Origin of the sequence: Clostridium sp. AM42-4, from assembly GCF_003480105.1 — a bacterium.
Classification (GTDB): domain Bacteria; phylum Bacillota; class Clostridia; order Lachnospirales; family Lachnospiraceae; genus Brotaphodocola.
In genome coordinates, this window is record NZ_QUIK01000006.1 from 119809 (window position 1) to 177479 (window position 57671).

53 protein-coding genes (2 of these 53 only partly in view) are annotated in these 57671 nt (G+C 42.7%); 19 read left to right on the forward strand and 34 right to left on the reverse strand.

The window, feature by feature from the left end:
- From DW922_RS06540 to DW922_RS06625, 19 genes are all read right to left on the reverse strand, one after another.
- A protein-coding gene (locus DW922_RS06540) for a DNA polymerase IV (protein ID WP_118542842.1) crosses the window boundary here: on the reverse strand, nt 1–33 show its start. It extends 1230 nt beyond the left edge of the window; the window shows 33 of its 1263 coding nt (coding positions 1–33); the start codon lies at nt 31–33; its stop codon lies off the left edge, out of view.
- A 175-nt stretch (nt 34–208) separates the two neighbouring features.
- The gene (locus DW922_RS06545; RefSeq protein ID WP_118542841.1) at nt 209–994 is read right to left on the reverse strand and encodes a phosphoadenosine phosphosulfate reductase family protein; all 786 of its coding nucleotides are present in this window, start codon (nt 992–994) and stop codon (nt 209–211) included.
- A 78-nt stretch (nt 995–1072) separates the two neighbouring features.
- On the reverse strand, nt 1073–1453 hold the full coding sequence (locus DW922_RS06550; protein ID WP_118585007.1) for a YodL domain-containing protein: 381 nt from the start codon (nt 1451–1453) through the stop codon (nt 1073–1075).
- Nucleotides 1419–1670: a hypothetical protein gene (locus tag DW922_RS17390; protein ID WP_118656554.1), complete on the reverse strand. Its 252-nt coding sequence runs from the start codon at nt 1668–1670 to the stop codon at nt 1419–1421. Before DW922_RS17390 ends, DW922_RS06550 begins: the two co-directional genes overlap by 35 nt.
- Nucleotides 1648–2085 carry a single-stranded DNA-binding protein gene (locus DW922_RS06555; protein WP_118542839.1) on the reverse strand — a complete coding sequence of 146 codons (438 nt, stop codon included), beginning with the start codon at nt 2083–2085 and terminating at the stop codon, nt 1648–1650. Before DW922_RS06555 ends, DW922_RS17390 begins: the two co-directional genes overlap by 23 nt.
- 25 nt (nt 2086–2110) lie before the next feature.
- A complete protein-coding gene (locus DW922_RS06560; protein WP_118542838.1) occupies nt 2111–2839 on the reverse strand; it encodes a hypothetical protein in 729 nt (242 codons plus the stop codon).
- A 330-nt stretch (nt 2840–3169) separates the two neighbouring features.
- On the reverse strand, nt 3170–3727 hold the full coding sequence (locus DW922_RS06565) for a DUF4313 domain-containing protein (RefSeq protein ID WP_118542837.1): 558 nt from the start codon (nt 3725–3727) through the stop codon (nt 3170–3172).
- A 967-nt stretch (nt 3728–4694) separates the two neighbouring features.
- Nucleotides 4695–5726, reverse strand: coding sequence for a hypothetical protein (locus DW922_RS06570; protein WP_118542836.1), 1032 nt, complete (start codon nt 5724–5726; stop codon nt 4695–4697).
- A gap of 1214 nt (nt 5727–6940) precedes the next feature.
- Nucleotides 6941–8347 (reverse strand): hypothetical protein, encoded by a 1407-nt coding sequence (locus DW922_RS06575; protein WP_118542835.1) that lies wholly within the window; start codon nt 8345–8347, stop codon nt 6941–6943.
- 305 nt (nt 8348–8652) lie between these two features.
- Nucleotides 8653–8898, reverse strand: a complete 246-nt coding sequence (locus tag DW922_RS06580) for a hypothetical protein (protein ID WP_118726144.1) — start codon at nt 8896–8898, stop codon at nt 8653–8655.
- A gap of 108 nt (nt 8899–9006) precedes the next feature.
- Entirely contained in the window at nt 9007–10608 is a 1602-nt protein-coding gene (gene dnaX / locus DW922_RS06585; RefSeq protein WP_118726145.1) for a DNA polymerase III subunit gamma/tau, read from the reverse strand.
- Entirely contained in the window at nt 10605–11060 is a 456-nt protein-coding gene (locus DW922_RS17980; protein ID WP_243032088.1) for a hypothetical protein, read from the reverse strand. Before DW922_RS17980 ends, dnaX begins: the two co-directional genes overlap by 4 nt.
- Nucleotides 11061–11500: 440 nt before the next feature.
- Complete coding sequence (locus DW922_RS06595) at nt 11501–12487, reverse strand: hypothetical protein (protein ID WP_118726146.1); 987 nt, start codon at nt 12485–12487, stop codon at nt 11501–11503.
- Nucleotides 12484–14181 (reverse strand): hypothetical protein, encoded by a 1698-nt coding sequence (locus DW922_RS06600; RefSeq protein ID WP_118542830.1) that lies wholly within the window; start codon nt 14179–14181, stop codon nt 12484–12486. The genes DW922_RS06595 and DW922_RS06600 overlap by 4 nt, the downstream gene beginning before the upstream one ends.
- Nucleotides 14182–14490: 309 nt before the next feature.
- Nucleotides 14491–14727 carry a hypothetical protein gene (locus DW922_RS06605; RefSeq protein WP_118542829.1) on the reverse strand — a complete coding sequence of 79 codons (237 nt, stop codon included), beginning with the start codon at nt 14725–14727 and terminating at the stop codon, nt 14491–14493.
- Nucleotides 14712–15191: a DUF3990 domain-containing protein gene (locus DW922_RS06610; protein WP_243032091.1), complete on the reverse strand. Its 480-nt coding sequence runs from the start codon at nt 15189–15191 to the stop codon at nt 14712–14714. Before DW922_RS06610 ends, DW922_RS06605 begins: the two co-directional genes overlap by 16 nt.
- A gap of 66 nt (nt 15192–15257) precedes the next feature.
- Complete coding sequence (locus tag DW922_RS06615) at nt 15258–15482, reverse strand: DUF3791 domain-containing protein (protein ID WP_118542828.1); 225 nt, start codon at nt 15480–15482, stop codon at nt 15258–15260.
- A 98-nt stretch (nt 15483–15580) separates the two neighbouring features.
- Complete coding sequence (locus tag DW922_RS06620; protein WP_118542827.1) at nt 15581–16021, reverse strand: hypothetical protein; 441 nt, start codon at nt 16019–16021, stop codon at nt 15581–15583.
- A gap of 163 nt (nt 16022–16184) precedes the next feature.
- A complete protein-coding gene (locus tag DW922_RS06625; RefSeq protein WP_118542826.1) occupies nt 16185–18800 on the reverse strand; it encodes an ATP-dependent helicase in 2616 nt (871 codons plus the stop codon).
- A gap of 678 nt (nt 18801–19478) precedes the next feature.
- On the opposite strand from DW922_RS06625, the gene DW922_RS06630 reads away from it, so the two are divergent.
- The gene (locus tag DW922_RS06630; protein ID WP_118542825.1) at nt 19479–20870 is read left to right on the forward strand and encodes a hypothetical protein; all 1392 of its coding nucleotides are present in this window, start codon (nt 19479–19481) and stop codon (nt 20868–20870) included.
- A 26-nt stretch (nt 20871–20896) separates the two neighbouring features.
- Nucleotides 20897–21397: a hypothetical protein gene (locus tag DW922_RS06635; RefSeq protein ID WP_118542824.1), complete on the forward strand. Its 501-nt coding sequence runs from the start codon at nt 20897–20899 to the stop codon at nt 21395–21397.
- 388 nt (nt 21398–21785) lie between these two features.
- Here the strand turns inward: DW922_RS06635 and DW922_RS06645 are convergent, their stop codons facing one another.
- The 4 genes from DW922_RS06645 to DW922_RS06660 all read right to left on the reverse strand — a co-directional run bounded on the left by DW922_RS06645 (nt 21786) and on the right by DW922_RS06660 (nt 24796).
- On the reverse strand, nt 21786–22223 hold the full coding sequence (locus DW922_RS06645) for a DUF1810 domain-containing protein (protein ID WP_118542822.1): 438 nt from the start codon (nt 22221–22223) through the stop codon (nt 21786–21788).
- 20 nt (nt 22224–22243) lie between these two features.
- Complete coding sequence (locus DW922_RS06650; RefSeq protein WP_118542821.1) at nt 22244–23086, reverse strand: hypothetical protein; 843 nt, start codon at nt 23084–23086, stop codon at nt 22244–22246.
- A gap of 456 nt (nt 23087–23542) precedes the next feature.
- Nucleotides 23543–24283 (reverse strand): metallophosphoesterase, encoded by a 741-nt coding sequence (locus DW922_RS06655; protein WP_118542820.1) that lies wholly within the window; start codon nt 24281–24283, stop codon nt 23543–23545.
- 309 nt (nt 24284–24592) lie between these two features.
- Entirely contained in the window at nt 24593–24796 is a 204-nt protein-coding gene (locus tag DW922_RS06660) for a helix-turn-helix domain-containing protein (RefSeq protein ID WP_118542819.1), read from the reverse strand.
- A 101-nt stretch (nt 24797–24897) separates the two neighbouring features.
- Between DW922_RS06660 and DW922_RS06665 the strand changes: the two genes are divergently transcribed.
- Nucleotides 24898–25299, forward strand: coding sequence for a hypothetical protein (locus tag DW922_RS06665; RefSeq protein WP_118542818.1), 402 nt, complete (start codon nt 24898–24900; stop codon nt 25297–25299).
- A gap of 72 nt (nt 25300–25371) precedes the next feature.
- Here the strand turns inward: DW922_RS06665 and DW922_RS06670 are convergent, their stop codons facing one another.
- The 11 genes from DW922_RS06670 to DW922_RS06725 all read right to left on the reverse strand — a co-directional run bounded on the left by DW922_RS06670 (nt 25372) and on the right by DW922_RS06725 (nt 38748).
- Nucleotides 25372–26670 carry a DUF3854 domain-containing protein gene (locus tag DW922_RS06670; protein ID WP_182431700.1) on the reverse strand — a complete coding sequence of 433 codons (1299 nt, stop codon included), beginning with the start codon at nt 26668–26670 and terminating at the stop codon, nt 25372–25374.
- A gap of 306 nt (nt 26671–26976) precedes the next feature.
- A complete protein-coding gene (locus DW922_RS06675) occupies nt 26977–28599 on the reverse strand; it encodes an FAD-dependent oxidoreductase (RefSeq protein WP_118542816.1) in 1623 nt (540 codons plus the stop codon).
- The gene (gene ahpC, locus DW922_RS06680) at nt 28599–29162 is read right to left on the reverse strand and encodes an alkyl hydroperoxide reductase subunit C (RefSeq protein ID WP_118542815.1); all 564 of its coding nucleotides are present in this window, start codon (nt 29160–29162) and stop codon (nt 28599–28601) included. The genes DW922_RS06675 and ahpC overlap by 1 nt, the downstream gene beginning before the upstream one ends.
- Before the next feature lie 170 nt (nt 29163–29332).
- On the reverse strand, nt 29333–29590 hold the full coding sequence (locus DW922_RS06685; RefSeq protein WP_147353368.1) for a hypothetical protein: 258 nt from the start codon (nt 29588–29590) through the stop codon (nt 29333–29335).
- Between the two features lie 430 nt (nt 29591–30020).
- On the reverse strand, nt 30021–30911 hold the full coding sequence (locus DW922_RS06690; protein ID WP_147353369.1) for a hypothetical protein: 891 nt from the start codon (nt 30909–30911) through the stop codon (nt 30021–30023).
- The gene (locus DW922_RS06695) at nt 30889–33057 is read right to left on the reverse strand and encodes a TraM recognition domain-containing protein (protein ID WP_182431699.1); all 2169 of its coding nucleotides are present in this window, start codon (nt 33055–33057) and stop codon (nt 30889–30891) included. Before DW922_RS06695 ends, DW922_RS06690 begins: the two co-directional genes overlap by 23 nt.
- Nucleotides 33058–33534: 477 nt before the next feature.
- Nucleotides 33535–34698 (reverse strand): hypothetical protein, encoded by a 1164-nt coding sequence (locus DW922_RS06700; RefSeq protein WP_118542811.1) that lies wholly within the window; start codon nt 34696–34698, stop codon nt 33535–33537.
- Between the two features lie 166 nt (nt 34699–34864).
- Nucleotides 34865–35053: a hypothetical protein gene (locus DW922_RS06705; RefSeq protein WP_118542810.1), complete on the reverse strand. Its 189-nt coding sequence runs from the start codon at nt 35051–35053 to the stop codon at nt 34865–34867.
- 14 nt (nt 35054–35067) lie between these two features.
- On the reverse strand, nt 35068–35673 hold the full coding sequence (locus tag DW922_RS06710) for a hypothetical protein (protein WP_118542809.1): 606 nt from the start codon (nt 35671–35673) through the stop codon (nt 35068–35070).
- Complete coding sequence (locus DW922_RS06715) at nt 35673–36815, reverse strand: hypothetical protein (RefSeq protein WP_118542808.1); 1143 nt, start codon at nt 36813–36815, stop codon at nt 35673–35675. The genes DW922_RS06710 and DW922_RS06715 overlap by 1 nt, the downstream gene beginning before the upstream one ends.
- A gap of 988 nt (nt 36816–37803) precedes the next feature.
- Complete coding sequence (locus DW922_RS06725; RefSeq protein ID WP_347560276.1) at nt 37804–38748, reverse strand: MerR family transcriptional regulator; 945 nt, start codon at nt 38746–38748, stop codon at nt 37804–37806.
- Between the two features lie 462 nt (nt 38749–39210).
- On the opposite strand from DW922_RS06725, the gene DW922_RS06730 reads away from it, so the two are divergent.
- The 16 genes from DW922_RS06730 to DW922_RS06810 form a co-directional block, all read left to right on the forward strand.
- The gene (locus tag DW922_RS06730) at nt 39211–40071 is read left to right on the forward strand and encodes a PD-(D/E)XK nuclease family transposase (RefSeq protein ID WP_118542805.1); all 861 of its coding nucleotides are present in this window, start codon (nt 39211–39213) and stop codon (nt 40069–40071) included.
- A 517-nt stretch (nt 40072–40588) separates the two neighbouring features.
- Nucleotides 40589–40909 carry a hypothetical protein gene (locus DW922_RS06735; RefSeq protein WP_118542804.1) on the forward strand — a complete coding sequence of 107 codons (321 nt, stop codon included), beginning with the start codon at nt 40589–40591 and terminating at the stop codon, nt 40907–40909.
- A 13-nt stretch (nt 40910–40922) separates the two neighbouring features.
- Nucleotides 40923–41462, forward strand: coding sequence for a hypothetical protein (locus DW922_RS06740; protein ID WP_118542803.1), 540 nt, complete (start codon nt 40923–40925; stop codon nt 41460–41462).
- A 1061-nt stretch (nt 41463–42523) separates the two neighbouring features.
- Nucleotides 42524–42814, forward strand: coding sequence for a hypothetical protein (locus DW922_RS06750; protein ID WP_118542802.1), 291 nt, complete (start codon nt 42524–42526; stop codon nt 42812–42814).
- A 46-nt stretch (nt 42815–42860) separates the two neighbouring features.
- Nucleotides 42861–43400 carry a hypothetical protein gene (locus DW922_RS06755; protein ID WP_118542801.1) on the forward strand — a complete coding sequence of 180 codons (540 nt, stop codon included), beginning with the start codon at nt 42861–42863 and terminating at the stop codon, nt 43398–43400.
- A gap of 364 nt (nt 43401–43764) precedes the next feature.
- On the forward strand, nt 43765–44853 hold the full coding sequence (locus DW922_RS06760; RefSeq protein ID WP_118542800.1) for a DUF6094 domain-containing protein: 1089 nt from the start codon (nt 43765–43767) through the stop codon (nt 44851–44853).
- 14 nt (nt 44854–44867) lie between these two features.
- On the forward strand, nt 44868–48065 hold the full coding sequence (locus tag DW922_RS06765) for a hypothetical protein (RefSeq protein ID WP_118542799.1): 3198 nt from the start codon (nt 44868–44870) through the stop codon (nt 48063–48065).
- A gap of 13 nt (nt 48066–48078) precedes the next feature.
- Entirely contained in the window at nt 48079–48588 is a 510-nt protein-coding gene (locus DW922_RS06770) for an LPD16 domain-containing protein (protein WP_118542798.1), read from the forward strand.
- The gene (locus DW922_RS06775; RefSeq protein WP_118542797.1) at nt 48581–49870 is read left to right on the forward strand and encodes a hypothetical protein; all 1290 of its coding nucleotides are present in this window, start codon (nt 48581–48583) and stop codon (nt 49868–49870) included. Before DW922_RS06770 ends, DW922_RS06775 begins: the two co-directional genes overlap by 8 nt.
- A 154-nt stretch (nt 49871–50024) precedes the next feature.
- Nucleotides 50025–50420 (forward strand): hypothetical protein, encoded by a 396-nt coding sequence (locus DW922_RS06780; protein ID WP_118542796.1) that lies wholly within the window; start codon nt 50025–50027, stop codon nt 50418–50420.
- Nucleotides 50407–50877 (forward strand): hypothetical protein, encoded by a 471-nt coding sequence (locus tag DW922_RS06785; protein WP_118542795.1) that lies wholly within the window; start codon nt 50407–50409, stop codon nt 50875–50877. The genes DW922_RS06780 and DW922_RS06785 overlap by 14 nt, the downstream gene beginning before the upstream one ends.
- 15 nt (nt 50878–50892) lie before the next feature.
- Entirely contained in the window at nt 50893–51234 is a 342-nt protein-coding gene (locus DW922_RS06790) for a hypothetical protein (protein WP_118542794.1), read from the forward strand.
- Nucleotide 51235: 1 nt separating this feature from the next.
- Nucleotides 51236–52219 (forward strand): hypothetical protein, encoded by a 984-nt coding sequence (locus DW922_RS06795; RefSeq protein WP_118542793.1) that lies wholly within the window; start codon nt 51236–51238, stop codon nt 52217–52219.
- Entirely contained in the window at nt 52212–54506 is a 2295-nt protein-coding gene (locus tag DW922_RS06800; RefSeq protein WP_118542792.1) for a hypothetical protein, read from the forward strand. Before DW922_RS06795 ends, DW922_RS06800 begins: the two co-directional genes overlap by 8 nt.
- A gap of 5 nt (nt 54507–54511) precedes the next feature.
- Nucleotides 54512–57382 carry a hypothetical protein gene (locus DW922_RS06805; protein WP_118726147.1) on the forward strand — a complete coding sequence of 957 codons (2871 nt, stop codon included), beginning with the start codon at nt 54512–54514 and terminating at the stop codon, nt 57380–57382.
- Nucleotides 57383–57418: 36 nt separating this feature from the next.
- A protein-coding gene (locus tag DW922_RS06810; protein ID WP_118542790.1) for a hypothetical protein crosses the window boundary here: on the forward strand, nt 57419–57671 show its 5' portion. 53 nt of this gene lie beyond the right edge of the window; the window shows 253 of its 306 coding nt (coding positions 1–253); its start codon is at nt 57419–57421; its stop codon lies off the right edge, out of view.

Sequence of the window (57671 nt, forward strand, 5' to 3'; positions counted from 1 at the left end):
ATTCACATCTACATGAAAAATAACTTTTTTCATATCCGCTCCTTTAAATCGAACATTTGTTCTATTTTCATTTTAAGCATTTCATTCCCAGATGTCAATATGGGATTTTCAGGCAAAAAAAGCGGCTGACCTTTTCGATCAACCGCTCATAGGTATTATTTCACACATTTAGCATTCTGCTATACCAAGACTCTGCTCCGCAAGATCCTTATACTTCCCAGAGTCCCCGCTGTCTTCCCTTTTTTGCGAACCGCTCCTCTAAATCGAAAATCGTATACGGCGGCTTATATGGCTCTTCGATATAACTCTGAAGAGCTCTAAGCTTGTCCCAATACTGCGGCAGGTTATGATAGATTGCATTCAACTCCCGCAAATTTTTGTTCCGGCAGCACCAGCAGCTTACCCTGTCAAGAATGGAATACAGCTCTATGCCTCCCTCCAGCCAGTTATATCCCTTCGCATAACAATACTGAAGGCACTGATATTCAGTCCAGCCCCATTCGACCAATGGATAGCACTTTTCCTTTACTCGGCCAGATTCATCTGCTGCGATCCCTATGTATTCCACCGCAGTTGCTCCGAGTGATTTTACATATTTTTCGCAGGCATTGATCTTAAGGCGTGTCATCCAGCGGCATGGCCCACCGCACCAATAGCTTCCATAGTGCGATGATCCGTCCCGGCACTTGATCCGTCGAAGGAGCATTTCTTCCAGGAAATGCCTTTCCGGCTGTAGAATAACAAGTTCGCACCCATACTGCTCCAATTCCAGTCGGACTTTCTCTATATTTTTCCGAATGCATGAAAACTCCATACCGGTATCAAAATAGACGCAGTGCGTTAACGGCCAGCCCTTTTCCATAAGCCCTAAAACCATTGCCATGGAGTCCTTTCCTCCTGAGATGGAGGCAACATATCGTTTTTCTTTTTCCATAATCACCATATTCCAGAACTGGATATGGCAGCACCTGTAGCCTCCCATGCTACTAATCATTCCTGATCCTCACGCTGTTTTCAGGTGCTTTATGCGAAGTACAACACTCTCATCGCAACCTGGTCTACCAGGATCTGATTATTTTCCTTTCTCTGAGTTCTCTTTCCCGGCCTTCAAAACGAGTTCCCCCGTACCAGCAAAAGAAATTTTCTTAAATCCCACAGAATCGCAAAAGAATAATTCTTTGCCATCGATCTGAATAATATCTCCTACCGACATGGAACGCATTGTTTTTCTATTGGGACGATCTGGGCGATTTAATCTCTCATACAGACCCTCCATAATTTCTGATACATTCAATGCCGTTCCCTCCTGCTCTTTCACTTCCGTCTCATAAGCAATTTCATAATCCGCGCGAGTAGGATTAAGCTTCAATTTCTGAAGCTGCTCCAGTGAAAGAAACATCATTCTTACCCCGCGTTCATTATTCTCTTTCAGCATCAATATCTCGATCTTCATAATCTTCCTTTTCTCTTTGATAAGCTCTACTCCAGTCAACCGGCTCTCCAAAATAGGCCGGTGTCATATCAACACCGCCATACCCTTCAGGAAAGCGCTCTGTAATATCCGGTATATACTGCTTCATTTTCATTTCCCTTTCATAAAATAAAGAAGGCTCTGAAAAATCAGAACCTCCTCTAGCATGCACATATTTAGTTAAATGGCAAACTCTCATCTTCTACGCCATCCGGTATTGACATAAAGCCATCACCGATCGGCTTTCCCATTTCTGGTGCCTGTTTTCCTCCAGCGGACGCATTTTTACTATCAGCAAATTCCTGATCATCTGCGATGATATCTGTGGTATAAACACGCTGACCTTCTTTGTTGGTGTAACTGCCAGTCTGGATGCGTCCGGACACCAGTACACGCATCCCCTGACGAAAATACTTCTCTGCAAACTCACCTGCTCTGTCAAATGCCACGATATTAATAAAATCGGCAGTCTGCTCATTTCCGTCCTGGCTCTTTCTTGCTCCTCTCCGGTCAACTGCCAGTGTATATCTGGCAACGGCCATGGAGCGCTCACCCTGAGTGTACCTGACTTCCGGATCCCTGGTCAATCGACCCATCAATATAACTCGATTCATGCTCTATCCTCCATTTCATTATTTTTTATTCTTTTACAGATGGTTCCTCAAAAACAATTCGTCGCTGGCCATGAAATTCATCTTTACGTCCATAAAAGGCCAGTTCTTTTCCTTCCCGGTAGGTACGCACAAATTTTGAAAACTCTACATATTTCTCAATCTTTGAGTACTGACCACTAAAAATTACGAACAGGAACTTTTCTTCTGTCGCTATATCCACACAATCTGCCTTATAGCATTTGTTACCCGCAGAAAGGGAAGACGTAAAACGAATTTTATATAAATTCTTTTCTTCCCTGCGCTGCTTAGTGCCATTCTGTCCTCTGCGCTGCTTGCCGCTCCTGATCTGGCTGATACCAATCTGAAGCAACTTACATACATTTTTGAAACTTTCCGATTGTGCAGCTGCGATATCCGTTTTTAAACTGGACGGCTTTCCAGTATCTTTGACAACAATGATATTACTGCCTCCAAGCGCAGACTTTCGGATCAAGGCATTCCGTTCATCATCATAGATAATCAGAATCGTCTTGGCCACTACCACAAAGCGCCCGAGAACTTCCTGGATACCTTCATACGTAACCAAAGTATCATAGTTTAAAACCCCGATGACACTGTTCAAACGGCTCTCCAGGCTTTCAACCGGAATATACGTTTCATTTTTTTCATTCTTCTTAAGTTCCTCTTCTGGAAACGGTGCCTTCAATTCACTCAGCACCTGATCCAAAGATTTTCCATTCACTGTGCCTTTCATCGCACACCTTCCTCCTCTATTTTTGAAAAAAAATAGCCAATGTAACATTCACATTGACTTAATCTAAGAATCCCATTTCAATACAGATGCAGTCACAAACCCACACTCTGTAAAAATAACTTACATGAAAAGCTATTATTAATGGGAGTATAACATTGCCATCAATGCCTGTCAACAGATCTAAGGCCACACCAAACTCTCAGTGCTGCGCTTTGATTTTTAGACTCTGATAGAAGCTTTCCAAAATGCGGCTGACTATTTTCAGCCAGCCGCTATATCCGTAAGATCCGTATTTAATCTGGAAATAGCACGGAATACTTCTTCTTCCTCTCAGGAGAAAACGTTATTTATATAGAAAGCATACGCTACTTCTGCTATCTCCACCTTAAGGAAAGCTGCTTTTTCTGCAGATGACAGACCATCATCCAGTGTCAGATAACGTTCCGTTAAATCATGCATCTTTTTAATTAACGTGTAATCATCCAGATCCTCTTCTTCATCCTCTGATGAGCTCTTTTCCCCGTGGAGTTCCCGGTACGCGCATACTCCGTCCGGATCAAATTCTTCCAGCCGGTCAAGATCAAATGCTACCTTCGAAAAAGTGCAGTATCCTGATACGGCTGTTTCAGGTAAAATTTCTCCCAGCTGATACTTTTTAATGAACTGCAATTTGGACTCGAAAAAATTGTGATCAATGAATGCTTCATTCTTTTTTACATCTTCATGAGGCAGATTTACAGTCAGATTACCAAAGTCCTCCCATTCTCCGTTTTCTTCTTTGTATAATCCAATATAAAGCCGTTTTCTGTCAGCATAGGATAATACTCTGATGATCAAATCCTCATGGCCACATTCCCAGTCATACCCCAGTGTTTTAAATTCTTTCATAGTTATCCTCTCTTTCCTGTTTTCATTTTCCTGGTTTTCTTAAAAATAAATCATTTTTTCACAGGTCATTGCATATTGATTGAAACAACTAAATAAAGATTCCATCGCGGCAAAACCGGATAAAATCCACTTTCATAAGTTTCATCGACATCGTCCTCCTTTCTGGCACGAAAAAAGGAACCTCCGACAGGAAGTTCCTCCAATGTGTATATATTCTGTTTATTTGCAGAATTCCTCCATTACTTGGTCTTAACTGACTCTCACTTTGCCAGAAGCAAATATAATTGAAATGAAAGAATTTGTAATTATTTTACCATTGAATTCTTTCCAAAGCAAGGATTGTTATACTAAAAAGCAAATAATCAAACAGATATGCTTGTGCAGCTGACATTCTATAAATATAAAAAATATAAAAGACATAGAAGACATGGATCTCTTTGTCGTATATATAGGGATTCCCGATAGATATTTCAGGCAATATTTGCAAACAATAGGTATTATTTTCTGATAGAGTTGAAATAAGGTTCTTTTGGATGATTTATTTCCTCTTCACAATCACTCTCTCCGTAAGGGGCTAGTCGCGGAACGCGTTTTATTTAAAAGAGCTAAAAAACATAAAAAAATTCAAAGACATAAAAGACATGTAAAAACATGAGTAATTTTCTGCTGTCAAAGGAGCTATTTCAGGCATTATTTTTTGGATCAGCCGATTTTTAGAAGCAAATGCAGTTTTTATTTTAAGAAAGATGATTTTCTGATGAAAAGAATGGTTTTTTTATAAAAAGGGTGATTTTTTTCTGAATCAAATAAAAGAAATTGTGGATAACCGACCTGGAAATTTAGATATTGCTGAAAAAAATACACATTGAAAAGCAATAAATAGGAAAAAAATTACCCAGAAAACGGGTATGAAAATACAGAATGGAACGAGAAATAGGCATCCTAGCGGATGCCGGTGAAGCGAAACTTATGCAATTTGTGGATTTTGGATTAATTCCCTTATGATGGATCGAACGAGCGAGCCAGGCCCTTTCTTTGCATCATAGAGTTTTGTGAGGATATAACGGTTATAGAAAAGGTGCAGTGCATCAAGAACCGTACCAATTTCATAGTCCTGTGCCATGATGGTAAGATCATGATACTGAGTTTCTTCAAAATCATAGATAGGAAGTAAATGCTCAGCATCCAGGGTAGGTGTCTGATCGAAGGCAATGCCATATTCTGTTTTCAGAATCTCCTCATACTGCATTCTCTCTCTTAACTTGTCCTCAAACAGGTAAGTGTTAAAGGTGCGGATCACATCATCCATTTCAGTGGTAAAAGAAACAATTTCGGAGTAGGCTTCCTGACGGACCTGGTTTTTGGTAGTCGCTCCATTAAAACAATCATTGAGCTTTGCAGCAATATAGCGTTTTTTCCTGGTGTACTCTTCCTTAAAAATAGTTTTGAAGGAGTTGGCATGATCCAAAATCTGCTTTACCACACCTGGTTTTACATATTTTGGTAAACCGGCAAGTAATTCTTTAAATGTGAGTTTGGCCACGGCCAGCTTTGCAGAACTCTGAAGTTCAGTGGTGATCGCTTCACAAAGAAGCATAAGGATCACTCGTAGCTCATTAATGGATTTGATCTGCAGGAGCTGCTCAAGCAAATCATATGTACACTGGATATAACCACCGCCAAGACCGATAGGATTATACATTTTGGTGTAGTCATGGATTGTAAAGGTATACTCTTCTGTGACCGGATCCATAGATACATCAAAAAAGCCGCAGGACTCCAACCGGAGAATATTGCTGCGAACGGTTTTGATGTTACAATCAAGTGCTTGTGCCAGATCTTCCAAATCGAGTGGTGAAGTGATGCCGGTATTTGCGTTGGCATAGAAATGGATCAGAATGAACAGCCGAACAGAGCAGCTTTTTAATAGCTGCTTCTCGAATGAAGTATGAATGATTTTCTTTATGGATGGAATGCTTACATTCGCAAAACGTTTCACTCTGGATCCACCCCCTTTCCGCAATGTAATGTTAATTATAAAGGGAAATAAAAAAATTTGGAATATTGCCAAAGTGTGGGAAAACGGGTAAAAAAGGACTGTTTTGTGAGATGTGTTAATGAGAAAATAAATGGGGAAAATAAGACTGAAAATGGGGGAAGTATTGTAAAATAAGGGTTTTTCCGGGAAAAACTACCGCACTTTACCGAAAATGGTTACCGCACTTTACCGAAAATAGCTACTGCACTTTACCGAAAAATTTACCGCAGTTCTCCGAAAAATATAGCGCAGTTCTCCGAAAAAACTACCGCAGTTTACCGAAAAAGCTACCGCAGTTCTCCGAAAAAGCTTAGCGCAGTTTACCGAAAAGCTATAGTATTTTGCCGAAAGGCTACTGCAGTTTATTGAAAAATAGTTGTATTTGCGCTGAAACGGGCCGATTAGCGCAGTTCTCCGAAAAGTGGAGCATCTAAGCTGGAACTGTTTAGCTAGTGCAGTTTACCGAAAAATAGCTGCATTTGGGCTGGAACTGACCAGATAGCGCAGTTCTCCGAAAAGTTGGTTATCTGGGGCGGAGCCGTTCAGATAGCGCAGTTTACCGAAAAGTAGTACATCTGAGCTGGAGCCGCTTGGATAGCGCAGTTTACCGAAAAATAGCTGCATTTGGGCTGGAACTGGCCGGCTAGCGCAGTTTACCGAAAAGTGGAGCATCTGAGTCGGAGTCGTTCAGATAGCGCAGTTCTCCGAAAAGTAGTGCATCTGAGGTAGAGCCGCTTGGATAGCGCAGTTTACCGAAAAATAGCTGCATTTGGGCTGGAACTGGCCGGCTAGCGCAGTTTACCGAAAAGTGGAGCATCTGAGTCGGAGTCGTTCAGATAGCGCAGTTCTCCGAAAAGTAGTGCATCTGAGGTAGAGCCGCTTGGATAGCGCAGTTTACCGAAAAATAGCTGCATTTGGGCTGGAATTGACCGGCTAGCGCAGTTTACCGAAAAGTAGTGTATCTGAGTCGAAGCTGTTCAGATAGCGCAGTTCTCCGAAAAGTGGCTGTATCTGAGCTGCAGCTGTTTAATTACTATACTATGCAAAAATGTATCTGTATTTGAACTGCAGTTGATCGGTTAATGCATTTTCTAAAAATTACTAAAGATATTTGGTTTGAAGTTATGTAGCCACCACATGATAGAAAACCGAGAACAGTATGTCCTCGGTTCGAGTTACTTTTTTTTGATGAAGTGCAGCTTCATTTCGTTTAAAGTACTTACAGTTGGAATTCCCAAAAGTTCTTCAGAGAAAACCATATAAGGATAATGCTCTTTCAATGTAGTCTTTTTTTCCAACAACTCATAAGCTTTCGAAAAAGCACGCTTTAATAGAGTATTTTTATTCGCTGTACGGATTGTATTGTTAAGCGCTTCTACTAATTGAGGAGAGCGATCAAAAATATCCCGAACGGTGATACATACATTTTCGTCTGTAGATTGCTCAATCATTGTCACAATGGCGAAAACAATCTCTACGGCGCGTTTATTTCTTTCTTTAGCAATTGATGTATAAATGATATCGGTATGTTCTGATATTAAGAACTTTGCAGGTTCAGTAATCTTATTTAAGTTGAGTTTTGACTGTCGTACCTTTACATTATACAGTGTCTGAATTAAGCGAAGCATGTAGGGAGAGGAAAAACGTATTGTGTTCGTGGTGTCATCATAACCCAGTGAAACCAAAAGCGGTAAAGCGGATCCGATTCGTTTTGGATATTTTGGATCGCGAATAATCCCGTAGATGGTTTGGAATGCTCCTGTCTTATTTCGCAGCATGATTATATCATTATCACTTAAATTACGTCCTTTCCCCATAAGTTCGGCCAAATCGGGTAAGTAAATAGTAAAACTTTCGTTTATCGCATACTGGTTTTGGTTGATAGTATTTTTAATATCGGCAAGAATAATACTGTAAAATAGTTTTAATAAGGGCAGATCAAATTCACCGATTTCAACAACCTTACCACGACTAATTTCTTCCAGTTTTGCTTCTGATACAGGTACTCCTTCAAAATAAAGTTTTCCGGTATTAGCATCATAATTGAGGCCATCTGTTGATTCCAGAGGTGTTAGATATGCACTTCCGCTTTTGCGTAAACTTAAACCAGATTCATACTCCTGATCAATGATCAGGGAGATGTGCTTGGTCAATGAAGTATCGACATAGTCTTTTTTTCTTGTTCGGTTGGTCCTTTTTTTGGTTTCGTGTTCTATGGATTCTAGAGAAGATGCATTAGGTTGTGCGTTGTATGCGTTATCAGCGGCAAAAACCGGCAGCTCCTGAAGAACCACTTTGAGAGCCTCATATACACGATTTTCATTTTCTGTCAAAGGTGGGCCAGACTTCATACGAGCTTGAAGTTCCTGAAAGTGCAGGGCATAATGTTCGGGAATTGGCGCATATACTTTTCCGGTTTCAGGATCCTTTGACCACCACTCATTTTCGGTTTGATAATTGATCTCATGACCAACAGGTACCATCTCGGTTTCAACATCAATGGGGTGCTCTTTTCCATCTTTATCTGTTACTGAAATCTGAACAGTTTTCTTTTTATTTAATAAATCTGAATCTTTTTCCATTATTCACGCTCCTAAAAGCTAAAAAATAAACCCTAGCTTATATTATACAGAAAGAGTGGATTTCCTGCAAGACAAATGAAAGTAGAAGGGGAATTGTTTAAGATTGACTCTTTTGTAAGGTATCATAAGTACTGTGAGAGGTATAAAAAAGAAAAACTGATAAACTGCAGCTTTTATAATTGGCTGCAGTTTATCAGTCTATACATACTAACTATTGAAAACGCTGTGTAGAAATGATATGCACTTTAGGTGTTGAAGGCCGGAAGTTAATGGGCTTCCCAATCATTGTGCATATTCTAGGTTCCTTAGTGAAATCCAACCATTTTAAAATAGAAATCCACCAATTCTTCATTGTCTCCAGCAATCAGTTCAAGAAGCACATATAGTAGATCTTCCTCGTTTCGCAATTTTTCAAGTGATGCAGTAATGGTAGAAATTGTATCTTCGTAGTCATCGGCATCAGTAATATCGTTTAAATTACTAATGTCAATACCCATATTTACAAGTATATTTGCGATTATAGAAACATCCAGATCATCAATGAAATCCATATATATCCCCCTATTCTAAATAAAATTTTTTACAGTATAGTTCCGTAATCATGTGTGATAAGTATTCATGAGGACCATAAACAATTGCGGTTCATGGTCCCTGTGTAGTTAGCAGATTGTAATGTTTTTTATGCCACTTGCAGCAATAAATAACAGGATATCTTCTTTGTATTCTGGCAGCACCTTAAGTAAAAGGTTCTCTTCCTGCGTGATCCACTCAGCAGAAAGAAGTTTTTCCTTTATGACAGGGTCATTGCTGATTCTCTCGGACAAACTTTTTTGTGCAAGTTCTCCCGCAGAAAGAGCCGCAGAAGTTTCAGAAACTGTTGCTGTCTCTTGGAAAGAAGTGCCAGTTTCCTCTGCACTTTCAAAAAATCCGGGTTCGTCCGTATTATCAAAGGAGTCAAAGCCCCAGTCACCAAAAAGTGCGTCAAAATCTGTAGTTTCTGTTTGCGCAACTTCAGAGGTTTTGGAAGGAGTGATTAAAACAGGTACACTCTCCTCGGGTAAGTCGGGCTGAGCAGAGCTATTGGAAGTTATCGGGATATTGGTTTCTGCTTCCAGAGCCGTATCGACCGGTTTCGAAAATCCGACGGATTTTATAGACTTTAGTTCGGCAGACAGCCTGAACATCTGATCTTCCAATGATTTTAATTTTCCAGCAAGACCTGATTCACCAGTGTTCAGATCTTTTGTCGCATGGATATAGGCTGCTATTCCGCTGCCGGCAGCATTTTTTAGTTCATCATTCAGCCAGTTTATTTTAGCAGACAGCTCGCAAAGCCGTTCTAGTGTATAGTTTTCTGCGATAGCTGAAGATGATGATGACTGCCCTGTTTTGGCCAGCAGCAAGGATGTGGATTCATTTAGGAGCTCTTCCGTAAGGCTTAGAAGAGATTTTCCGCTTTTGGCAATGGAATTTAAAGATTCCAGCAGCTTTGTGTAATTTCCAGAAAGCATCGCTTGGATGATTCGGAGCAGCTCATCTTTTTCAGACATCCCGAGAACAGATCGAACGACATCAGCCGTGATTTCATCTTCGCCATTTGATAGCTGTTCCAGCAGTTTTAAGGCATTTCGCATCGCACCACCAGAATAGGAAGCAATCAGTTCTGCAGCTTCCGGCTGAATACGGATTTGAAATTCTGTCGCAACTTCAAGAAGATGTTCACAGATGATGGCCTCTGGGATCTGCGTGATGGTATAGCAGGCAGATCGCGACCGGATGGTTGCCGGGATCCGGTCTGCTTCTGTTGTGCAAAGAATGATCAGTGCATAAGCTGGTGGTTCCTCCAGTGTTTTTAAAAGGGCGTTGAAAGCCTGACGGGAAAGCATGTGTACCTCATCGATGATAACGATTTTCCGCTTTCCGAGTGGGCGTTCGTGCAGCCAGTCAGTCAGGTCCCTTACATGATCAACTCCGGTGTTACTGGCACCGTCGATTTCCAGAAAATCAACAGATCCATTAGCTACAGATCTACAGCCATCACAGGTACCGCAAGGGTTTCCATTCTTATCTTTGTTTTTACAGTTTGCTGCCGCGGCCACGATCCTGGCAAGTGTTGTTTTCCCGGCCCCGTACTGCCCGGCCAGGACAATTACCTGAAAGAATTTGTCGCGAATTGACTGCATTCTCAGATTATTTACAGTAAATTCCTGCCCCTTTACCTCATCGAAGGTTTTTGGGCGTATCTTGGTATAAAGAGTCATAATTCCCCCTCTTTCATCATCTGGAACAGGAGTTCCAGAAAATCATGTTTTGTGTAGAGTAGCTTTTTGCCCCGGATATTGTGTGCCTGTTCAGAAATCTGGTAAGCCTGTTTAGCAGAAATAGGCAGTTCCGTCATATACGGGAATAATTTGCTTCCAACAAGTTTATGCAGGTATTGATCTGCATAGATGGCTTCCAAAAGCCTCACGATTGCCAGACGGGCGGCCGGTGAAAATGCTTCCAAAGCAAATTCGTCTTTTTCTTTCAGGAGACCGAAGGTTGACAGAAGATCCGCATGATTTTGTTGGTTCAGTGCTTTTATCATTCTGGCGGTCATAGATATGAAAGCGTCATCAGCATTTAGCTGTCGGAATAGTCCGGGACAGCCATTAGAAGCTGTAACCACCTCTAATGATACAAGATCTCCCTGTTCCATAAAAAACTGTGCCATATCATCTTCATTTACCGGAAGAAAACGGATTTCAAAGCATCGGCTGCATACCGTGCGGATCAAAGGCTTGTGTGCTATAAAAATGAATACACATTGCCCGTCTTCCAACTCTTTTAGCAGGCTGTTGGCCACGTTTGGGGTCATCTGATTCGCATTATCAATCAAAACAACGCGGCGCACAGTACTGGAATAGGAAATAAATTCTCTTAGGTCCTCCGTATCAGACAATTTGATGCTTGCCTGGTCACAGTCCAGACAGAAAAAATCTGCGCAGGAATGGAGTGGCTTATCAAGTCTGATGTCCAGGAGAAAGTGTGCCAGGATATCTGCACAGGTCCGCTTTCCAGTACCCTGAGGGCCTGACAGAATTAAATGCTGAGCATTTTTTTGTCCTTTGTCCATGTATTGCTTCAGAGCATTTTTCACATATGGGTTTAAAATCAGTTTTTCAAACATTCCTCTCCTCCTCGAAAGACCTCATAACCCAGATAGTCGCAGAAAGCTTTCCGGGTCTTATCGGTCGGATGCATACGGTCAGACTCGAAAAAGATCTGATCGATAGAATTCAGCTCTTTGCTCATTCGTACTGCGTTGGTGACAATAACTGCCTCCTTGGTTTTAGGCGGTGTCGTTCCATTGGCAGCTTCCAGAATATGTAAAAGTGCGGACATATCCGTAACTCGTTTCTCCTGTTCTAATCGGCTGTTTGTGCAGACTGCCATTAAAACCGCATCTGTGGAGGAACTCAAAAGGCGGGCCCGGTCCGTGAAGATGCCTTCCGCAGCGCTGAGTGTGAGCTGGGAAAGCACGCCGCTTGCGTGAAGAAGCGCACCGGCAATGACCAGCGATGGATCCGGCCGGATCACTTCATTTGGGCTGCCTTCGCAGATAGTAAGCGCCATATCAGCCAGGTTTGCAACATTGATGGTATGCTTTAAAAAACCGCCAAAGTATGGATGTGTGGCTTCCTCGGTCAGTGGGAATTCCAAAAACCGTTCGTATCTGGCAGTCCCCATACCGAATACAGCGCAGAATAAACTATACAATTTGGGATCCTCAATTTCATCGAGGAGTTTTTTTAAGAGGGTGATACTTTGTTCTACATCGTAGCTGGACAAAGTAACCCGGAAATCTGCCGGATCGTATGTTTCAGCCGGACTGATCCGGACAATCCGCAGCGTACACTGCTCCCGGAAAAGCTCAACTTTTCCGACAACACGGACAATTTTTCCAACATAGTTATCCGTTTCATCCGAGATGTGTTCGGACCAGCATTTTCCGTATACAATACCACTCTTATCACTGAGCGTAAGGTCCTGCCAGCGCCGGCCATCCGCGATCGACAATTTGACATTCCGAAGTAAAAACTCCGTTGCAATTTCCTTTTCGACCATGTTGGCCAGGTCCTTGATAAAAAATTTCTTCATAATGATATCTCCTCCGTTAAAAAATGCTGATCATAATATTTTTTGATCAGCTCCAATAATTTTTCGTTTTCCGGATAGTCAAATCCTCTTTCAAATTTCAGAAGAGAATTATCTACACCACGAAAACGCGTAAAATACAGTTCCCCGCAGCGGGCAAACACTTCCGTTGGGACCAAATAGTAATCCAGGTTGTATTTGCTGTTTCCATTCAGCCGTGCTTTTAAATCCGGATCTTCACAATCCGAAAGATATTCCTGCAGGCAGGCCTCATACTGAAGCCGGATTTCTTTGAAATCATAGCCTTCACTCAGCATTCCATGAAAGTGATCGTACATGTGCAGAAATTCGTGGACGTAGCTGCTAGGGGAGCGGACATCAATGCATACGCACTGGTAGGCCGGGGAATAAAGGCCGGAAGCATGGTGTCGGCCAAGCTTGCGGAAACGAATGGAAGCATCATAGGGATGCTTTCCCAAAATATCCCCAAGAGCAAGAAATTCTTTTTCCAGTTCCTGCATTTTGTCAAGATCACAGTCTTCGTCTACCTCTATATAGCGGTAAACTGTTAAGAAACGGCTCTCTTTCATGTAATCCTGATGCTTTGGCGGAATATTCTTTTTGGTCATAAATGCATTGGCTACCTCTGTGTTATTTCGATGATAGCGCTCATCCGCTTCCTGCATTTTGTGCTGTTCCATCAGGGCTTTTATAATGATGAGATATCCCTCTGGAATATTATCATTACATAGAAAATCCACTGTGCTGATAGAATACTGATTTAAGATCGGCAGGATCTGCTGCAGGAGTGAAAATTGAAATATAATTCCGTGCGCTTGTTGGCCGGCTATTCGCTCCTTTACAGGAATTTCCAGCTTGTCAAAAAATTGCATGACTTCTGGATACAAAACCTGCTCTTTTTCATAAGCATATACGGTACACATTTTCCCAAAAGCCTGGTATCTACGGGCAATTTCATCCAGAATGGACATATAGACCAGGTCATGGTCTTTAGACTCAATGGAATGGATGTAGCGCTTGTATTCAATCCGGATACGTTCTATGACTGCCAGTGTTGCAAGATAATAGGAATCCCATAAGATACATTTTCTCTTATCGTCTTTCAAATAGATTTTGCGGTTCCGGTTTCTGGGCTTTAGTTTTCCGAAGACCAGAAAGTATTCATTTTCAAATACAGTCATTTGAAAAATACAGTCCGTTGGCATACCGGTTGCTCCAACCAGCCTCGTTACCTGCTCATCATGGCATTGCGATAGAGAAATGCTAAATCCCAGAATCTCCTGCAGTTTTTCAGAAATCTCCTGTTCCGTGATCTGACCGGCCAGAAAATCTTTGTAAAGGGTATTTACAAAAGGATCGATCACCTTTTTCCAGTAGGTCTTGATCAGATATTCCGTGAAATCTTTTCGGCTGTTGCTCTTTTTCCAGAATTGGTCTCTGGAAAATAATTTGAAAAAGTCATTCATGGAATAAGTCCGGCGGGTTTTGATCCGGAGCAGTGACTGGATCCGGTCCTCTCCTTTGGCCAGATAATTGGTAGTCACCGTATTTTCTGGCAGAAAATCAAAAAGGTCGAAAAAATCTTCATCCGAAGATTCCATCGCCCCCTCATTTGTGTCTGGTTCATTGAAATTGAATAGCGCAGACAAATTGTACGGCAGTTGTAAAATAGCCATAGGTTCCTCCTCTCTTTGTTGTGAATGCACAAAAAAAGACCAAATTAGAATTCCTCTAATTTGGTCCGCATCTGTGCAGACTCATCCCCTTTTAATAAGCAATGTGCTTGAAACGAAGACAGAGTCTATTGTGTTTGAAATAAATTTTATCAAGGATAGTTTAACATAGATCAAAGGTGAGCGCAACGCCAAGAATGGACAGAAAAGAAGGAGCTAAGAATGGACAGAAAAGAAGGAGCCTTAGTGCCGGGAGGTCTGTTAATCAGAAAAGCTGTTTCAAACGCATAATACGTTAGAAACAGCTTTTTCTCAAATCTTTCTTTTGGAGAGTTCGTCCATGTATAATTCGGCAATATAGGATGGGCCATTGCACCATAATCGGGTCTGCTCATCGTAAAGTGCCTTGCCGGTTTTGGAAGAATAAAATTCCGGCAATATTTCCTTTGGACTTTTTCCTGTATCTTCTGCAATTTCTTCGACGGCCATGGTAATAAGAAGGTCAATCGTATAGTCTATTCGCTCTTTTGAAATCATTTCTTCAGCCATATTTTCTCGCTTTCCACAAAATGCAGGCAATCAAGCGCTGCAGTTGTTTTAAAACAATACTGATCCTTTAACTTATTCGGAAGTAGCTGTTTAATACAAAAATCATCAGCTTCTTTGCTTCCGGCTATTCCAAAGGCGCCGACTAGGTATGCAGCCAGCGTTGCATTTGTCGCGTCATCCGCAATTTTCCCAGCAATAATATCATATTTTGCCATAGTATCTTCAACATCCAGAAACAAAAGTCTTTTTCGATGAGCCGCAACACAGTGCAGCCATTCCACATTTGCATCATCAAATGCATATGTGGATAATTCTGGTGAAGGTCTTAACTGAAAGATGGAAAGATAGCCATAATCCTGATTCTCTTTAATGCTTCCATTTGCGAATGCTTTAGCAATGGAAGTCTTGAGAAAACGAATAGCCTGGTCCTTGGAGGTGGTCCAAAGTCTTTTCGTCTGGCGCATCTTTCCAATAAAGGCTTCTTTACCTCACAATAGCTGCCATGGTAAAGGATAAGCCCATCTGTAAAATCAAGAACTAATTTGGATCCCCTTTCTTTGAAGAAATTCCGTGATGTCTTCTAATACAGCATCATCTCCTTCGCAGTGAAAAATCCCATAACATTTTTCGATATAGCCAAGTACATCTGCTTTTCCGAAGATGTTAAAAATCTCATCCACAGGAAGATGCCATTCCTTTGATGCTAAACGTACCAATCGGGTCTGCATGAATATGATCTCTTCTTTTTCGCTCATCGCGAAATCCTCCTTTCCGAGCTATTTCTATACTCCATATTAACATAATATCTGCGCGTGAACAAGATGACGATGTGGCAACCAATTTAGTAAGCTTTTTAGTCAAGCTCGTCAACTACAATAGATCTTTTATATTCCTGCTTTCCTTCATAATCTCCGGTATAACCACTGGCCAGAAACCAATCTGACATTGCCTTCCTCTTTTGAAGGCCGCGCAATGCTTTTTCGTAATCAAAAACATAGGAATCTGCTATAAAATTTTTGCACAGTTCCCGGATATATATTATGTCATGTTCTGATTTACCCTGAAAACCGTATTCCGTTTCGTAATTCGGGTTGTCAGAGTAGCTCTTGCGGTGTCCGGCATAGAAGATAACGTCATAGCAGCATTCGCGACGAATCTTCCGTTCCAGGTCTGATTGCTGCCAGTACGGATCACTATAGTCGGTAATCTTAATGTCGAATACCTTCTTTTCATCCATGTCAAAAAACTGGACACGGTAACGGCCGTCCCCTTCTTCAATCCACTCAAATTTCATAATCCTTTTCCTCCTGGTTATTTTTACTTTCCGTATATGCCATATAGTATTTTTTTTGATCAAGGGTTCTATGGTGACCGGGAGCTATGTAATTCTCCCCCCACTATTTCCATACCCCATCTTAACACAATATCTGTGCGTGAACAAGATGCCGCGGCAGCGGTCAATCGACATAGTTTTTAAACTCCGGATACAGTGGGGCATCGGAAAAACTACCCTGCAAAAGAAAGAGGTTTCGTTTGGCCCGGGTCATGGAAACATACAGTAGGTTCCGGCCCTCTTCTGATTCTTCAAACTCTTCTACTCCATAAATTACTACGGTGGGAAATTCTTTCCCTTTTGATTTATGAGCAGTAAGAAGGGTAATCGTATCGGGGCTTGCGGGATATTCAACCTCTGCTGTATCAGAAAATTCGATCATGGCATTCATATGGTTAAGAAATTCGGAAGCCGTATTGATAGCCCGCATTTCGATGCGGGAGCACAACTCTTCTACTGCCGGATGTTCCTTCTTCTGCCAGAGAAACTGGTAAATGGACCGAACGGCATCGGACAGATCCTGGGCATACAGAAGTTTTTTACAGGAAGAAAGTGTCCTGGCAAGTGCGATACCGGGACTGCCGGATGCTTCATATATTTCAAGCAGATCCGGATCATATAAATCTGGTTCTGGAAGATTGAAATATTTTAAGAAGCTTTCCAACATGTGGTCTCGCTCGACAGGAATGTCCAGTTCATATCCATTACGTTTCAGCTGTCTGTAAAGCGCCAGTGGATCATGAAAATTGGTCACGTAGAGAGAAAATGTGTCACGAATGGCAATAAATACCTCATCCTTTATGAGTAATGTTTTGGGTGAAGTTGCAAGGTAAAAACCATCTAAACTTTTTTTGATCTTTTCCAGCGCTTTATTTTTGCGCGCAATGATGGCAATATCTCCAGGTTTATAACCAGAGCGTTCTGCGGATGCAACCAGATCCCGGATGGTATCTACCAGAACATTTTTCCGATAAATCGGCCGAACCGTAGCGCGGTGATGGGAACGCAGAGATTTGCGATACCGATTCGTATTATTGGCAATCAGCGCATTTGCAGCTTCCAAAATGTGGTCTACCGACCGGAAATTATCTGGAAGAATCACGATTTTACTGTTGCTCCACATCTCCTGAAAATGAAGCAGGTAATAGTTGCTTCCTCCGCGCCAGGAATAAATACTCTGATCATCGTCTCCCACAACCACAATATTTCCATGGGATGCGATGGCGTATACCAGATCGACCTGATCTGACGAGATATCCTGGAATTCATCAATCATTACATAGCGAAAACGCTGCTGATAGCTTTTTAATACATCTGGATATTCGCTAAACAGTTGGTTGGTAAGCTGGATCTGTTCATCAAAGCAGATATACCCCTCTTCTTTCATTCGTTCCTTCAGTTTCTGATAAAGGCACCCTAAACCATCCGGATCAGGAAAATCCGCATGTTTTTTCCACTCTTCCAGTCCGTCTTTCTCAATGGAAAGTACAGCGTTGTAAATCCTGCTCAGCAGGCCGAAATCACCGGTGAGTCCGTCATAGTCAATGCCGGACAATGGAGAGATTTCATCAATGATCTGCAAAATCAGACGATAGTAGTCTACCTTCTCTGCAATTTTTAAGGATTTTCCTATGAAGTCCTCATGTTTGCGAAGAATCGTGTAGCCAAGGCTGTGGAAGGTAAAGATGGCCGGCAATGCACTTTCTTCACCGAGCACCCGTCTGGCACGTTCCAGAATTTCGCCAGCGGCCTTTTTGGTGAAGGTGACAAAAAGAATTTGTTCCGGCAAAATCCCGTTTTTGATCATTCGTACCATACGTGCAATCAGACAGTGAGTCTTGCCGGCACCAGGTACCGCGATGACTGCCATAGGGCCATCCATGTGTTCAACAACTCTCCGCTGCTCCGGTGTCAGTCCTTTCTCTAAATCGACTGTTTCCGCTGGAACAGGGATGGAAGTTTCTTCTGGTTGTTTTTCCGGTGCCAATGCGGAAGTATTCTGCTGATGGCATACATCTGTATAGCGGCAGTATTCACATTTTTGAGGTACGGAAAGCTGGATCGTGCTCAGGAGAGCCTGGGTGGCCTCCGCTATCCCGCCGTATCCCATTTGAAGATAGCATTTCCCTTCCGTATACTGTGAGGCCAGAAAATCAGCCTTATCCTCTTTGGATTTTAAGTAGCAGATCATGGAAATCGTTTCCTGTCCATAGGCTGGAGCGCTGATCAGGTATTGTGATAACAGTTCCAGGCTGTAATATGCCTGGGTCTCTTGCTTCCTGGCTCTCACAGAATACTGTGGTTCATTCGGGAAAATACTTAAAGCATAGACATGCTCCCCCTTTTTAAGAACCAGATCTGCTTGTGCAGATAATTCAGACACCGCTACGTGGTTGCAGCTTGTATTGACTGAAATCGCTGAGCAGAGCCTGGTCTTCAAAATCTGATAACCCTGCTCAAAGAACCAGTCAGCAAAGCGATGCCACCTGGCAAGGTCCTGATCCCGGCAGGTTTCATACTGGCGGTTATTAAGGAACCAGTCTCTGCTGTATTCCAGAAATGCTTTTTCGAGTGCTTCTGAAAATGAAGTAGGCCCTTTGGATAATGCTAAAATTAAAGAGTCCTTCTTTTGATAAAAAAACTGGGTACGTTTTGATGCAGCATATAATCCCAGCTTTCCGAGACGGTAGTGGCTTTCGCAGTGGCGAAGCCGGATAAGATCCCTGATTGTAAGTTTCATAGGCTAAGTCCTCCTTTTGGGCACGAAAAAAGGAACCTCCCAAAGGAAGTTCCTCCAACGTACATATTATTCTGTTTATTTTTCCAGAATTCCCCCACTCATTCGGTCATAAAATGGCGTGCGCTTTGTCAGAGACAAATGTTGTTGAAATGAAAGAATCTATGAGTATTTTACCATTGGATTTGGGGCAAATCAAGGATTATCAGATGATGGTATGACAACTTATGTAGATTAATGGGAAGAAATGTGCTATGCTAAAAAGGCTGCCGAACCTCCAGCAGAAAGGAGGTGAGTCGGATGGGAGATTTTATCATCACATTTTTTGTCTCTGTTTTAGCAGGTGTAGTTAGCTACTACATATGCAAATGGCTGGACAGAGATAAATAGGCAGCAACAGCCTAAACGGTCGGTTCGCCGTAATGAACAAGAAAACCCCAGAGGAGGCACCCTCTGGGGTTTTCGTTTTGCCGCATGGGAAATCATCACATTTCTTAGCTGCCTACATTTTATTATATTTTCATCGAAAAGTCAATATTCCTATGAATGCCCGTTTATCGCTGTATGAATATCTGGTTATCGTTTGTTATAATTAATAGTTTTGTAATGGAGAATTAAAGATAAAGGTTCACTTTTGTGCTACCATATTTATAACAAATAATTTGAAAAAGGGGCGATTACATGGAAGAGAGTTTCTGGAAACAGACATATGAGAAGATTCTGATTGGAATGGGTCTCTTTGGGATTACATTGAATTTTCTCTTTCTCAATCAGATTCTTCCCTTCCTTGGTGCCCTTTTGCTGTTTACGGGATTCCGAAAACTGAGACTGGAAAACCGCTGGCTGAAAGCCGGATACGCAGGCGCCGCGCTCAAAGTTGTGATTACCATCGTGAACATTGTGATTGGAAGTGTGCTCGAACGGGAGAAAATTTATGTTTCATATGTATGGAAAGTGATTGTTTTCTGTGGCGGAATTTTGCCGGTTTTTCTGATGGTTTGTCTCTTCCTTGGTATGCGTGAGGAACTGGAAAAGCGTAAGGCGGAAATAAAAAATGAGGTCGTGCTCCATATCATCATCTGGTATGTGGTGGTGACCGTGCTTGCGGTTCGGGAATATGAGGGCTGGATTCTTGGCCTGGCGATCGTTGCCGCATATATTGGAATCCTTGTGGAGTTAAAGAATATAGCAGAAAAACTGGAACAGGCCGAATATGTACTGGAAGAGCATCCGGTGCGGATTTCAGATGGAAGATACGCAGCGGGAGCAGCAATTCTGACTGCGGCAGGCCTGCTCATCGGCTATACATGTTTTGGTTCCTATCACATGGCGTGGACAACTGCAAAAGAAACGCAGGATTCGGCGAGTGAAGAAATCAAAGCACATCTGTTATCCCTGGGTTTTCCGGAAGAGATTTTGCATGATTTAAAGGAAGAAGATATTCTGGCATGCAAAAATGCCAGACAGATTTTGCTGAATCAAAGCGATGATTTGCTGCGGGACGGGGATGAGCGGCTGCAGCTTGACGGCGTGGCAGTGGAACTGGAACAGGAAGGGCAGTGGAAGGTAATCCATCATTTCTTATGGAACGGAAATTCGGGCTTTCGCGGGACAGAGGCAGTGCAGATCAATCCTGCATACCAGGAATTGAACGGCGGTTGGACTGCCCAGGGAGAACTTACCGGCCAGGTCCTTTACGATAAGGATGGGACTTCTTACACCGCAGAGTATGCGTCTTTACAAAATGAAGCATACGATACCAACCAGAATTTTCCATTTTACGGAAGCCAGCAGTATGCCAGCATTTTTGCAGAATTTTCCATGCCACATCGCGGGGAAAACTGCCGCGGATACGTGGCTTACGAAATCAAGGCAAAGGAAAGTGACTGGTGGATTGATTCCTGGCTCAATTACACCCATCAAAAGACCATCTGGCAGTACCCAGTGATATCTGCGGCCCAGAACAGAAAACAGGGAGGCTGGCTGAATGAGCGTGTGTTCAGTACTGTGCAGGATGCGCTGCAGGTGTTACCGGAGGGAGAACGTGAGAATTCTGTCGGCTTAGGAATGTAAAATAGGGAGTTGCAGAGGTGTTTTTTATGAAAAGAATCACATGCATTTTACTGACTTGCATATTATGTTTTTCTATTTCAGGCTGTACAAAGACATATAAAGGTACGGATGAACTGATAGAAAAAGCCAGAGAAGAAATTCCAGTTTCCGATGCGGATACGATTGATATGCAGTATGGAGGTATGTGTACCGTAGATGATACGGCACTCGTTTGGTTTATTTCTGGCAATCAATATCAGACGCATTACTACCTTCCTATGGAAGTAGAAATCAAAGGAGAAGCAGAATATGCTTATGTTCGGACATACAAACCGATGTCTCCTTTCATGGATATTGCTGTTTTGAACTGGAATCGTGGGTATGCCTTTATTGTGAACAATCCAAATTGTGTTTCTGTAAAAATTACGGATGAAGCAGGTACACATGAAGAAATGATAGAAAAAGATGCCTATCCGTATGTGTTCTATTGTTCATCTGTCCCATCGGAGTACGTTTTTATTGATGCTGAAGGAAATGAACTTAACTGAAACCTCAGCAACTTCAAATTTGAAGGGAGGCAGTTAAGATGATTTCTTGTAATAAGAAATTGAAGAGTGCAGCTAAGGGATTTCTATGTGGAATGTTGCTATATCTATTTATGATATTTATGACGGGGCATTTCACCTTTTTCAGATTATCTGAAATTCCGACGTATCTTTTGAGACGACTCCCATACGGAATAATGAAGTGTTTCTCCTTTGGAGTGGTTGGTTACCTAATAAGTTTGTGTTATTACATTGAGAAAAGAAAATTCAATAAATGATAAAAAGTGGGCTTCTAGGAATAATCGCAAAGGCTGCCGTCCTGGTATTTGTTAGGCGGTAGCCTTTGCTTATGCAAGAATGAAAATGTGCTTTTATATGTTGATTGACTCAGTTATTCATTCCTATGATCACAACTCTGCAGAATTTCCAGGGTCCTATTATCTCTTTCTCCACCGAAAAATTTTTTGAGTACTTTTTCAAATACATCAATTTCCGGAGCTACAGTATCAAATAGGGTCATACAGGACTGGAGCTTTCTATCATCTGGTTCACCCATTACTTTCTTTGCATCGTTGTCTTTAATTTCCAGCAGGACAGTGGATATTTCAATCAGATTATGGCCGAGGGTTGGATCCGTAATATAGTTTTCAGCTTCCTCACGACTTTCAATGGCATAGTATATCGCCATATTACTGTATCCGAGACCACGAATCTGGGGGAATATGAACCACATCCAATGGCTTCTCTTTTTACCTACCTTTAATTCCTCATAAGCGTCATGATAGTAATTCTGCTGTGCTATTAGGAAACGATCTAATGATTTTTTCATGAATGGCTCCTTAAAAATATTTACTTTGGCGAGGCTTCTGCAGGTGACAGTTGTTCAATTTTTGCCTGCAGCTTTGCATTTTCTCTATCCGCTTCTCTGATACGCTCCTGCATTTCACGCTCTTTATCCATGACGGCGCGCTCTTTATCAATTTCCGCACGCAATTTGCTTTCATTTAACTGAGACTGTAGGGCTGAAAATTTGTCCTGGAGCTCTTTGTACTGCTCCTGTAAATCCTTGTATTTTTCCAGATCGGCTTCCATACCAGTCATTTTTTTGAGAAGAAGATCATTGCTGGCAGTTTTTTCATTGGCAATCGTGCGGGCATCATCACGCTCACGGCATGCATGCTCTTTTTCACTCATTACTTTTTCAATTTGAGCAGTGGTTTCTTTTTTTATGGCTTCAATCTGGGCAGCGGCATCCTCCTCTGCTTTATTCATCGTATCCATGGCCTCTTTTTGGAGTCTGTTAGCCAAATCAGTATTTTGCTGGGCCCTATCCATATCAATTTGGGCCTTTGCAATAGCCTGTTCTTTTTCTGTAATCGCAGCATTTAATGCTTCCTGAAGCCTAGAAATTTTGGCATCCTGGCCGACTGCTATACCATTAAGTTGTTTAATTAATGTAGAGATCGTGGCTTCAACTGCCAGTAAGGGGCCTTCTAACTCAGGATGTGTCCCTCTGATATTGTCGGACTCTGCAATATCAAGAATGCGCAGAATAGCATTCTCCTGCTGCTCGCCTTTTGGGTCTTCCAGATTTTTATACAGATCAATGATGTGCATCAGCCGTTCCGATGCTGTTGCGGTCAAGCGCATGCTGACCGGCTTTTTGGCAGATTTTTCTTTGATTTCTTCCATGGGATGCTCCTGATTGATATAAATGTTTACGTTTACATTATATACGTTTACTTTAATTGTATTATAGCATCATACAGGCCACATAACAATAGAAAGTTTATTTTTAGTGAAAAACGTAAACTTTTTATTGCGAGAAATGTAAATAAAAATAGCCCTGGACATTTTTGCCCAAGGCTATATCATGCAGCATCAATTTTACTTTGCAATTAGGCGAATACACAATGAATTTCACGATATATGTTGAATTTAAAGTGCACGTGGTCACTGATTCCCACATGTGATAATTCAGCAGACAAGTACGGCAAATATTTTTGATTTGGAGTTGTTTAGGCATTTTAGAACAAAAAGTTTACGTTTACGTCGTAAACGTAAACTTTTATGGAGATGAGCAACGATTATAGCATATAGAAAGAAAAATTCCATAAATAATGCTATTCTACCGTTCCAGTGGAAGATCTAATCCAGGATCTTTTCAGGCTTAAAATTGAGGTAGTCTCCAGAAACCAGGTGATACCGGATCCCATGGTGAACTCCGTGGATACTGTCGCCGTAACGGGACTCTCCGTGGCAGTGGGAATATACAACATGCTCCACTCCGTACTCTTCGGCCATCCGCGTGAAGATACTCTCCTCTTCCACGATATTTGTTGGCGGATAGTGGAGAAACATAATATATTTACGGAAGCCGGCCTCTCTGGCGCTTTCAAAAGAAATCCGCAATCGTTCCGCTTCCCGCGCTACCAGCTTTTTGGCCTGTTTCTCATTGGCTTCATCCCATCCGACAATCTGCCCTTTTGAATTGATGTAGAATGGTCCCTCAAAGGTATATCCTTTTGTTCCTACAAGGGCATAATCCTGGTAATGATAGTGATTATTCTGCAGGAAATGCAGCTGTGGTTCATATTCTTGATTTAGAACTGCAGTTTTCTTGGCATCCCAAAACATATCGTGATTTCCCCGCAGCAAAATCTTATTTCCGGGAAGATCTGCGATAAAAGCAAGATCTGTTTTTGCTTCGGACAGATTTTTGCCCCAGCAATGATCTCCAGTGATGACAAATGTATCTTCATTTCCAATCAGTTTTCTGCAATTCTTTTCGAGTTTTTCTTCATGCTTTTTCCAGACTTTCCCGAATCTATCCATAGGTTTGTCTACGGAAAAGGCCAGATGCATATCTCCCAGAGCATATAGTGCCATGTTTTCTGAGTCTCCATTTAAAATGAATGTTTGCTGAGCAGGCCGGACAATACAAACTGCGATGTTATATGGGGAGGATGCTCAACGATATTTTTAGTATAATGGGTTGCTTCGGGAGTGTCAATTCGATTTGCATTCACCTACATCTGGCCGGCTTAGGCCAGGAGGCTGATTGGCAAAACAAAAAGAGGATATGCCCATAACAGACATACCCGCTAAAATTACTTTGTTGTCTGCATCAAAGTTTAGAAATAAAAAAGTTTACATTTACAGCGTAAACGTAAACTTCCAAAGAAAGTGGCAGATTTTTCATGCATCATCTGTAAATGATACGACATCGTTGGGCGTGCAGGACAGATATTTGCATATGCGTTCTAATGTTACCAAGGTTATATTTTGGCCTTTTTTGAGCCGGTCAAGCGTATGATTGTCAAGGACCTTATCCTTCAACAGAGTATACTGTGTAATTTTGCGTTTCTGCATCGTGTCCCATAACGGGCTGTAATCAACCATTGAAAAGTCCTCCTAAGAACAATCATAGCTGAATTACGGATAAATCAACATTGTGCATATATGCACAATGTTGTATACTGGTTAGAAGGAGGTAAGAGAATATGCAGGAATTTGACTATAGTAATGAAACATCGAATGATTTGTATGATGCGGTGGATGGGCTGTCTTATGAGGAAGCGGTATTTGCCAAGGAAGCTATTGAAAAAATAAAAGAGGAAAAAGAAGAGAAAAAGGTCATGAAATTTAAAAAATGGTTTAATGAGGCTCTTTTCCCGATTCTTAATGAATTTGCTGCTGTTTCCGGATGCTGCCTTAAAATTGATCAGGATGCGTGTGGCGGTATGACAGTAACATTAAGGAGCAAGTATGGCGTTGATATCACTGCAAACCAGAAACAAATGCACATGGCAATAGCATTCGCAGACCACATTGCTGTAAACAAGTGGTCTGGAGCTGATGAGGTGGAACTTACTCTCATATATGGTATTCCTGAAGAAGATTAAGAATTGAATGGATGAGAAAAGGTTCATCCTATTAGCAAAACACTAATGAGATGGACCTTTCATTGAATTCTCTTAATAAATGCAGTATTGAGGTGCTCCCCCGGATGCCAGAAGATCATCAATACCTTTTCCATTTTCTTCTTTCCAGTTTGCAATTACGACTGGGATGCCAGCGGTTTTTAGTCCGTCTGCCAGTGATTTTTCGCACGATAAAACCCGCTCATTATGAAGCTTGTCTGCATCAAATGCAACAACAACCATTTTCATTCCCAGTTCTTTCATTTGAGAAAGGACACCGTCATCTAAAATAAGAGAATAGGAATTGACCCCGGGAAGAGTTACCACCGGAGTCGATAAGGCGTTGGATGCAAATAGTCCTTTTGGCTCACCCTCCGTGATGTACCAAAGGGAGGATGTTTTGGCAAAAGGAAGGCCGTAAAAACTGCATTGGTTTGCAGCCGCGCAGCCCTTTTTATAGATGTTGGCCAATATTCCACGTGTTGCAGCCTGAGAATCCTGATAGTAGGAAGCCAGGGTTCTGTATTTTCCTTTTTGCGGGAGAAATTCTTTCTCTCCTCCAGGGGTTACAAAGTAAACTCCCTTCATGCTGATGAAATATTTTTTACCTTCGGCATAGTAGAAACGATCCTGGCCGGAAGTGATCACGGTTGCATCAATGTCAGAAAAATCTTTCCGGATCCGAAGACGAAAGGTGTTCCCATCGAGGTCATACATCGGAAATACCAGTCCACTTGGGCCGGCAAAGGTCCACTGCTCTCCTTTTAAATACGCCCCGGGAATTCCTTCGAGTGAATTTGATCCAAATTTCTGTAGAATTAGATCTGCAAGCCTGGCTCTGGTTATATTTCTGGTGCGGTATCGGTTATGGTACTTTACCCGCAGGCTGTCCTCTTCTGGAAATGATACAATATGATGCTTTTCAATCAGTTCATCCGTCCAACCCTGGCTATGAAGATAAGCCTTGTGTGCCGGGTCAAGGATCAGAAGATTTTGCATATAGGTGTAAATACTGCTGCAGTTTTCATTGTTTTTGGGCACAATCTGATCAACCGGTTTCAGTTCCCTTTTTTGTGGTTTTGAAATATGCGAATAATTCATTCCGGTTTTCTTTTTCCGGAGCAGTTCGTACTGAGTGCGTTCTTCATAGATGGAACTGCCGGAACCTTTTGCGCTTCCGATGAACACATATTCCTGGCCATCGGAACCGATCATATTGCACTTTTCTTTATCACGCTGGCAGCAGATGAGCTCACCACCGTAATCTTCCGGTGTCCAATAGCCACACCAGTCTTCATGCTGACAAATGGGGCATTTTCTGGCCCTGCTTACCCCTTTCCATGCATCGCTCATGTTCTTCTCCTCCTGTAAATATGATATTTGTTTGCTTTTTACCGCCATGTAGCGGAGTATGTCAGTCCTGCTGACGCATATGATTGCCTGTCGGCATCATTTTCGCATAAAAAAGGGCATATCAATCCCGGATGAGATCGTATGCCTTTCACATAGCGAATTATATTTGAAAAAAATGAGTACCGTTTTATTATATCTGCTTCACAAATGCTTGTCAACAGCGCTGAAACCCTGTTCGGCGAAGGGAAAGCCTTTGAAAGGACTGCAAGTTAAACACTCATGGGAAGGTTAAGAGATGCAGACCAGTCAGATTAATTCCAATATCTGTTGGATGTTCTTTTTGCCAAATGAGGTTTTATCCTGATTGATAATCAGACAGGGAACGCTCATAACATGATATTTTTCTTTTAAATCTGGAAAATGGGCAATATCATATACTTCAGCCGTTACGAGAGGGTTTAGGGAAGCAATCCTCTGTGCGGCCGTCACAAGATCCGGGCACATGGTACAGGAAAGTGATACCAGGACCTGCAGATGAACGTTATGCTGGATTGCCAGTATTTTTTCTCTTATTACAGGATCAAGTGGCTGCCCAGGCCCTGCAGCATTATATAATCCCAGAATAAAGGACGTAAATTCATGCCCTCCAGGGACGCCGTGAAAAGCCAGCCCTGTCTGCTCTCCGCTTTCGGTTAATACATCCACAAAAGGAAGCGAAGCACCGGTCTCTGCAGAAGGGACGCGTTCGTGCACAGTCAACTTATCTGTATATTTTGCCAGTTCTGTCATATAATTTTCTAATTCCTGGCTCACGGGCCGGGAATCCAGATGCAGCTCAAGCTGCAATTTCCGTTCCATTTTGGCAAATACCGTATTTAACTGGTTTATGATATCCTGTGAGAAAAAACTATTTGAGGATTTTACATCTGGCGCGGCACCTTTTTTAACCGCCTGTTTTGCATGGATACCGGTTCTTCCCTGCATGGCAGCCGCATATTTTTCCAGCTCCGTAGCGGCGGTAGCACCATCTCCCACTGCCGTTACTACCTGGCGCAGATTTTTCTGGCACACATCACCGGCTGCATAAATTCCTTGGCAGCTGGTCTGCCGGCTCTTATCGGTTATCACATATCCATGGGGATCCAGATTTACCAGTTCTTTTACCAGTGATGTGTTTGGCTCATAACCTGCAAATACAAACACTCCGAACGTGTCATTTGCAGAATCAAAGAGAGTTTCCTTTCCGGTATTTCTATTTCTGTAGCAGATCCTGCGCAGCATGTGGTCACCCTCAACACAAATAACTTCGGTATTTGTCAGGACGGTAATCTTAGGATGATTTTTGGCTGCTTCTGCAACAGCTTTTGCGCAGGAAAAATCATCGTCTCGGATCAAAATGGTCACATGGCTTGCGAATTTGGTGAGGAATACACTCTCTTCTGCCGCTGCAAATCCTCCGCCGATTACAAAGATTTCTTTCCCGTAGAAGAATTCTCCGTCACAGGTTGCACAGTAAGCTACTCCATGACCGCGGAACTCTGCCTCACCTGGAAAGCCGATCATTCTTGGATGGGCGCCTGTTGCAAGCAGAATTCCAAAGCTTTGGAAGCTGTCCTTGTCTGTAGTGCTTTCCCAGAGTTCTGCTCCGGATGCAGTTTCTTCTTTTTTTAGCGCAGTAACTTCCCTTAATAGAAATTCAGCTCCAAAAAACTCGGCCTGTCTGCGCATGGTTTCTGTCAGTGCTCTCCCGCTGGTTTTCTCAATGCCTGGATAATTTACCACTTCATCAGTGATGGTGACCTGGCCGCCGAATTTCTCTTTTTCAAGGATAAGGACACGATAGCGGGCACGTGCAAGATATAATGCGGCGGTCAGTCCGGCCGGCCCTCCGCCGATCACTACTACATCATAGAAATTTTCCTTTTCCATCAGAGCATACCTACCAGATCAAGGCTTGGTTTTAAGGTTTCTGCACCAGGTTGCCATTTGGCCGGGCATACTTGATCGCCATGTTCTGCTACGAACTGGCATGCCTGAAGGCGGCGAAACAGTTCATCCGCATTACGGCCAACATTGCCCGCATTTATTTCGTATACAACGATTTTTCCCTCTGGATTTACGATGAAGCTTCCTCTCTCGGCCATTCCATCGGACTCAATCAATACCCCAAAGTCCTTACATAATACATGAGCGGGATCGGCCAGCATTGGGTATGCGATCTTACCAATTCGCTCAGAGTGATCGTGCCATGCTTTGTGTACGAAATGAGAATCTGTAGAGACCGAATAAACTTCGCATCCTGCTTTTAGAAACTCTGGATATTTGTTCTGAAGATCTTCCAGCTCCGTAGGGCATACAAAGGTAAAGTCTGCCGGATAGAAGAAAAAGAGACTCCATTCTTTCATGATATCGTTTTTGGTTATGGTTTTAAATTCACCATTCTGATAAGCCTGAACAGAAAAATCATTTATTTCTTTGTTGATCATTGACATCTTCGCAGTCCTCCTTTATGGAGTAATGGTTCCCAGAAGCACATCAAGTTATGCGGAGACCGCGCTGCAACAATGACGTTTGCATAGAGAAAGGCATCAATCTTATGGCAATCAGAAACAAAAAAGACATACAAAGTCCATTGGGCTTATATGTCTTTTACCTGCAGCTCCTAAAACCAATCTGTTACGATATGGTACGGATCCATGGTTTCTGCAGTGATATAGTATTCGCCGGTTGCAGGGACAGGCTGCCCGTCCGGGCCGATGATCTTTGCATCAGCACTTATTTCTGCCAGGGGAAGTAAGGTTGTGCAGGGTTTGATTAAGCACAGTGGGTTGTTCTCAACAATTTTGTATAGATACTTTCTTTTGTCCCCGAACCGCTCTACCACAACGCCGGCTCTGGGACTTCTTAAGGTCATTTTCATATTCATATCCTTCTTAAGGCCAGTATTCCAGAAAAGATCATGCTCCGAATGATACACGCAGTGGTGGGCCATTTGTCAGGCATGATCCTGCTTCACCAATTCTATCATTATTTGCGAGTTGCATCAATACAAAAAAGAGGCATTAAACACTGTGAAGAACACCAGGCCTTCATCGTCTATCACCACATTGCCGTGCATGGACGAAAACAGAAGGAATCAGCGATATTTAGTATTGCGATGGGTACAATACTGCGTTAGAACGGTTTCCTGTGCTAAATCATCAATAGCCTGGTCATATGGGGATTTGTTCTGTACAATGCAGAAAAGAAGCGTTGCAAGAAACAAGAAAAGTAAGAAACATATCAAATACATCGTAATTTTTGTCCTCCTGTGGTATTGAAACGGTTACTGATTTAAGCTTCGATCTTTCTTAGGTATCAGAAAGTGCCAGGCACTCCATATGCCCATTCGTGAATTGGTATAAGTGTTTAAGAAGTGGAATTTCTGGGTTCTTCAGCGAAGCATCGGTGCTAAAGAGTAAAGGTGTTTTAAAATGGCTGGTGTCCAGAAAGTGGTTCAATTTCCTTGCATCATCTAAAGTTTCGGCGATCACTATGCATGTCTGATAGGAAGTGGCATTTTGACGATCCAGTTCCGCTTTTAATGCCTTTTTATTTGAACGGTAGGGAAATACTAAGATCTGCCCCTGCAAACGCGTCTTAAGGCAGATATGGGGAATAGATGGGGCATTCTCAATGGCCTGCGCAAGGAATATCTGGTGATTGCTTCTCAGAATATTGATGCAGGCGCTATTGCGGACCAGAACTGTTAAAATTGTGGATGGATCATTTGCAGTACGGTTTGGAAAATGATCAAAAATTCTGGGATGCGGGAATAATAATTCCATTAATTTATTTGTAAATGAGCTTAACTGCAGGATAGACGGTCCGCTTGCTGTTCCGCCGCGAAATATGGAAAGTGGGATCAACAATCCTTTGCGTATCAGAGCATGGATGGGGTTTCGATAGGGATTACCGTTTCCGTCGGAAAAACGCTTGAATCTGTTTTCACACCCACAAAACAATAGAAAATCTCTTACCTGAGATGCGGTACAATACTGCAGCTCATAGACTATGGATAGGATGAGCAGTTCCAGATCAGACAATTCATTTTTTGTGATGGATTGCCATGCTCCTGATGATCTAGGGACCTGAATGGATTTAATGGTTGTGGTGCTATCAAATCGAAATGGGGAATAGGACATGGTATATGCGGTGGTATTCGCGTTCCTTTCATTTTCATTCACCGAAGAAGATGCCATCGGTGTGTTCCGTGGGGGTTATGATATGGGTCGGCTCTACTGGCGTTTGATCTTCTGCATCTGAGACAGCTTCAGTTGTTTCTGTGGTCAGATCCGTCTGGACCTGGGGTTCTGGAATGGATTTTTTATTTCCTGCGAGGAAATAATTTCCTGGTTTGCCTGAAGAAAAATACCCGTTTGATGATATGTGGGCAACGCTGAATCGTTTTTCAAAAACGGATGGATGCAACGGTCCTGGCATGAATGGCTCCCATTCGATCTTTAGTCTTGGGGCGCTCTTCTCTCTCGGTTTGGGCAGAAAATTCACTTTTCCCCTAAAGGGATAAATGGGTGAAGAATTGTTTACGGAAAAGAATATAACTTCCTGAAAGCCCAAATACCGGAATACCGTGCCAGAAAAACGTTCGGATAAGGTAGGTGTAGAGCGCCTGGAATATGAGTAAGCCGGTAGCTCTGCGGTGATTGCTGTTTCCGTAACAGTTTCCTGTGTGACGTGTTCCAGGGTCTCGCCAGCCATTTTGGAAAAGATATCCATTTCCGTGGTGCTTACGCGTCCAAATATGATCTGGTGTGCGCAGTTACCGAGCATGATGCTGTCAAGCTGTATCTTCTTTACCTGATCCAGTGTCTGGATGGCACAGATGACAGCAACCCGGTACTGGCGGAACAGTGTGAAGAAACTTTGCAGTTTCGGATGCAGGAGCACAGGAAGCTCATCGATGTAAATAAAATTTTTGATACGGTCATTTTCTGATCCAGGACGCCTGAGGACGGCCGTTTCATAGGAAAGCAGGAAAAACAGGCCAAAACCGGTTGCCACAGAATCGCCTCGCTCAAGGGCATAATTTAATATGATGATCTCACCGTACTCCAGGGCTTTATCAATATCAACGGTCTCTTCTGCTTCAAAAACATCGCGGACCAGAGGATCATTTAGGAAATTGTTGATCAGGTTTCGCAGACCATTGCAGCGATCGTACATATTTGCTTTATTTTCGCCCAGAAGGTCATTGTTGATAGTGGTGTATACCTGCTGCCACTGCCCTACATCCACAACTTCAGCAACCTGTTCTGTGCGGTCATTTCCGCTGTCTCTGACGCTGTGAACGGAATAGTGCTTAATAAGTGCATCCAGATATGGGCGGCAGCGACTACAGTCGTTGATCAGGTTCTGCACATCGGATGCTTTGGGAACCTGTCCGGGGTGCACCAGATGGTAAGTCAGCATTAATAGTTCTGCTATGCTGACAGTTACTGTTTCGTTGAGACTCGAAAAATAAGGATCGGATACGCCTGACTGGTCATAAATGGACTGGACTACGGTAGCGAAATTGGAGGCCTGGGCCGTGATGGTGGTTGCCAGCTCCTTTCCGGTCAGTGCGGGATCGATTTTAAAAGGATTGAAGCCGGTGAAACCTTCTTTGTGTTTTCTGTCTTTTAAAATCGGGTCAATCCTATGGATCTTCAGTTTGCGGTTTTTGGCCATATGGTAGCACTGATCCGCCCATGCCGCATTGGGCGCAACCACGGTGATGCCAGCGGATTGAGAGTCAAACTTGAGATGCCGGTACAACTCTCTTCTGCTGGCATTTTCTTTTTCAATCTGTTTGTCTGCGTTTGGATTTTCTAAAAGTATCGGCTCAAAGTAATTGATGGAAAAATCAGTTCCATTGAATGGGGCGCAAATCCGTAATTTCCCCTCTTTCAGGGCTTTGTAGCAGGCTTTTTTCTGATAATCCTCGTTATATACTTTCTGATCAAGGTCGTCCGCAATGGCAACCGTGAGCACACTGGATGTTTTTGCGGTGCCGGTTGTACCGTCACAGTACATATGCAAAAATCGGTCCAACTCTTTTACAACAAACTGGGATCCCGTTGAAAGATAGCGGACTGCTTTAAAATCATAAGCAAATTCTTTGGATTTCCGGAAATCTATGTACTGATCGAGTTTAAAGCGATCGATTTCATCCAGGACTAGGTCCGAAGAGAATGTGCCATATAACTTGCATCCGATATAGATGGGGATCAGAGGCGGAAGTCCGGCAAATAAGAAAACGCCCAGCTGCATGATCATGTCCTTACCAATGTACTCTCCCACCGGAATAATTGAGAGAAAATGGATCAAGGACGGATAAAAGCTGCTCATTATGAACTTCTGGATGATTATTAGATCATTCAATGCTAGGAGGATGAGACTACCATATTTATACAGATGGTAGTTCCAAAAAACGTATCTGGTAGAATACATCCAGATAATCGGAGGCACAAATAGCCAGAAAAGTGCCATTACGAGCGATAATAAATGATTTCTTAAGCAGTGATTGGAAAGATTAGAAATGGACATGATAATAATAAATAAATTTATTATTATGTTGAGAAGTAAAAATACATAAAATACACCGATCAGAGCAGGGCTCTGGCTATACTTTTTAAAATCCTTCCAGAAATCGGATACAGTTACGGTGTCGGAATCAAGGATATAGTCCTGATCATCCCCAAATGGTAAGGGCTGCATCTTTCGATTGATGGAATTGTACAACTCTCCTACTTTATCGCGTAGTATTTTTAAAATCAAACTGAGCATAAATGCATTCCTGCCTTTTCATTGAAAATATGTTACTGGTTACTGAATGAGACTGCCATCGGATTGAAAACTATAGGTTTTCCCTTGGATCACTACCGTGTTAAGGTTTAGAGATCCGTTTTTATGGAACAGATATATCTTTCCGTGAATTTTTTGCCAGCCCGTGACCATGGCTCCAGACTGATCGAAATAATATCTTTGATGATCGATCGTCCGCCAGCCGGTGGTCATAATGGATGACGTGGGATCAAAGAAGTATTTTTTGCCTGCTTTTGAATACCACCCGCGAACTGCTCTTCCGCTGTTTTCATCGTGATATGTCCATTGTTCATTGAATGATTGCCATCCAGTCAGCAGCTCGCCGCTTTCGTTAAAAGTGTAATAGTCTCCGTTTATGAGGTATCGGCCACTTATAAGGTATTCGCTATCATATTCAGCGCGTTCGGTGGAAGTAAGTTTATAGAGTTGCGAACCATTTTTCTTCTGCCAGTATCCTGTATAATAGCCGATATCTTCAGAAGATAGATATTTTGAATGATTATAAGCCAGCTCTGCTTTTTTACTGGTATACAGGTACGTTTGGTCGCTGGCAGCTTCGACTTTAAAAATATAATCTCCTGGTTTTGAATATAGAATTTCTCTGGTGTTGATAGAGGTTGTGCTGCATGTAAGTTCTTTTCCACGTTGGGTAAGACGGCCGTCCTTTTCGATGGTGTATATAGTCACATGATATGAGTCGGCATGCTCAACAGGATCCCATTCTGCGTCCGTCCCTTTCCAGCGGAGTTGCTGTGGCTGATTTAAAACCATTGGAAGCGGATAGGCATGAAGGGTAAAACTGCAGGATGAGTAATCTTCAGATATAGAGAGTCCCTGTATTGTCCCGGAATCTGAAAGACAATTTCGCTCTTTTAACCATTCGAAATCATACCCTTTTTTAGCATTAAGGGTAATCTTATAGTCCATATAAGAACCGATTGGTAAATCGCTGGCATCATACATTCCCTGATAAGTGATGGTATACTCGGAACGGCCGGGCTTAAAAGATACTTGATCTGGATTGATTTCGCCCTCCTTTGCTTTATAAATTCTCTGGATGTTTACGCTGGTGATCTTTTTGGTGTCAGCGGCATATGCTGGGATCGTCAATATGATGAACATGAATATGAGGAAAATAATGGGAACTGATTTCATTTTTATCATCTTAAAATCCTTTCACAAATTCAAATTTTGGGCACAAAAAAACATAACATAATCGGCTGCAGCAATTCTGCAGATTGATTATGTTATGCCGGAAAGCGGGTTTTGTAATAGGTATTTTATCACATCAGATGAGCTTTGTAAATTCTTACCTGATCAGAAATACTTATCAACGCTCAAACGATAATTTTTCACTTACCATATTGAATTCGCGAAAAAGCTTTTCACTATCATCTTTTTTGATAATGGATGTAATGGTGGTTCGGTTGAGACCGCTAATGGCGGTCAGAAGTTCGATCGACTCGCCCTGACGGTGCAGTTTGACAATTGCATCTCGTTTTTTCTTTGTTATATGCATGGTCATCATCCTTTTTATTCTAGGCCAGCAAATGCACTGTTCATGAATATATTATCGGAATTATTTTCCTCGGTAGTTCTACTTGAAGCGGTTTCGGTATCCTTATTTTCAGAAACAACTTTTGAGGTATCCTGTTTCATGGAAGATGTTGATTTCGTTATCGCTTCATTGGAACTATTATCAGTAGGATTTTCGTTTACCACCGGTACATATGAAAGTGCCACACTACTCTTCTCTTCTCGGGCTGTTGATCCGAAAGTAAGCTCGGCTATTTTCATATCCATTTCTGCTTGTGTATAACGGATGGGCGTATCTGTACTGATGGATTGTTCCAATATATACTCAATCGTTCGGCGTTTATTGAGGCTTGCCATTTTTAAATCGTTTTCCCATTTGACAAGTGATTCATTGCCTTTAATGCGGATCTGAAATACTTTTGGAAGCTCTTCAAGGGAAATGTCTTTCGGTGCGTAGCCGATTAAGAGAAATTGCCGCTTGATTGCGTAATTTAGTACGGCAGCGGTCAAGAATGACATTGCTTGACCGCTGCGGTTATGATACCACGTAGCGAAATGTGGCGCATTAGCTGTATTGATGTTGATTTGAATGTAGCTAGCCATTATTTGTACCTGTTTTTGAGCTGTTTATGCAGTCCGATTACAATAGCGTACATTGGAGAAATTTCGGATCCATCATCAGCACGATTTGTTAAAACCACTTTTGTAAGTCCATGATGTTCAGCCATGTATTTTTTTATGTGAGGATAATATGCGATTCCGGTGCCGCCGGTTATGAACATATTTTCAACGTCATCCAATGAATATTTTCCTTCTAATAGGCTACACAGTTTGATAGCTTCTTCTGCCAAAACTTTTTCGTAGATATCCTTTACATTGATCACGGTTGTGTTCTTACGAACTGCTGGATTACCTTCGCCTCTGGCATGATACTGTACCTGAAGATAACTAAAGTCCTCTCTTCCAGCATCTTTTACCTTCTCTTCAACATACTTATCAATGTTGTACATTGCATGATCTGTATCACTGAACGCGGTTTCTGGATTGATCGACAGATTCTTTGCCAGTTCAAATAATCCAACTGTTTTATATCCAGCATCCATCATGATACACGGTAAGGCCTTCTTATCAATAGTTAAATTACCGTCTGATGATGCACCTTGGAAAAGAAAAGCTGTGATTACCTGTGCGTTACATAAGAAATTCGCGTTTGAAAGATCCAGGTCAAAATCAAAAGTACAGGATTTGCTACCACGGCGGATTTTGAAATGATGGCGCTGCTTCAAAAATTCCTTGATCTGTGGCCATTCATTCATGCTGCCATAAGGCAAACCAATACCGATAAAATACTGCAAGTTACTGAGGTTTCTAAAAAGATGTTTGTCAACATCTTTTTCAGGATTATAGACGGTATCATATGCTACTATCGAGTATCCGATTGCTGCGAGTAAACTAATATGGAAAGTTCTGTCTTTAAAACGTTGTTTGTTTCGGTTACTATCAAGTTCTTCAGCATACATTTTTAAATTGGATTTCATACTGATGATTTGATCGATACTGTCACCGAACATGTATACAGATCCCTTGTATTCTATGTAGGTGTTGTCGCCATCTGCTACTGATAAAGCATTAATAGAATTGGTGACATCAATCATTTTAGATGAAAAGGCGAGTAAATAGTCGCCGATACAGCACTTAAATTTATCAAATCCGCAGTCAACACTCAAATATAATTTCTGGTCCATTCTTTTTCCTGCTGCTCACCCTCTCTTTTTATTACATAGATGGCAGCTTTCCCTTTCTTTTTAATTAACATCAATTTTATTATTATATCTTATGTTTTCGATGCTGTAGAACTACTAAGCCAATTTATTATTATCAAAAATAATAATGACGTTACCATTATAATACTGTGTATTTACGGAAATGTCAATATTATTATCTTCTTGAAATAGGATTGATCTAAATAAATGGCGCAAGAATTGCGTATTAGTGGCACTATAGTTGCACTGAAATGGCGATATAATGTCGCGATGATGGCATATAAATGGCGCGCTATAACCTTGATTTTGGTAAATGGCATAATAATTGCGTGATAATGGCATAATGATTGCGCTTTGATGGCGTTACTACTCTCCCACTGCTGATAAAACATAAAAATAAATTTGATGAATTCACAAAGAGAATTTTACTAATTAAACAAGTTCGAAGATGTACTTACTGAATGAAGTATCTCATGATCGATAAATAGAAATTTATCATATTTAAAATAAATCAATTCATAAAAATGATAATAATAAATATGAGAAGAAAACCGCCATAGAAAAATATAGTAAATGAATTATCAATTTTGATAATAAGAATACAATTCAAGAAACAATATAGTAATAATAACATCATCACTACTATATTAAAATGAAAATGAATGATAAATATATTTATCATTATCAAATATAGTAATAACATTATTATCATATTTAGTAATAATAAATATTCTATACATACAAAAAGGTAAAAATAAATTATTATTATCATAGCAAAAGGCCTGATTGCTGAATAAATAGCAAACATATATCTGTGTAATTTAAAGAGATTCGAACTGGAATTAAAGAATAATAGAAAATTAAGATGAGAGTAGGAGAGTGGGGTAATCAAGTAAATAAAAGAAAAAGCAATCATTAAGTATGATTGCTTTTCTAGGTATAGGATATAAATTTGTAAGATGGTATCAAATTAAAGTCCAAATAATCTTGAAAAAAACCCTTTCTTTTCTGAAGTTTGTTCACCATCATGTGAAAGCTCATCCTTTAATTTTTCGATATATTCGGATTGTTTCAATATGATTTCTTGAGCATCGCTGATAACTTGGTTGTTGAGTTCATATACTTCTTTTGAAGACGATATAATATTTTGTGCATCAGTTAACTGTTTTTGCAGCTTGTCATTTTGTCCTTTTAAAATCTCATTCTGTTTTTTTGTCTCGGAGAGTGCAGATTCATAAAACTCCCTTTGCTCTAAATAAACATCGCTAACTTTTTGGAGCAGATTTTCTATAGCTTTTTGATTTCTGGCATTAACCAAATTAAATTCATTAATAATTTGTTGATCACGTTCTGAAAGTTTATTCTTATATAAAGCCAGGATTCGCTTTCCTATAATATCAATCTGATCATCCTCATTATCGTTGTTATCATCAGCCGGCCCGTTTTCTAAAAGCTTCATGATTTCAGCATTCTGAATTCCCTTTTCTTTATAAGCAAGAATTTGCTTAAGGGTAGCATAATCAGATTCTGAATATTTGAAATTTGCACGTTTAGCATTTGCGGAAGTTGTAACGGCAACAGGATGAATATAATCGCGGAAAGTATTGATTAAGTATCGCAGATTATTCTCTGGTTTATTTAACAATTTGGCTAGCTGGCCATACGTATATAAGCCATCTATATCACTTACAATAGGACCATTATGTTCGCCTTGTTCATTTATAACAGAGCCATTATGACTACTTTGTTCAGTATCAGTTGAAGTGTCGTCAGAGTAAACAGAAGAAGAATTATCCTGAGTATCAGACTCCGCAGTTTCAGTTTTAACATCATCAAAACTCGATCCTGTGGTGTTGCTTAAGTCCTGATCAGGAACATTTTCATCTGCTTTATTACCCATAAAGTTATATTTCATGAACTCCAAAATATCACCTCTTTCATAATAACACAGTTTATTATTACTAAAAATAGTAAAAACACATGTGAAATTATTATTATTATACTAAAGCAGAATACAAAAATCAACAAATTAAGTACTGGTGGGATGAATTCTTCAATGGAGAAATCGCAGTATCATGCCACTACCCATATCCATACTTATAGTAGGTTGATACAAGGTGCGGAGTAATGACGAAATACCGGAGGAAATCTTGAGACTTTGTTTATATTATGGTAAGATAACATTGTACATTATTAACTTTCAAAAACAGGTCGTTTGGATCAGGAAGTGGCTGGAGCGTGGCTCTGGCATTAATGGCAGGAATAGAATAATTTAAAATGAGTGGGCATTGCCCTGAGGTCGATATGATCAGGGCATTGTCTATGGAGAGACTTTCCCTGTTTATATAAAACATTACAGAGAAAGTGAGGAAGATGAATGGATTTTGAGAAGAAACATCAGGAAGATCTGCAAAGACTTAGAGGTTTCCGCTTATTGGACGATGACTTCATGACTAAAGTATTTGAAGATATCTCGTGTGCGGAACTGTTACTGCGGATAATCCTGAACGATGAAGGTATCCGTGTTCTGGAAGCACACAGCCAGCGTGGTATTAAGAATTTGCAGGGACGATCCGTAAAGCTGGACATTCTTGCAGTCGATAGTCACAATCGCGTATTTAATGTAGAGGTTCAACGGAGTGACAGAGGTGCCGGCGCTAAGAGAGCCCGATACAACAGTGCACTGATCGATGCGAATGTCACCGAACCAGGTGATCAGTATGAGGATCTGAATGAGACTTTCGTGATCTTTATTACAGAAAATGATGTCATGAAGGCGGGACTCCCGATCTATCATATAGACCGGGTAGTAAGGGAAACTGGAAAATTATTTGAGGATGAGGAACATATTATATATGTAAATTCCCAGATTAAGGATGAAACAAAACTTGGACGATTGATGCATGATTTTAGTTGTACAGATGCAAAGGATATGTACAACAAGGTTCTTGCAGATCGTGTCCGGTATTTTAAAGAAGATGAGAGAGGAGTGGAGATTATGTGTCGTGAGATGGAAATAATGAGAAATCAGGCACATGAGGAAGGCATTGAAAAAGGCAGAATTATGCAGTTAATTAAGCAAGTCTGTGTAAAAATGCAGAAATTTTCTTCCGCAGAGGAAGTTGCAAATGATCTTGTTGAGCAAGACGTTCCTTTGATTCAAAAAATTATGAATGTAGCTCCTGACTTTGCTCCGGATTATAACGTTAATGATATTTATAATGCATTAAAGTTGTAGAGCTGCCAAAACGCTCCTTATGCAGAAACAATACATTAAAAGATATTTCTCTAAGGGCTTCCGAGAGGGGGCTCTTATTTTGTTCCTTACCAAATAAATGCACATCCACATTTTCCACAAAATAAGTGGAACCAAAATTCCGTCAGACTTATTGCAACGGGGTGTTGCGGTGATTTTGGTGAATTAATATTAAGTATAACGTTTTACTTTTGCGACTTCCTTTTTTCGCACCAGTTAGTTATAATTAAATTGCAACATATGCCCCCTTAAAAAAGGGAGTACTTTGTTTTTGACAATATACCAATCACAAAGATATAAAGCATTCGACAATTGCGAAGCGATCTATGGTATATTTAGCAAAAATGGTTGACATAAAGAATGAGGATATGGCCAGGAATAATATAGAAATATACTTGATTAACAAGATAAATGTTTGCTATTAAAATGGATAATTGAGTGAGAATCATATGTAGTTTACAGACAATTTTGTAAAATGAGATACGGAGGTGTATGTCAGATGATGGAAAATGAGGCATTACAGGTAATTCAGAAAATGAATGTTAAAATAAATGGAACAGAGGACGAAGTAAAGAAATTTCACGAAGCCATGGAAGTTGCAAAGAGAGCACTCAAAAAGGGAATAGAGGTTCATCCACTTGGAGCCTTGCATGATGTAAAAAAAGGTACGCTGTATACATGCTCCAATTGTGGTACCCGTTTGGGCTGGGGGCCAAATGCAGCGAGATTGGCGAATTATTGTCATGGATGCGGCCAAAAATCGACTGGAAGGGGACACCTAGAGAATAAACAATACAGCATTATAAAATATTATGCCTAAAGGGAGAGATAAAATGATATTAGACAGAGAACAGAGAGCGTCCGATCTTGCGACAAAAGCAGACAGAGATATAAGCCCAAAGCTTACAGATGAGCAGTATCATGCTCTGCTGCATTATACCTTTAAAGCCGGTTTTAAGCATCCGGTGCAGCTTCTGGAAGCGTTTGTTGGTGATTTAAGTGGATGGCACAGAAATGGATCAGATGAGGAGGAACTTGCAGGCGAATGGTTTTCGCGGGCCTATAGCGGAATGGGCGGTAGTGATTCATTCCTTTACTACCTCTACGACCACGAGACAGATATAAATGAGCTTGAGCATATTGCGGTTACGTTTGATCACGATCCGGAAGAGGTGTATGACGAAGATCCAGAAGAAGACTACAGAGAAACTTATGGGGACATTTATCCTTATGACTGGTATGAAGATTACCTGATGGATGTTCATGATGAGATCGATGCTGACCCGCGGGAAACCTGCGTGAAACTGATACGTTACCTTCTGGAAAACCAGGTAGACGGATGCATTGATTGGGGACATATAGATTTTCAATAGCTACGACCGATTCTGGCAGGAAGAGAGGGCAGGGCTGCATGAAATTTCAGATGCCAGTGCAACATATTCCACGAGTCAGGATCATCAAAAGCCCCCGCTTCAATTATTCAGAAATTGAAGCGGGGGTTAATAAGTTATCAGGATATGCAGCGGGTGTGTTGCCAGTTTCGATATTGCAATCTTAGAATTGCTTTGTTATAATCCCATCTTTGACATTTTATAAAGCCAAAAACAGCCATAGCCCCAGTGTTTATCAGGGGCGTGGCTGTTTTCGTTTTTGCATTGATATGTACTATTTTTGAAATTGTGCTATTTTTTCTGCTTCGTTTCTTTGATGATTGTCCGCATATCTGCCTTCGAGATGAATTCATAATCCGTTCGGAAACCGAAGGCTGTGTGCAGGGCATCTGTTAGTTTCGTGCGTTTGTAGGAAGGAATGTAGCCGCTGTCTTTGGACAGCAGAGTTATATTCATTTCCCGGAGTGCCTTCAAAATTTCGCTGCAAGTGAATTCTTCTCCAAGCTTCTTTTCCAGCAGGCGGTACACCAGAAGGCTGATGTAACAGGTCAGAAAGTGTGCTTTTATGCTGTCTTCCCGTCTTACAAAAACAGGTCTTGCTTCGAATTCTGTTTTTATGATCCGGAAGTTTTCTTCGATCTCCCAGCGGCGTCTGTTAATTATATTTATCTGGACGAACTCTTCAACGAAAAAGCTGTTTAATTCAATTACCCATATCCATACTTATAGCAGGTTGATACAAAGTACAGAGTAATGGCCAAATATCGGAGGAATCTTGAGACGTTGTTTTAATTATGGTAAGATAATATTGTACATTATTGGTTATCGAAAACAGATCGTTTGGATCAGGAAGTGTCTGGAGCGTGGCTTTGGCACTAGTGGCAGGAGTAGAATAATTTAAAATGAGTGGGCATTGCCCTGAGATTGATATGATCAGGGGAATGTCTACGGAGAGACTTTCCCTGTTTATATAAAATATTACAGAGAAAGTGAGGAGGATGAATGGATTTTTTTGTAAAACGAAATACGGAGGTGTATGTCAGATGATGGAAGATGAGGCATTACAGGTAATACAGAAAATGAATGTTAAAATAAATGGAACAGAGGATGAAGTAAAGAAAGTTTACGGAGCGCTGGAAGTTGCAAAGAGAGCACTCAAAAAGGGAATAGAGGCTCATCCACTTGGAGCCTTGCATAATGTAAAAAAAGGTACGCTGTATACATGTTCCAGTTGTGGTACCCGTTTGGGATGGGGACCAAATGCAGCGAGACTGGCGAATTATTGTCATGGATGCGGTCAAAAAATCGACTGGAGGGGCACACCTAGAGAGTAAACAATACAGCATTTTAAAATATTATGCCTAAAGGGAGACACGAAAAATGATATTAGAAAGAGAACAGAGAGCGTCCGATCTTGCGACAAAAGCAGACAGAGATATAAGCCCAAAGCTTACAGATGAGCAGTATCATGCTCTTCTGTATTATACATTTAAAGCCGGTTTTAAGCATCCGGCGCAGCTGCTGGAAGCGTTTGTTGGTGATTTAAGTGGATGGCACAGAAATGGATCGGATGAGGAGGAACTTGCAGGCGAATGGTTTTCGCGGGCTTATAGTGGAATGGGCGGTAGTGATTCATTTCTTTACTACCTCTATGACCACCAGGTAGATATAGATGAGCTTGAACGGATTGCGGTTACGTTTGATCACAATCCAGAAGAGGTGTATGACGAAGATTCAGAAGAAGACTACAGGGAGACTTATGGGGATATCTATCCTTATGATTGGTATGAAGATTACCTGATGGATGTTCGTGATGAAATTGATGCTGACCAACGGGAAACCTGCGTGAAACTGATACGTTACCTTCTGGAGAACCAGGTAGACGGCTGCATTGACTGGGGTCATATAGATTTTCAATAGCCACAACCGATTTTGACAGGAAAAGAGGATGGTGGCTGCCTGAAATTTCTAATACCAGTGCGGCATATTCCAAGAGACAGAATTATCGGAAGCCCTCACTTCATATTTATAAGAAATTGAAGTGGGGGTTGGTAATTCATCAGGATATGCAGCGAGTATGTTGCCAGTTTCGATATTGCAATCTTAGAATTGCTTTGTTATAATAATTTCATTAGATTATTTTTTTCAAAGATACCGCTTTTGGCGGTGAGTGAGCCCATATGGGCCTTTGGAGGGAATAGTCTATTTTTTTATATTCAAATCCCGGTTAGCGATAACTGGGATTTTTTTTATTTTAAGACTATTCCAAAAGGAGGAAACGGTGATGGAGCAAATCATCAAACAGAATACGTTCTCAAGAACGGTATTTAATGACAGTAAGCTTGGCGCTTACTACACGGATCCGGTGCATGCCACTAAAATAGGAAGGTTGTTCCGATTGCAGGGAGAATGCTGCGTTTTGGAACCATCGTTTGGTAATGCAGAAGCACTGAAGGCGTTTTTAAGTCAGTGCGAGAGGGCAGATGAAGTCGGTTCTGTCCATACATTTGGTGTGGAACTGAATCGGGAAACCTTTGAGCAGTATAAGCAGGAGATTGAATTTCCAGTATGTGCAGATTTCATTGGCGGGATCCGGGCATCGAACCGGTCATTTACATTGTGTTTTGCCAATCCGCCATATGGCGTAGGCGGAGATGATGGATCAACAAGACTAGAAAGGCTCTTTGTTGAACGCATCTTCCAGTTAATGAAAACGAAAGGATATCTTGTCTTGGTTGTTTCCTTTACCACAATGAACCTGGATGAATTTGCAAAGTCTCTGCTGGCAAGGTTTAAGCCTGTGGCCTTCTATCGTTTTGACGATGAGGAGTTTGCGAAATACAAACAGGTGGTTTTCATTGGTCAGAAGCGTGCATCGATCGGGCTATACCGGAAAGAGTACGAGGAGTGGATGAGTACAAATCCTGGGGCACCGCTTGAGAATATTCCGTACATTCCCAAAGACCCAGATACACGCATGGAAGTTCCCGTATCGCTGGAGAGTGAGATTGAGCTCTTTACAACGAAGGAATTCGATGAGGCAATTCTGCTTCATAATACGAGTGCATTGGTGCCAGTGCTTAAAAAAGCTCTGCAGACCAACGAATATCAGTCGGTTGGCCTTGGAAAGCCAATTGTTCCGCTGAAAAAAGATCTGCTGTATCTGTCTGCGATTGCGGGAGGCGGACAGGGCCTGGCCGGAAATGAAGACCGCGGCGATTTACACCTGCAAAGAGGACAGGCAAAGCCAGTTCGGGTCGAAACTCCGGAGATTAATGATGATGGAGATATTCATTCTGTTTTAGTCACAACACGCAACCAGATCACGCTGCATGTGATTGATAATTTCGGGACGATCCGAGAGTTAGCATAGGGGAGGGCAGTGTGATGAAAAACGGAATGATTAGAATCGGTATGTTTGAGGCTTATCTGGAGCGAATGCTGATCCGGGGAATCAGGGCTGCTTACATCAGTTATTTTACCCGGACATTACAGGAGGCAAAGGCGATAGCAAGTACGATGTGCACCACCGAGCAGAACACAATCTGGCTGAACAAAAACGGACAGGAGAAGCGGTATAACGTGTTTGGCAGCTATAAAGCTTACTATGTGCCGATCATGCGCGGAAAAGAGCGGTTTTATCATGGAGTGATCTTAAATGCAGCGATTGGAAACGATTTGTTCGTTTCAAAAGAAGAAACTGCAGGAGAAGAACTTTATGAAATTCTGATGAAAAAATATCCGCTGCCACTGCTTAAGTGGTGGGGAAAACCAATCCTTTCATATGCACTGAGAGAGGGTCTGATCAATGCTTATTCCAATCGGCTTCATACGGAATGCGTTGAGACGGAATATTCTCTACAGGGAACGGATGACCTGAAAGAAATGCAGATATATGATCTTGTAACCTTTGATTATGAGGCTTTAAAGTCTGCTATCCAGGTCCTGTTTGAGCAAAAACAGATCTGGATCTCAAAGAAAGAGCAGCGCTCGATCAACTTTAACAGCATGGATGAGTATTTTCGACAGTACGGATCGACGCTCGTGGAAAATCTTGAAAATCTGCTGAGCCCGGAAAGCGAACTGAAAGGTGAGGTGGATGCATTTACCCTAAACTCTATCCGACTTTACCCTCAGCAGGCAGCCATGGTGAATGGTGTTACCACACACCTCTTAAATGGCGCAACTTTTTCCATCATCTGTGAGGGGATGGGCACAGGAAAGACAGCGCAGGCTGCTGCAATCTGCGAAAGCTATTTTGTGCAGAAGGAAATGCGACGCAGCCATAGAGCACTCAAGGATATTTATATGGATGAGTCCCTGGTAAAATACAGGAATCTCGTCATGTGTCCTGGTCATCTCCTTGAAAAATGGAAAGGGGAGATCGAACGCCAGATTCCATATGCAAAGGCAACGATCATAACCGATTTTTCCCAGTTGCTGGAGATTAGAAAGCGCGGGAGTCTGAGGGTTGGAAAAGAATTTTATATCCTCTCGAAAGATTTTGCAAAGCTCTCCTATAGCTTGAAGCCGGTACCGAAAAAGGAAATTGCTAAGATGGCGTATATGAAAAAATGCAGGAATCCAGACTGCGGAGTAGAAAATATGCCCGTCCGAAAATGTGTTTCCTGCGGCGGTAAAGACTTTGAAAAAGGGACAACTAAGATCGAGACAATCTATGGAATGAAATGCCCGTATTGTGGAGAGGTGCTTGCTGCCTATACAGCGTCAGGCGGTATCTGCGGGCTTACTGCTAACGACTTTGCGTATAAAACAGGGAGGAATTCCAACTGCATCTGGTGTGGGGAATCTTTATGGATGCCGCATGTAAAAAACATCGGTGCAAAGAAAATCAGCCCCTGGTACCGGGCAACATACTTCAGAAACAAAGCCCAAAAAGGAAAGACTACGGTCTGGGTACATAAAGAATATGCAAGAAAGTATTACGCAGAGAATGAGACGGAACCGATATCTGTTTCAGAAAGAGATGGGGTAAGAAAATACTCGCCTGCTTCGTATATTAAAAAATACATGAAAGGGTATTTTGACATCGCTATTTTTGATGAGTGCCATGTGTGTAAGGACGGAGACAGTGCCCAGGGAAATGCAATGCACTGCCTGATCAAGGCAACGAAGAAACAGCTTGCACTGACTGGAACCATCGCCGGCGGAAAAGCAGAGGATCTTTATTACCTGATTTACCGGCTGGCACCGTGGAAAATGACATCGAAGGGGTACCGCTGGACAGATGTTGCGAATTTTTCCAAGCAATACGGAAAAGTGGAGCAGCGCTATGAATATGCGGGATCATCTTCGGAGGAGGATCTTGCGGAGAAAGTATCTGCCCGCGGCCGGAGTTTATCGTCGCCAAAGACAAAGCCGGGAATCAGCCCTACGATCTTTACAGACTTTTTGCTGGATTGTGCCGTTTTTCTGGACCTTTCGGACATGTCATCCTATTTGCCGGATCTAAAGGAGATGGTTGTGACCGTTCCGATGGCAAGAGAGGTGGCCCGGGATCATTCCATTCTGGTGTCAAGACTGACTGCGTATGCAAAAAGAAGAGAAAGCGGTGGATTTGCGTTACTCAGCCAGGCATTACAATATGGGCTTTTTTATCCGGACATGCCGTATGGCAACGAAGAGATCCGTAATCCGGTTGATGGAGACATTCTGATCAGAGCCGCTCAGCACGATGAATACCGTTCGGGAGAAAAACTGCTGCCGAAAGAAGAAAAGCTCATTGAACTGATAAAATCAGAGCTTTCGGAAGGCAGAAAATCCGTAGTATTCGCTGAATGCTCCGGAAAAAATGAATGGAATGTCACACACCGGCTCCGGGATATTTTGGAAGCCGCGGGGATCTTTGCCGTTGTTGTGGAAGCGGAGAGCCCGGGAGCATTAAAGAGGGAAACCTGGATTCGTGAGCGGGCAAAGGACGGCGTGGAAGTATTTATCACCAATCCAAAACTCATCGAGACAGGAGTTGATCTGTGCTGGACGGAAGGCGAGAAGAAGTACAACTATCCGACCCTGATCTTTTATCAGCTGGGATACAGTCTTTTTACTGTCTGGCAGGCTTCCAGGCGTCACTACCGGATGAACCAGACCATGGAATGCAGAACGTACTATATGGCTTACGAAGGAACCGCGCAGGCGAAAGTGATTGAACTGATCGCGGAGAAGCAGGTTGCAACGGCAGCCATTCAGGGAAAGTTCTCCGTGGAAGGAATTTCTGCCATGGCAGAGGGTGTCGATGCGAGGGTTGCACTGGCATCAAGCCTGGCGGATCAGGATGTAAAGTCTGGAAGTGCCCTGCAAAAGATGTTTGATGTGCTCCACAGCTCTGACAAACAGGCTGAGTCGTATGTGACGATGCAGGTATACGAGGAGTTGCTTGGAAAAGAAGAGGTAGAACGACGTAAAAAAGCAAAGGAAGATGAGCTGTTTGAAAATCTGTTCGGCCAGTGGGATGAAGATTTTATGGATCTGCAGGAGCCGGAAAACGAGGAACCGGCAGTGGTAGTGCCACAAAAGCAGCCCATGGCAGGTATGGCAAATATTTTTTCTTTGTTTGATTTCTAAAAAGGAGGACGTTATGAACCGATATAAAAATGATAAAGCGGATGAAACACGCATGATCCGCTTCATTGATCCGAATTACCGGGAGCTGTTTCAGATCCCGGATGGTGCGTATGTAGAGGTGAAGTATCCGAACAGCACAGTCATTGTGGCCTGCGGATGTATGGATGAGTATCATCTGCGTTTTGGCAGTGAAGTTTACCATATCTGCGAATTGGCAGAACGTCTGGAACGATGCCAGGCAACCTGTGCTCCGGAGCCGGAGATTACGGAAGATGAGTGTGCCTGGAAGTTGGGTAATAAGGGCTATTTATATGTTCAGGTTTCGGAAGGTGGCTATGATTACCAGTTATACCATTCCGATTTTTCAGAGTGGGATGGCGGCCAGGTAGATACGGACGGCACCATGAATGAAGCCAAAAGGATGATTTTGGAAATGTATGAAATGGATACGCAGACGCATGAGCGTATCTTAACAGATGAACTGGAAAATTCAGTGGAAGAGAAAGGGGAAACATATGAGTAAGATGATGATCGTTGCAGCTACCAGCGAAAAGATGTTGGAACTGATGGATAAGATCACGATTGAAGAGGGGGTTATCAGCTTTCTGGCCAGTAATAAGGCAACGGCAAAAGGTTACCCGTGTATGTTTTCCGTAGAGGGAAAAACGACCACCGCCAGCGTGAAGTTCGAGGCTAAGATCAAAGGACTTGATGAAAAGGGTGAAGTGGTGCCGGTTGAGAAACTTTCCGTTTACTTGCCGGCGCGGTTTGCTGGTTCGGTCAGAGCTGTTGCGGAGCAGACCGACATTGTATATATGCAGTTTGAGGAAAAGCAGGTGACACTGCTTTCCCAAAAACCAGCTATTCAGATCCCGGTAGGCTTCGTGGAAGAACCGACCAAGGTGAAAAATCCGAAAACGGATGCATTTAGCATGAGTATTCCGTTGGAGAAAATCTCACAGTATTTACCCCACATGGCAACTACAAAAAGTGGGATCGGCTTCCTTCCGGTATTATCCGGAGAGGGCCCGATTTTGAAAATGGCATCCACGGATCGCCAGAACACGATGTTAACGGTGGATTTATCTCCAACGATGGTCCGTTTTGAAAGTAAAGACCGGTCTGAGGTAAAAGAGGAAGATTATAAACCTTATGTAGATGCAATTTCGACCTATCTGACGATCCAACCGGGAACACTGATCAGGATTCTGGCATGCAACAAAAGCTATAATCAGCTCGGTATTTCATTCCAGTTTGATGAGGAGCATAAAAACATCATTGGTATCGCTCTTAAGTGGCCGGATGCGATTTATCAGCTTCGCTTGAATATACAGAGCGCTGTTGATAAGCGGATGTATGAAGCGGCTTTCAGAAATACGGAAACCGTGCAGTATGAATTTCAGGCCAACAGCAACAGTTTAAGACGCGCGCTTAGCGTTATGAATGCAGGTGCCCAGAAGGTTGATACGGTAAAAGTTTCATTTGAAGGACAGATGATGAGCATCTCTGACATGAAGAATGATAACTTTGTATCAGCTATTGATGTCAAGACGACTGCGGAAAGCGGAGAGTGCTTTTACGAGAAGCTGTCCCTGTTTATGAATTTTCTGAAACCGTATACGGAAGATGTGAAAATTTATAAGGGCTGGTGCATCTGGACCAAGGATGATGAAAACCATTTCATTCATCTGGTAACGCTGCATACAGGACCGGGCAATCAGTCGACAAAAGGGGAAGAAGATCAGGAAGAGGAAACACAGGAAGAAGAAACGGAAGAAAGTTCCGAAGAAGATTCCAACAAGTAATTTGTTTGTTTATGGGAAAGCTGCTGCATCTGCGGCAGTTTCCCATGAATTTCTGGTTGTTCTGCATATATCCAGTATCCCAACCAAGTTAGGGTAATGGATATGGGCAGAAACTGTTCATAACCAATAGAAAAGATGAAGGAGGACATCAGGAATGTTCAGAAGATGGAAAGAAAATGGAAGGAAGGCACTTCTGACCATGCAGGCGGCAGTCTTAAGTGGAATGATGACGATCTGCTCTTATGCGGAGACGGTCCAGGATGCAAATTGGATGAAAGAAGATGCGACAAGCGGAGGACTTTTTACGGAAGCAATCACGAAGGTGCAGGATGTGTTCCGAAGCGGCTACTCTTTTGCGATTGTGGTGGCTGTGGGACTTTTTGTACTGCTCTTTATCTATGCAGGCGTAAAACTGTCATTTGGTGATACTTCTGACGCAAAGCAGACGAAGCAGAAGATATTCCGGATCTTCGTGGGCATGATCTGTGCGTTTGGGGCAATCTTCTTTGTAAGTCTGGTTTATAAGGCGGCTGGTGATGCGTTCCAGTAGAAAAAAACGGCCAGGTGCATGGATCGGAATTGTTTTAGCGAGTTCCTTTTTGCTGGTAGGTGCGATGAAAATGAGTGCCTATGCGGAACCGGCAGAATCAACTGAAACGGCAGAAATCACAGAGTCTTCAACCGGCGCGGGACTGTCGGATATGGATTTTGGAATGGGAGATGGGCAGATTGAGCTGGATCCATACGATCAGGTATCCGACTTTGGGTTTAGTGACAGCGAAGCGTTACAGAGCCCGATTGCCTCTTTTTACAGTTTATGCCTGTATTTGTCCATAGGCGGTATGGTTCTGTCATTGATCGTAGCAGGAATTAAGCTGGCGGCAAATGATACCGGCCATGGGAAACATCAATTTCTTGACGTGGTTGGAGCGAAAGTGATCGTGTTTTTTAGCATTAGCTGCTTAGTGGGACTTATCAATTTGTTTTTGGGCATGCTGCAGCATTAGAAACGGAGGAATGGCATGGATCAGCTGACAGAACTTAGACCACCGGATTTTACAGATGTGACAAAATGGTGGATCTTTTCAAACAAATCATTACTGGTGTGCCTGGGCGGCGGAGTGATTGCCTATCTTCTTTTTAAGATCACGGCAATGATCCACTTGGCTTTTCTGGGTGTGTGGCTTGGCGTGATGCTTGAGGCAGGACTTTTTACCGGGGTCACTTTTCCGGTCCCCGATTTTGGCAGTTCCCTGCTGGCATTTGGTGGACGTACTGCCGATGAGCTCATTATCAGTCTGATTGCGCATCGGTTAAATCGCAGAACTTATTACAAAAACACGGAATGGGAGGAAGAATTCTAAGATGGAAAGTATCAATCATCTTACTAGGCTTACGGCTGCGTTTTTAGGGCTGACCATTCTGGCTCTGGGAATAGCTGCTATCTGGCTTATCCGGATGAGAAAAAAGAACTTAAAGACAAAAAAGGCAGAAACAGAAGAAAGAGGGCTGTTTTCCCAGACGGATGAACTGGTACCGATTGATGAGATCGGGCCGGGGGTCATCGTGACAAATGGTGGGAAGAAATTTGTTGTTGTACTAAAATGCGGTGGCAGCGACTTTTACACAAAGCCGATTGGGGAAAAAGTAAGGGTCAAAAATAATTATGCTGCCTTTATTTCAGAATTTACGTCCAGGGTTACATACCGCATATATGGGGAAGACATTAACATGGATGGCACTGTCCGGGAATATGAGAAGATCTTAACCGGTCTTCAGGACATGCTTTTTGAGACGAATGAAGATTATAAAGCTCTCCGGAAAGAATTTGAAACAGTAAAGAGTGATTTTGATTCCGCAGAAACCCGGGAGCGTTCCAAACAACTGCTCCTGCTCCAGAAAAAGATAAAAGCATACAGTTGGCGCATCCGTCATGTGGAAAGCCAGCTGGCCTATATCGCGAAAGTGTCAGGACCGGATGCAGCTAGGCAGAACCTTATTCAGACATATGTACTTTCCTGGAGCGCTCCGCCGGACCTGGCAACGGTCCTAACGAAAGAGGAACTGTATCAGGAAGCTACAAAACATTTAAAAGAAGATATCAAAAAGCTGCTTCACAACCTGGTGGAGTGTGATGTAAAAGCGGTGCCCTGCAGTAAAGCGGAGCTCTTTAATATGCTCCATACGCATTATCACCCGATTACTGGAAATAGGTTCCGCTATGATGATCTGCTGGAGTCCAATTGGGACAGCCGGATCATGCCGTACCGGGAGGACACGGATTTAGAGGAATCCTTTACGGACGAACTGATTGATGAAATGTTATACGGAGGACTGCAAAATGGTTGATTTTCTTATGATGTTCAGTCTGTGCATCTGCGTTTTGTCGGGCGTGACGTTACTGATCGTACATATCGGGTCTAAGAAAAAGCAGAAAAAAGAAGAGGCGGAAGAGAAAACAGGATGTACTGTTTTTCATAGCGGGACGAAGAATGTGCCAAAGCCCATAAAAGAGCGTGCCGGGATTTTACAGGTGCTTGCGCCGGATGGTGTGAATACCATGCCGGTATCTTACATGACGCTGGATGATAACGGGATTGAACTTTATTATGCCGGTCTCTATATCGACAAACTGCCTGTAGAGGGCCGGTTTGCCCATAGTTTTGCCGGGATCTTCAATATGGATTATGTGGAGTCCACGGTCATCATAGACCCGCTCTTAGAGGAATCCCAGAAAAAGATCAACCGCCGGATCCGGTCACTGGACATGGAACGATCCGGGGAACGGGACAGAAACAGGCTCAGAATTTTGGATGGAAAGATTGCGGATGCAGAGCGGTGGGCCAGACAGATCGACTCTGACCAGTCAACCCTGTTTGAAACATATTTTCTATTCTTGATCCGCGCGGAAAGCTTAAAGCTTTTAACAGAACGGATTTCCGAGTTTATTTCCAGGGGAAAGGGGATTGGTTTTCGTTCCTGTTATGCGATGCATAAGGAGGCTTTTTTAACATCCCTCCCACTTAATGAGATATTTGAAGCAAAAATATCTGTCGGGAAAAATCTGAGTGTGAGTAAAAAGCCGATCAAGGGACATATTTTAAGCCAGGCCTATTTATCCCTGATCTTTAACCATACCACGAGCGAATATTTCCATGAAAAGGGCTGCGTATTTGGCCGATCTATCTATTCTGGAATGCCAGTTACGTTTGACCCGTTTGATAAGACCCATTTCTCCTATGGAGCCGTGATCGCTGGGCAGTCCGGATATGGAAAGTCGGCAACCGTGAAGCAGCTGTTTTCCAGGCAGGTGGATTTCGGCGTGCATATCGCGAACATTGACTATGAACCGCTTCCTGGCGATGGAAAGAGAGGTGAGTATTCTATAGTGGCAGAAGCAGTAGGAGGAGTCAATTATCTGATTTCCAATTATTCCGACTCCCAACTTAATTTTTTTGAGATCAGCGATGAGTATGAATATAACCGGGCAACCGGAGAGGAGATACCAACGCTGTATCTGGAAGAAAAGATTGTGGACATGACGAATATCCTGATGGTACTGGCAACCAGTTTTACGACCAATGGCATGGTCGGTGAATTTGAGCCGACGGAATATTCCCGTATTAAATCCATTATTTCAAAGAATGTAAGGAAAATCTATGCTGACTGCGGCCTTCGGGACAAGGATGCAGCGTCTCTTTATGAAACGGTGCCAGCATCCGGAGGATCCTTTGGGTCAGGGCGGAGAAAGAAGCGGCTGCCCCAGATGCATGATTTTTATCGTGCAATATTATTGGATGCGCGGGAGAATGTGGACAACTTCAAAGAAAACGCGTTCTCCCTCCTGTTGGATATATTTGAGGATCGCGTGCGTGAAATGTATTACTGTCCTCATTGCATGAAGGAATTCACAAGAGAAGAGCTGTCCACATTAAAAAGAACCGAGAGAGGTGCCCATGTCTGTAATAATCATGAAGAAGGCAAGATCTATTATCTGCGGGAAATTCATGGCAGTCAGGCATACCTAGATTGCCAGTCCACGCTTTCTATTGATATGTCGCTGCCGTTTCATAATTTTGATCTGTCGCAGATCACAGATGAGACGGAGCGTATTAACATGATCATGGTCGTGCAGTCTTATATTGAAGAAAACTTTATCAAGAAAAACTCTACCAATCCGAATAAGGCCCGGAAACTCATAGTGTCCACCGATGAGGCACACCGTATCCTGAAATTTGAAGGAGCACGCATGTTTGAGAATGCCCTATACCGCGTAGCGCGTAAACGTCATACAGCTCCATGGCTGATCCTCCAGTCCGTAAAGGACTTTGCAAAATACCAGGATACAGAGGAAATCTTAAAATCCACGGAGACCTTTATGCTGTTTCGCCATAACTATCTGGATGGGCAGTACATCAAAGATACTACAAACCTTACCCAGTCCCAGGTAGATACGGTACTTAATCTGGGCGGTACATCCGAGGCGAAAAAATATGGAGAGCTATGTCTGGTTGACATTCCTACGAAGCGCGCAGTGTTCATCCAGGCGGATTATCTAAAAGACAGCGAGTTTGATGTAGTGGAAACAGACGTAGAAAAGATTGCAGAACACGCAAGGATGAAACAGGGGGCATGAAGCAAATGAAACATATGCAGAACATCAGCAGAAAAACAATCCAGCTGCTGCTTCTTATAGTTGTACTTACATTCTGCATGGCACCGGTATCTTCTTATGCGGATGGGCCGTGGACGGACCGTGCGGACCAGAGTATTTATGATTCCGCCGGGGACGCACCTGATTCCAGTACACCGGACATGCTGGACGGAGGAATTTTCGCCGAACTGCTGGGGGAGTTTTGTATAGGAATTGGTGACGGGCTGAATTTTTTGCTGACTTCTTTTGGGTGTGACTTAAACGCGATCATATTCGGAAGAGTGGGAGGTGCCTCTGCCCGTACTGGGGACGTGGCGCTGTTTTCCTTTGACATGGGGACCGGCAACATATATGGCCTGGTGGGTATGGCGATGTATGGGTACCTGCGGAACCTGGTTTTTACGCTTATGGTGCCAGTATTCTTATACTACCTGGTTGGTTTCCTCTACTCAAATGGCAATCCGCGGGTCAAGGAACGGCTGCTGGACATGACAAAACTATTTGTTGCCAGCAGCATCGGTTTTATTCTGTTCCCGCAGCTTTTGGGAATTGCTTTATACCTGAGAGATGCCATGCTCCATGCGCTCATGACTGGAAGCCAGTCGATGATCCTTAAGGTGGCGGACAGTGTTGGCTCCGGCGTCAACATGGGGGATAATTCCTATGCCTTTTTCTTTGGTTCGGGAGGAGACTACAACCTGATCAGCCAGTTCCGTGCAATGGCAAAGCCCAACGGTAAGGTCGTGTTTATTAATTCGATATTATATGTAGGCGCGGTCGTTTATCAGGCGTACCTGGCAGTCTGCTATATTTCCGCTGCCGTCTGCATGGTGGTTTTGGTGCTGTTGTTCCCGTTTGCTGCATTGTTTGAAATGGTCGAGCGGGGAACGATATCCAACTGGATGCGGCAGGTGCTTGGAATTTTATTAAACCCGGTGATTGATTCCTGCCTGCTGCTCATCCCCATGTTTTTTATGATCATCGGGACGGCCCAGGAAAGCAAAGGTTATGCCCTGATTGCACTCATTATCTGTGGCTGTATCATACCGGCGCGGGGGGTCATCCGTGGGTTTCTTCATATCGGAAATGGAATGGGAATGGAGCTTGCCGGGTTTGGAACCATTATGGGGGCCACAAGCCTGATGCGATCCATTGGAAGCGGGATTGGAGCAGCGGCCGGTGCGCTGGCCCATGCGTCCTCTGACGCAAAATCCGATAAGAGGAACGCGGATATGATGGATGATCTAGCAGATGTTCAGAAAAAGAAAGACCTGGAAGATGTAAATAAGGGCGAGGAACTCCAGAGTGAAATGGAAGATATCATAGGCAATCATCCGGATTTGAATGCGGATGATGCGGATACATCCTTCGCTTTTGGCTATCGGCCTACACCGAAAGAGGACATACATGAGAAAAGCCCTCATGCCCAGGCAGCAGCGACCGCGCAGAATATTGCCAGTGGTATTGATGCCATCGGAAGAAAGAAGGATTCTTTAAATGAGGATATCCGCTCCAATGATTCTAAAATTGCGTCCATTGGGGAAGAAATTGCCATGGATAATGAACAGATTGCGTCTATGAAGGCTGAAAAACAGGCGATCCAGGCGGAGCAGAATGAACAGAAAAAACGGGGGGATACCCCATCGGTGGATGGATATGCGAGGATCCGGGAACTGGATCAGGGAATTGGCGAAGCGGAGCATTCGCGGTCCATCCGTATGGAAGAACAGTCCAGGCTCCGCGGTGAGAATGCCCGGACGAAGGAGGAAATTGGACGTATTGATGCTCTGTCGGCCAGGGCCCAGAGTGCGATTTCACCATCCAGAAGCAGCTTTGGAGGCGGTGTGAGCGGACTAGGAAGTGGTATATCACAAGAAGAGCAGGAAATACTGGATCAATATGCAACCATTGATAATTTTGAGTCTCCGCAGTTTAAAAATATATCCCTGGAACGGAAAGCGGCGCTGTACCGGGAAAGAGCTGCAAAGACCAGGGTGAGAGGTGCGACAACCGCGGCAGGCACCATGGCCGGGATGACCTTTGGGGCAACGGCTGGGATGGCCATGACCGCATTCAGTTCTCCGGCAGCAAAGATGCAGATGACGGCCATAGGCGGCGCAATGGGTGCAAATGCCGGAAGCATTTTGGGCGAAGTTATGGCCGAGCCGGTATATGAAGGCGGTGTCGAACTTGTAAGAATGGGAGGCCCTCTTCTGCAGAAAGGTGCAACGATCCTGAAAGACAAGGCAGAAGCCTACAGAAACAATCCGGAAGGACTGAATGTTTACGAAGAGGAGCCGCAAAAAATGTTGGAAGTAAATGTGCATTCCTCATCAAAGCCGGCTGTTACGACCGTATCCCAGTCACAGGATAATAATCAGTCATCCGTAGAGACGGTTTCAGGACCGGGATCAAAGGAACAGCCGTCCTATCAGTCAGAAGTGGAAGCAGTAGGAAAAGATGCGGGAGCACAGTCTGGGCCGCAGGTGACTTATACAGAAACGGTTTCAGATGAAGATGCAGCGATCATGCAGCAATTCTATGAGGCAGAAATCCAAAAGCCTGAATTTCGCAGAACTATGCACCATGCGTATACGGACAGCGCGGTGAGTGCAAGGCAGGTTTATTCAGGGCTTAAAAACCGCATGATAAATGCCACAAAAGAGGAACGTGCGGTTGCGAATGAGCAGATCATTGAAACAGCTTTTATGCAGTATACGAACACGATATTGGATAGTCTGGATGCTCCGGAGCATGTGGATCAGATCACATATCAGCAGGCGGTGGAAGACCGGCTACGGGAAGATGAACGCGGCCGGATAGAAAAATATTTAAGGAGTAAACATTTATTGTTTTAACGGAGGAGTATGAACATATTTACAAAAAGGATACAAATGAGGAAACAGAAACGGCTGAAACGAAAAAGTCTGGAAACAGAACGAATAAAAGCACAGCATGGCCTGGAGGATTCAACGGATATCATCATTGTGGAGCATCCCGATACGTTCTCCGTTATAATCCAGGCAGCCGGGCAGATTGTGCGGTTTTTTGCAGCCACTATTTTTGTCGGGTTCTGCCTGCTTGGGCTTTCGTCCGTATGTTTCCCGGGACCGCGCAAAGAAATGGTGGAAATCGGGATCGCACTGA

What these genes read in the sequence shown, in the direction of transcription:
- DW922_RS06750 (WP_118542802.1), top strand. Translation starts at nt 42,524, where the DNA reads ATGATGGAAGATGAGGCATTACAGGTAATACAGAAAATGAATGTTAAA.
- DW922_RS06770 (WP_118542798.1), top strand. Translation starts at nt 48,079, where the DNA reads ATGAACCGATATAAAAATGATAAAGCGGATGAAACACGCATGATCCGC.
- DW922_RS06775 (WP_118542797.1), top strand. Translation starts at nt 48,581, where the DNA reads ATGAGTAAGATGATGATCGTTGCAGCTACCAGCGAAAAGATGTTGGAA.
- DW922_RS06795 (WP_118542793.1), top strand. Translation starts at nt 51,236, where the DNA reads ATGGAAAGTATCAATCATCTTACTAGGCTTACGGCTGCGTTTTTAGGG.
- DW922_RS06670 (WP_182431700.1), bottom strand. Translation starts at nt 26,670, where the DNA reads ATGAGCGATGCATGGAAAGGGGTAAGCAGGGCCAGAAAATGCCCCATT.
- DW922_RS06615 (WP_118542828.1), bottom strand. Translation starts at nt 15,482, where the DNA reads ATGAGCGAAAAAGAAGAGATCATATTCATGCAGACCCGATTGGTACGT.
- DW922_RS06735 (WP_118542804.1), top strand. Translation starts at nt 40,589, where the DNA reads ATGATGGAAAATGAGGCATTACAGGTAATTCAGAAAATGAATGTTAAA.
- DW922_RS06630 (WP_118542825.1), top strand. Translation starts at nt 19,479, where the DNA reads ATGGAAGAGAGTTTCTGGAAACAGACATATGAGAAGATTCTGATTGGA.
- DW922_RS06650 (WP_118542821.1), bottom strand. Translation starts at nt 23,086, where the DNA reads ATGGAAGAAATCAAAGAAAAATCTGCCAAAAAGCCGGTCAGCATGCGC.
- DW922_RS06705 (WP_118542810.1), bottom strand. Translation starts at nt 35,053, where the DNA reads ATGCATATAACAAAGAAAAAACGAGATGCAATTGTCAAACTGCACCGT.
- ahpC (WP_118542815.1), bottom strand. Translation starts at nt 29,162, where the DNA reads ATGTCAATGATCAACAAAGAAATAAATGATTTTTCTGTTCAGGCTTAT.
- DW922_RS06600 (WP_118542830.1), bottom strand. Translation starts at nt 14,181, where the DNA reads ATGGCTATTTTACAACTGCCGTACAATTTGTCTGCGCTATTCAATTTC.
- DW922_RS06800 (WP_118542792.1), top strand. Translation starts at nt 52,212, where the DNA reads ATGGTTGATTTTCTTATGATGTTCAGTCTGTGCATCTGCGTTTTGTCG.
- DW922_RS06700 (WP_118542811.1), bottom strand. Translation starts at nt 34,698, where the DNA reads ATGATAAAAATGAAATCAGTTCCCATTATTTTCCTCATATTCATGTTC.
- DW922_RS06805 (WP_118726147.1), top strand. Translation starts at nt 54,512, where the DNA reads ATGAAACATATGCAGAACATCAGCAGAAAAACAATCCAGCTGCTGCTT.
- DW922_RS06690 (WP_147353369.1), bottom strand. Translation starts at nt 30,911, where the DNA reads ATGGCATCTTCTTCGGTGAATGAAAATGAAAGGAACGCGAATACCACC.
- DW922_RS06685 (WP_147353368.1), bottom strand. Translation starts at nt 29,590, where the DNA reads ATGAAAATGACCTTAAGAAGTCCCAGAGCCGGCGTTGTGGTAGAGCGG.
- DW922_RS06675 (WP_118542816.1), bottom strand. Translation starts at nt 28,599, where the DNA reads ATGGAAAAGGAAAATTTCTATGATGTAGTAGTGATCGGCGGAGGGCCG.
- DW922_RS06580 (WP_118726144.1), bottom strand. Translation starts at nt 8,898, where the DNA reads ATGGATTTCATTGATGATCTGGATGTTTCTATAATCGCAAATATACTT.
- DW922_RS06550 (WP_118585007.1), bottom strand. Translation starts at nt 1,453, where the DNA reads ATGAAGATCGAGATATTGATGCTGAAAGAGAATAATGAACGCGGGGTA.
- DW922_RS06645 (WP_118542822.1), bottom strand. Translation starts at nt 22,223, where the DNA reads ATGAAAAAATCATTAGATCGTTTCCTAATAGCACAGCAGAATTACTAT.
- DW922_RS06565 (WP_118542837.1), bottom strand. Translation starts at nt 3,727, where the DNA reads ATGAAAGAATTTAAAACACTGGGGTATGACTGGGAATGTGGCCATGAG.
- DW922_RS06790 (WP_118542794.1), top strand. Translation starts at nt 50,893, where the DNA reads ATGGATCAGCTGACAGAACTTAGACCACCGGATTTTACAGATGTGACA.
- DW922_RS06555 (WP_118542839.1), bottom strand. Translation starts at nt 2,085, where the DNA reads ATGAATCGAGTTATATTGATGGGTCGATTGACCAGGGATCCGGAAGTC.
- DW922_RS06780 (WP_118542796.1), top strand. Translation starts at nt 50,025, where the DNA reads ATGTTCAGAAGATGGAAAGAAAATGGAAGGAAGGCACTTCTGACCATG.
- DW922_RS06765 (WP_118542799.1), top strand. Translation starts at nt 44,868, where the DNA reads ATGAAAAACGGAATGATTAGAATCGGTATGTTTGAGGCTTATCTGGAG.
- DW922_RS06595 (WP_118726146.1), bottom strand. Translation starts at nt 12,487, where the DNA reads ATGAAGAAATTTTTTATCAAGGACCTGGCCAACATGGTCGAAAAGGAA.
- DW922_RS06635 (WP_118542824.1), top strand. Translation starts at nt 20,897, where the DNA reads ATGAAAAGAATCACATGCATTTTACTGACTTGCATATTATGTTTTTCT.
- DW922_RS06605 (WP_118542829.1), bottom strand. Translation starts at nt 14,727, where the DNA reads ATGGCTGAAGAAATGATTTCAAAAGAGCGAATAGACTATACGATTGAC.
- DW922_RS06695 (WP_182431699.1), bottom strand. Translation starts at nt 33,057, where the DNA reads ATGAGCAGCTTTTATCCGTCCTTGATCCATTTTCTCTCAATTATTCCG.
- DW922_RS06655 (WP_118542820.1), bottom strand. Translation starts at nt 24,283, where the DNA reads ATGGCACTATATGCTCTGGGAGATATGCATCTGGCCTTTTCCGTAGAC.
- DW922_RS06545 (WP_118542841.1), bottom strand. Translation starts at nt 994, where the DNA reads ATGATTAGTAGCATGGGAGGCTACAGGTGCTGCCATATCCAGTTCTGG.
- DW922_RS06625 (WP_118542826.1), bottom strand. Translation starts at nt 18,800, where the DNA reads ATGAAACTTACAATCAGGGATCTTATCCGGCTTCGCCACTGCGAAAGC.
- DW922_RS17980 (WP_243032088.1), bottom strand. Translation starts at nt 11,060, where the DNA reads ATGGCACAGTTTTTTATGGAACAGGGAGATCTTGTATCATTAGAGGTG.
- DW922_RS06755 (WP_118542801.1), top strand. Translation starts at nt 42,861, where the DNA reads ATGATATTAGAAAGAGAACAGAGAGCGTCCGATCTTGCGACAAAAGCA.
- DW922_RS06710 (WP_118542809.1), bottom strand. Translation starts at nt 35,673, where the DNA reads ATGGCTAGCTACATTCAAATCAACATCAATACAGCTAATGCGCCACAT.
- DW922_RS06785 (WP_118542795.1), top strand. Translation starts at nt 50,407, where the DNA reads ATGCGTTCCAGTAGAAAAAAACGGCCAGGTGCATGGATCGGAATTGTT.
- DW922_RS17390 (WP_118656554.1), bottom strand. Translation starts at nt 1,670, where the DNA reads ATGAGAGTTTGCCATTTAACTAAATATGTGCATGCTAGAGGAGGTTCT.
- DW922_RS06665 (WP_118542818.1), top strand. Translation starts at nt 24,898, where the DNA reads ATGCAGGAATTTGACTATAGTAATGAAACATCGAATGATTTGTATGAT.
- dnaX (WP_118726145.1), bottom strand. Translation starts at nt 10,608, where the DNA reads ATGACTCTTTATACCAAGATACGCCCAAAAACCTTCGATGAGGTAAAG.
- DW922_RS06760 (WP_118542800.1), top strand. Translation starts at nt 43,765, where the DNA reads ATGGAGCAAATCATCAAACAGAATACGTTCTCAAGAACGGTATTTAAT.
- DW922_RS06620 (WP_118542827.1), bottom strand. Translation starts at nt 16,021, where the DNA reads ATGAAATTTGAGTGGATTGAAGAAGGGGACGGCCGTTACCGTGTCCAG.
- DW922_RS06575 (WP_118542835.1), bottom strand. Translation starts at nt 8,347, where the DNA reads ATGGAAAAAGATTCAGATTTATTAAATAAAAAGAAAACTGTTCAGATT.
- DW922_RS06725 (WP_347560276.1), bottom strand. Translation starts at nt 38,748, where the DNA reads ATGAAATATAACTTTATGGGTAATAAAGCAGATGAAAATGTTCCTGAT.
- DW922_RS06610 (WP_243032091.1), bottom strand. Translation starts at nt 15,191, where the DNA reads ATGCGCCAGACGAAAAGACTTTGGACCACCTCCAAGGACCAGGCTATT.
- DW922_RS06740 (WP_118542803.1), top strand. Translation starts at nt 40,923, where the DNA reads ATGATATTAGACAGAGAACAGAGAGCGTCCGATCTTGCGACAAAAGCA.
- DW922_RS06730 (WP_118542805.1), top strand. Translation starts at nt 39,211, where the DNA reads ATGGATTTTGAGAAGAAACATCAGGAAGATCTGCAAAGACTTAGAGGT.
- DW922_RS06560 (WP_118542838.1), bottom strand. Translation starts at nt 2,839, where the DNA reads ATGAAAGGCACAGTGAATGGAAAATCTTTGGATCAGGTGCTGAGTGAA.
- DW922_RS06715 (WP_118542808.1), bottom strand. Translation starts at nt 36,815, where the DNA reads ATGGACCAGAAATTATATTTGAGTGTTGACTGCGGATTTGATAAATTT.
- DW922_RS06660 (WP_118542819.1), bottom strand. Translation starts at nt 24,796, where the DNA reads ATGGTTGATTACAGCCCGTTATGGGACACGATGCAGAAACGCAAAATT.